General features: G+C 66.3%; 54 protein-coding genes and 1 riboswitch. Of the genes, 29 read left to right on the plus strand and 25 right to left on the minus strand.

The features are described from left to right. From Q8P46_00690 to Q8P46_00700, 3 genes are all read left to right on the plus strand, one after another. Positions 1-1,473: hypothetical protein (locus Q8P46_00690; protein ID MDP2618689.1), on the plus strand; the 1,473-nt coding region annotated here is incomplete at its 5' end. 15 nt (positions 1,474-1,488) lie between these two features. After that, entirely contained in the window at positions 1,489-2,478 is a 990-nt protein-coding gene (locus Q8P46_00695) for a thiamine pyrophosphate-dependent enzyme (GenBank protein MDP2618690.1), read from the plus strand. An 8-nt stretch (positions 2,479-2,486) separates the two neighbouring features. Beyond that, positions 2,487-4,742 (plus strand): ferredoxin, encoded by a 2,256-nt coding sequence (locus Q8P46_00700; protein ID MDP2618691.1) that lies wholly within the window; start codon positions 2,487-2,489, stop codon positions 4,740-4,742. A gap of 10 nt (positions 4,743-4,752) precedes the next feature. On the opposite strand, the gene Q8P46_00705 is transcribed toward Q8P46_00700, so the two are convergent. The 8 genes from Q8P46_00705 to Q8P46_00740 all read right to left on the minus strand — a co-directional run bounded on the left by Q8P46_00705 (position 4,753) and on the right by Q8P46_00740 (position 13,021). Further along, on the minus strand, positions 4,753-5,517 hold the full coding sequence (locus Q8P46_00705) for a sulfite exporter TauE/SafE family protein (protein ID MDP2618692.1): 765 nt from the start codon (positions 5,515-5,517) through the stop codon (positions 4,753-4,755). Between the two features lie 25 nt (positions 5,518-5,542). Next, positions 5,543-6,331, minus strand: coding sequence for an enoyl-CoA hydratase (locus Q8P46_00710; protein MDP2618693.1), 789 nt, complete (start codon positions 6,329-6,331; stop codon positions 5,543-5,545). Between the two features lie 54 nt (positions 6,332-6,385). Then, complete coding sequence (locus Q8P46_00715) at positions 6,386-7,579, minus strand: CaiB/BaiF CoA-transferase family protein (GenBank protein MDP2618694.1); 1,194 nt, start codon at positions 7,577-7,579, stop codon at positions 6,386-6,388. 31 nt (positions 7,580-7,610) lie between these two features. Then, entirely contained in the window at positions 7,611-9,008 is a 1,398-nt protein-coding gene (locus Q8P46_00720; protein ID MDP2618695.1) for an MmgE/PrpD family protein, read from the minus strand. Between the two features lie 93 nt (positions 9,009-9,101). Further along, positions 9,102-10,607 carry a tripartite tricarboxylate transporter permease gene (locus tag Q8P46_00725; protein ID MDP2618696.1) on the minus strand — a complete coding sequence of 502 codons (1,506 nt, stop codon included), beginning with the start codon at positions 10,605-10,607 and terminating at the stop codon, positions 9,102-9,104. Between the two features lie 12 nt (positions 10,608-10,619). Beyond that, positions 10,620-11,162 carry a tripartite tricarboxylate transporter TctB family protein gene (locus Q8P46_00730; protein MDP2618697.1) on the minus strand — a complete coding sequence of 181 codons (543 nt, stop codon included), beginning with the start codon at positions 11,160-11,162 and terminating at the stop codon, positions 10,620-10,622. Between the two features lie 14 nt (positions 11,163-11,176). After that, entirely contained in the window at positions 11,177-11,929 is a 753-nt protein-coding gene (locus Q8P46_00735; protein MDP2618698.1) for an FCD domain-containing protein, read from the minus strand. A 90-nt stretch (positions 11,930-12,019) separates the two neighbouring features. Further along, on the minus strand, positions 12,020-13,021 hold the full coding sequence (locus Q8P46_00740) for a tripartite tricarboxylate transporter substrate binding protein (protein MDP2618699.1): 1,002 nt from the start codon (positions 13,019-13,021) through the stop codon (positions 12,020-12,022). A gap of 685 nt (positions 13,022-13,706) precedes the next feature. Between Q8P46_00740 and Q8P46_00745 the strand changes: the two genes are divergently transcribed. From Q8P46_00745 to Q8P46_00775, 7 genes are all read left to right on the plus strand, one after another. After that, a complete protein-coding gene (locus Q8P46_00745) occupies positions 13,707-14,513 on the plus strand; it encodes an ABC transporter ATP-binding protein (GenBank protein ID MDP2618700.1) in 807 nt (268 codons plus the stop codon). A gap of 48 nt (positions 14,514-14,561) precedes the next feature. Further along, a complete protein-coding gene (locus tag Q8P46_00750; protein MDP2618701.1) occupies positions 14,562-15,524 on the plus strand; it encodes an ABC transporter substrate-binding protein in 963 nt (320 codons plus the stop codon). A gap of 48 nt (positions 15,525-15,572) precedes the next feature. Then, positions 15,573-16,298: an ABC transporter permease subunit gene (locus Q8P46_00755; protein ID MDP2618702.1), complete on the plus strand. Its 726-nt coding sequence runs from the start codon at positions 15,573-15,575 to the stop codon at positions 16,296-16,298. Beyond that, positions 16,295-17,113 (plus strand): ABC transporter permease subunit, encoded by an 819-nt coding sequence (locus tag Q8P46_00760; GenBank protein MDP2618703.1) that lies wholly within the window; start codon positions 16,295-16,297, stop codon positions 17,111-17,113. The genes Q8P46_00755 and Q8P46_00760 overlap by 4 nt, the downstream gene beginning before the upstream one ends. Before the next feature lie 111 nt (positions 17,114-17,224). Continuing rightward, on the plus strand, positions 17,225-17,611 hold the full coding sequence (locus Q8P46_00765; GenBank protein MDP2618704.1) for a hypothetical protein: 387 nt from the start codon (positions 17,225-17,227) through the stop codon (positions 17,609-17,611). A 264-nt stretch (positions 17,612-17,875) separates the two neighbouring features. Next, the gene (locus tag Q8P46_00770; protein ID MDP2618705.1) at positions 17,876-18,667 is read left to right on the plus strand and encodes an enoyl-CoA hydratase-related protein; all 792 of its coding nucleotides are present in this window, start codon (positions 17,876-17,878) and stop codon (positions 18,665-18,667) included. Positions 18,668-18,678: 11 nt separating this feature from the next. Next, positions 18,679-19,563: a cation diffusion facilitator family transporter gene (locus tag Q8P46_00775; GenBank protein ID MDP2618706.1), complete on the plus strand. Its 885-nt coding sequence runs from the start codon at positions 18,679-18,681 to the stop codon at positions 19,561-19,563. A gap of 4 nt (positions 19,564-19,567) precedes the next feature. Here the strand turns inward: Q8P46_00775 and Q8P46_00780 are convergent, their stop codons facing one another. Beyond that, entirely contained in the window at positions 19,568-19,786 is a 219-nt protein-coding gene (locus Q8P46_00780) for a GDCCVxC domain-containing (seleno)protein (protein MDP2618707.1), read from the minus strand. A 123-nt stretch (positions 19,787-19,909) separates the two neighbouring features. On the opposite strand from Q8P46_00780, the gene pcaF reads away from it, so the two are divergent. After that, on the plus strand, positions 19,910-21,112 hold the full coding sequence (gene pcaF / locus Q8P46_00785) for a 3-oxoadipyl-CoA thiolase (GenBank protein ID MDP2618708.1): 1,203 nt from the start codon (positions 19,910-19,912) through the stop codon (positions 21,110-21,112). Between the two features lie 18 nt (positions 21,113-21,130). On the opposite strand, the gene Q8P46_00790 is transcribed toward pcaF, so the two are convergent. Continuing rightward, positions 21,131-21,367, minus strand: coding sequence for an Lrp/AsnC ligand binding domain-containing protein (locus tag Q8P46_00790; GenBank protein MDP2618709.1), 237 nt, complete (start codon positions 21,365-21,367; stop codon positions 21,131-21,133). 72 nt (positions 21,368-21,439) lie between these two features. Continuing rightward, positions 21,440-22,327, minus strand: coding sequence for an alpha/beta hydrolase (locus Q8P46_00795; protein MDP2618710.1), 888 nt, complete (start codon positions 22,325-22,327; stop codon positions 21,440-21,442). Between the two features lie 121 nt (positions 22,328-22,448). Further along, positions 22,449-22,551: riboswitch (TPP riboswitch) on the plus strand. Between the two features lie 50 nt (positions 22,552-22,601). Between Q8P46_00795 and thiM the strand changes: the two genes are divergently transcribed. The 5 genes from thiM (at position 22,602) to Q8P46_00820 (ending at position 26,419) form a co-directional block, all read left to right on the plus strand. Then, positions 22,602-23,402 (plus strand): hydroxyethylthiazole kinase, encoded by an 801-nt coding sequence (gene thiM, locus Q8P46_00800; protein ID MDP2618711.1) that lies wholly within the window; start codon positions 22,602-22,604, stop codon positions 23,400-23,402. Then, positions 23,399-24,064, plus strand: coding sequence for a thiamine phosphate synthase (gene thiE, locus Q8P46_00805; protein MDP2618712.1), 666 nt, complete (start codon positions 23,399-23,401; stop codon positions 24,062-24,064). The genes thiM and thiE overlap by 4 nt, the downstream gene beginning before the upstream one ends. Beyond that, positions 24,061-24,933: a bifunctional hydroxymethylpyrimidine kinase/phosphomethylpyrimidine kinase gene (thiD, locus tag Q8P46_00810; protein MDP2618713.1), complete on the plus strand. Its 873-nt coding sequence runs from the start codon at positions 24,061-24,063 to the stop codon at positions 24,931-24,933. The genes thiE and thiD overlap by 4 nt, the downstream gene beginning before the upstream one ends. A 15-nt stretch (positions 24,934-24,948) precedes the next feature. Beyond that, positions 24,949-26,025 carry a TRAP transporter substrate-binding protein gene (locus tag Q8P46_00815; GenBank protein ID MDP2618714.1) on the plus strand — a complete coding sequence of 359 codons (1,077 nt, stop codon included), beginning with the start codon at positions 24,949-24,951 and terminating at the stop codon, positions 26,023-26,025. 163 nt (positions 26,026-26,188) lie between these two features. Next, positions 26,189-26,419, plus strand: coding sequence for a hypothetical protein (locus Q8P46_00820; protein ID MDP2618715.1), 231 nt, complete (start codon positions 26,189-26,191; stop codon positions 26,417-26,419). A 9-nt stretch (positions 26,420-26,428) separates the two neighbouring features. Here the strand turns inward: Q8P46_00820 and Q8P46_00825 are convergent, their stop codons facing one another. Genes Q8P46_00825 through Q8P46_00840 form a run of 4 tightly spaced genes read right to left on the minus strand, consistent with a single transcriptional unit; the run spans position 26,429 to position 29,652 of the window. Further along, positions 26,429-27,151 (minus strand): phosphoadenylyl-sulfate reductase, encoded by a 723-nt coding sequence (locus Q8P46_00825; protein ID MDP2618716.1) that lies wholly within the window; start codon positions 27,149-27,151, stop codon positions 26,429-26,431. Next, complete coding sequence (locus tag Q8P46_00830) at positions 27,148-27,663, minus strand: DUF934 domain-containing protein (GenBank protein ID MDP2618717.1); 516 nt, start codon at positions 27,661-27,663, stop codon at positions 27,148-27,150. The genes Q8P46_00825 and Q8P46_00830 overlap by 4 nt, the downstream gene beginning before the upstream one ends. Beyond that, on the minus strand, positions 27,650-29,308 hold the full coding sequence (locus tag Q8P46_00835) for a nitrite/sulfite reductase (GenBank protein MDP2618718.1): 1,659 nt from the start codon (positions 29,306-29,308) through the stop codon (positions 27,650-27,652). Before Q8P46_00835 ends, Q8P46_00830 begins: the two co-directional genes overlap by 14 nt. A 26-nt stretch (positions 29,309-29,334) precedes the next feature. Continuing rightward, the gene (locus tag Q8P46_00840) at positions 29,335-29,652 is read right to left on the minus strand and encodes a DUF2849 domain-containing protein (GenBank protein MDP2618719.1); all 318 of its coding nucleotides are present in this window, start codon (positions 29,650-29,652) and stop codon (positions 29,335-29,337) included. Between the two features lie 211 nt (positions 29,653-29,863). Here Q8P46_00840 and Q8P46_00845 point away from each other — a divergent pair, with 211 nt between their 5' ends. Further along, positions 29,864-30,466 carry an XRE family transcriptional regulator gene (locus Q8P46_00845; GenBank protein ID MDP2618720.1) on the plus strand — a complete coding sequence of 201 codons (603 nt, stop codon included), beginning with the start codon at positions 29,864-29,866 and terminating at the stop codon, positions 30,464-30,466. 6 nt (positions 30,467-30,472) lie between these two features. Beyond that, positions 30,473-31,654, plus strand: a complete 1,182-nt coding sequence (locus tag Q8P46_00850) for a pyridoxal phosphate-dependent aminotransferase (GenBank protein ID MDP2618721.1) — start codon at positions 30,473-30,475, stop codon at positions 31,652-31,654. 124 nt (positions 31,655-31,778) lie between these two features. Here the strand turns inward: Q8P46_00850 and Q8P46_00855 are convergent, their stop codons facing one another. The 3 genes from Q8P46_00855 to Q8P46_00865 all read right to left on the minus strand — a co-directional run bounded on the left by Q8P46_00855 (position 31,779) and on the right by Q8P46_00865 (position 33,736). Next, complete coding sequence (locus tag Q8P46_00855) at positions 31,779-32,810, minus strand: NAD(P)/FAD-dependent oxidoreductase (GenBank protein MDP2618722.1); 1,032 nt, start codon at positions 32,808-32,810, stop codon at positions 31,779-31,781. Between the two features lie 82 nt (positions 32,811-32,892). Continuing rightward, entirely contained in the window at positions 32,893-33,213 is a 321-nt protein-coding gene (locus Q8P46_00860; protein ID MDP2618723.1) for a 2Fe-2S iron-sulfur cluster-binding protein, read from the minus strand. A 121-nt stretch (positions 33,214-33,334) separates the two neighbouring features. Next, positions 33,335-33,736, minus strand: coding sequence for an Hpt domain-containing protein (locus tag Q8P46_00865; GenBank protein ID MDP2618724.1), 402 nt, complete (start codon positions 33,734-33,736; stop codon positions 33,335-33,337). 416 nt (positions 33,737-34,152) lie between these two features. Between Q8P46_00865 and Q8P46_00870 the strand changes: the two genes are divergently transcribed. Next, a complete protein-coding gene (locus Q8P46_00870) occupies positions 34,153-38,187 on the plus strand; it encodes a hypothetical protein (GenBank protein ID MDP2618725.1) in 4,035 nt (1,344 codons plus the stop codon). 12 nt (positions 38,188-38,199) lie between these two features. Here the strand turns inward: Q8P46_00870 and Q8P46_00875 are convergent, their stop codons facing one another. From Q8P46_00875 to Q8P46_00890, 4 genes are all read right to left on the minus strand, one after another. Further along, positions 38,200-38,811, minus strand: a complete 612-nt coding sequence (locus Q8P46_00875) for an ABC-type transport auxiliary lipoprotein family protein (GenBank protein ID MDP2618726.1) — start codon at positions 38,809-38,811, stop codon at positions 38,200-38,202. Between the two features lie 66 nt (positions 38,812-38,877). Continuing rightward, complete coding sequence (locus tag Q8P46_00880; GenBank protein MDP2618727.1) at positions 38,878-40,314, minus strand: MlaD family protein; 1,437 nt, start codon at positions 40,312-40,314, stop codon at positions 38,878-38,880. A gap of 3 nt (positions 40,315-40,317) precedes the next feature. Further along, positions 40,318-41,103 (minus strand): ABC transporter ATP-binding protein, encoded by a 786-nt coding sequence (locus Q8P46_00885; GenBank protein MDP2618728.1) that lies wholly within the window; start codon positions 41,101-41,103, stop codon positions 40,318-40,320. Positions 41,104-41,106: 3 nt separating this feature from the next. Next, on the minus strand, positions 41,107-42,246 hold the full coding sequence (locus Q8P46_00890; protein MDP2618729.1) for an ABC transporter permease: 1,140 nt from the start codon (positions 42,244-42,246) through the stop codon (positions 41,107-41,109). Positions 42,247-42,368: 122 nt separating this feature from the next. Between Q8P46_00890 and Q8P46_00895 the strand changes: the two genes are divergently transcribed. Both Q8P46_00895 and Q8P46_00900 read left to right on the plus strand, forming a co-directional pair. Continuing rightward, the gene (locus tag Q8P46_00895) at positions 42,369-43,352 is read left to right on the plus strand and encodes a dipeptide epimerase (GenBank protein ID MDP2618730.1); all 984 of its coding nucleotides are present in this window, start codon (positions 42,369-42,371) and stop codon (positions 43,350-43,352) included. A gap of 180 nt (positions 43,353-43,532) precedes the next feature. Next, the gene (locus Q8P46_00900; GenBank protein MDP2618731.1) at positions 43,533-44,450 is read left to right on the plus strand and encodes a hypothetical protein; all 918 of its coding nucleotides are present in this window, start codon (positions 43,533-43,535) and stop codon (positions 44,448-44,450) included. Here Q8P46_00900 and Q8P46_00905 read toward each other — a convergent pair. After that, the gene (locus tag Q8P46_00905; GenBank protein MDP2618732.1) at positions 44,443-45,432 is read right to left on the minus strand and encodes a threonine/serine dehydratase; all 990 of its coding nucleotides are present in this window, start codon (positions 45,430-45,432) and stop codon (positions 44,443-44,445) included. The genes Q8P46_00900 and Q8P46_00905 overlap by 8 nt on opposite strands. An 81-nt stretch (positions 45,433-45,513) precedes the next feature. Here Q8P46_00905 and Q8P46_00910 point away from each other — a divergent pair, with 81 nt between their 5' ends. The 3 genes from Q8P46_00910 (at position 45,514) to Q8P46_00920 (ending at position 49,131) form a co-directional block, all read left to right on the plus strand. Next, the gene (locus Q8P46_00910; GenBank protein MDP2618733.1) at positions 45,514-46,293 is read left to right on the plus strand and encodes an SDR family oxidoreductase; all 780 of its coding nucleotides are present in this window, start codon (positions 45,514-45,516) and stop codon (positions 46,291-46,293) included. A gap of 109 nt (positions 46,294-46,402) precedes the next feature. Continuing rightward, entirely contained in the window at positions 46,403-47,374 is a 972-nt protein-coding gene (locus Q8P46_00915) for a PDR/VanB family oxidoreductase (protein ID MDP2618734.1), read from the plus strand. A 455-nt stretch (positions 47,375-47,829) separates the two neighbouring features. Next, positions 47,830-49,131 (plus strand): peptidoglycan DD-metalloendopeptidase family protein, encoded by a 1,302-nt coding sequence (locus Q8P46_00920; protein ID MDP2618735.1) that lies wholly within the window; start codon positions 47,830-47,832, stop codon positions 49,129-49,131. A 183-nt stretch (positions 49,132-49,314) separates the two neighbouring features. Here the strand turns inward: Q8P46_00920 and Q8P46_00925 are convergent, their stop codons facing one another. Both Q8P46_00925 and Q8P46_00930 read right to left on the minus strand, forming a co-directional pair. Beyond that, positions 49,315-49,686 (minus strand): hypothetical protein, encoded by a 372-nt coding sequence (locus Q8P46_00925; GenBank protein ID MDP2618736.1) that lies wholly within the window; start codon positions 49,684-49,686, stop codon positions 49,315-49,317. Positions 49,687-49,859: 173 nt separating this feature from the next. Further along, positions 49,860-50,744 (minus strand): ATP-binding protein, encoded by an 885-nt coding sequence (locus Q8P46_00930; protein ID MDP2618737.1) that lies wholly within the window; start codon positions 50,742-50,744, stop codon positions 49,860-49,862. Between the two features lie 240 nt (positions 50,745-50,984). Here Q8P46_00930 and yajC point away from each other — a divergent pair, with 240 nt between their 5' ends. The 5 genes from yajC (at position 50,985) to Q8P46_00955 (ending at position 55,403) form a co-directional block, all read left to right on the plus strand. Further along, on the plus strand, positions 50,985-51,326 hold the full coding sequence (yajC, locus tag Q8P46_00935) for a preprotein translocase subunit YajC (protein MDP2618738.1): 342 nt from the start codon (positions 50,985-50,987) through the stop codon (positions 51,324-51,326). Between the two features lie 75 nt (positions 51,327-51,401). Further along, positions 51,402-53,006 (plus strand): protein translocase subunit SecD, encoded by a 1,605-nt coding sequence (gene secD / locus Q8P46_00940; protein ID MDP2618739.1) that lies wholly within the window; start codon positions 51,402-51,404, stop codon positions 53,004-53,006. A 17-nt stretch (positions 53,007-53,023) separates the two neighbouring features. After that, positions 53,024-53,953 (plus strand): protein translocase subunit SecF, encoded by a 930-nt coding sequence (secF, locus tag Q8P46_00945; GenBank protein ID MDP2618740.1) that lies wholly within the window; start codon positions 53,024-53,026, stop codon positions 53,951-53,953. A gap of 194 nt (positions 53,954-54,147) precedes the next feature. Continuing rightward, the gene (locus Q8P46_00950) at positions 54,148-54,525 is read left to right on the plus strand and encodes an MTH938/NDUFAF3 family protein (GenBank protein ID MDP2618741.1); all 378 of its coding nucleotides are present in this window, start codon (positions 54,148-54,150) and stop codon (positions 54,523-54,525) included. 29 nt (positions 54,526-54,554) lie between these two features. Next, the gene (locus Q8P46_00955; protein MDP2618742.1) at positions 54,555-55,403 is read left to right on the plus strand and encodes a phytoene/squalene synthase family protein; all 849 of its coding nucleotides are present in this window, start codon (positions 54,555-54,557) and stop codon (positions 55,401-55,403) included. The last annotated feature ends 341 nt before the right edge of the window (positions 55,404-55,744 follow it).

Here is a 55,744-nt window from a genome sequence, read left to right on the forward strand (position 1 = left end):
GCCAGCGTCTGCGCAGAGGTGACTGCCGCCGGCTATCGGCTGCACGAGGTGCCGATGGAGGCGGAGTGCCTCAAGCTCGTGCCCGACCCGCGGCGCGGCAAGAACATGTTCGCGCTCGGCATGCTGTGCTCGATCTACTGCCTCGACCTGGAGCTGGCGCGCGAGCAGGTGCGCTTCGCCTTCAGGAAGAAGGACGAGAAGATCGCCCTGCGCAACATCGAGCTGCTCGAGGCGGGCTGGCAGTGGGCCGAGGACAATCTCGACCTCAAATTCAAGATTCCGGCCGCCAAGCCGAGCGAGCCGCAGATCGTGGTCAACGGCAACACGGCGCTGGCGCTCGGCGTCGTCGCCTCCGGCATGGAAGTGTGCGCCATGTACCCGATCACGCCGGCGACCTCCGCCTCGCACTATTTGAGCGAGATCTTCGAGAAGGTCGGGTGCGTGGTTCATCAGGCCGAAGACGAGATCGCGGCCTGCGCCTTTGCCATCGGCGCCTCCTATGCCGGCAAGTGCGCGATCACCATCACCTCCGGCCCCGGCCTGTCGCTGAAGCAGGAGGGGATCGGGCTCGCGGTGATGGGCGAAATCCCGCTGGTCGTCGTCGACGTGCAGCGCGGCGGCCCCAGCACCGGCCAACCGACCAAGCCCGAGCAGAGCGACCTCTTTGCCGCCATGTATGGCGGCCATGGCGATGCGCCGAAGATCGTCATGGCGCCGTCAACCATCGAGGACTGCTTCTACTCGATCATCACCGCGCGCAAGATTGCCGAGACCTTCAACATGGTGGTGATGGTGCTGAGCGACGCGAGCTTGGCGACAGCGCAGCAGCCATTTCCGCGGCCGCGCTTCAACGAGAACTGGCTTGCCCCGCCGGTCGACCAGAGCGCGGTTGCGCCGGGCGCCAAGCCCTATGACTGGGACCCGAGGACGGGGCTGGCGACGCGGTTCATTCCCGGCCAGCCGGGCGGCATGCACTGCCTGACGGGCCTCGCGCACGACCGCGACAGCCACGTCGCCTACAATCCGGAAATCAATCAGGAGGGCATCAAGGCCCGCAGCATGAAGCTCGCCGCCTTCCAGAGGACCCTGAAGGCGCCCGAGCTGGTTGGGGCCGAGACGGGCGACTTGGTGCTCGTCGGCTGGGGCAGCACCAAGGGGGCCATCGAGGAGGCGGTTTCGCGGCTGCGCGAGGAGGGGCACGAGGTCTCCTCCATGCATCTGAAATTCCTCCAGCCCATGGCCTCGGGCATCGGCGACGCGCTGCGCCGATTCAAGAAGGTGATGACCATCGAGAACAATTGGTGCGACCAGCTCGACGGCGATCTCATCGACGCGGAAAACCGCCGCTATTCGGCACTTTCCATGCTGCTTCGGTCGCGCTTCCTTGTCGATGTGGACTGCTTTGGCGAGGTTCGCGGCCAGCCGATCAAGCCCGGGACCATCGCCGAGGTCGCCCGCGGCGCGTTATCATGACGTGAGGTATTGATCATGTCCGCTCCTCTGACCGAATGCCTGCTGCGCTCGATCGACGAGCATTTCAGCTTGCGGGATTATCAAAGCGATATTCCGCCGCGCTGGTGCTCCGGCTGCGGCGACAACGGCATTCTCGCCGCCGTTCAACGCCTGTGCCGGACCGAGCAGCTGGCGCCGGAAAAGACCGTGTTCGTGTCCGGCATCGGCTGTTCGAGCCGCTTTCCCCATTATATGAACGCGTACGGCTTCCACGGCTTGCACGGGCGCGCCCTGCCGGTGGCCGAAGGCATAAAGCTGCGCCGGCCGGACCTTAACATCTTCGTGTCCACCGGCGACGGGGATTGCTGCAGCATCGGTGCCGCGCACTGGATTCACGCCATCCGCTACAACATGAACATGACGGCGATCCTGCACGACAACCATGTCTACGGGCTGACCAAGAAGCAGGCCTCGCCGACCTCGCCGCGCGGCATGAAGAGCAACACGACGCCGTCGGGCACCGTGCTCGATCCGCTCAATCCTCTGACCACCAGCCTCAGCGTCGCCAACGTGTCGTTTATCGCCCAGGCGGTCGATTGGATCCCAGAGCTGCTCTACGACATCATCTACAAGGCCTACCACCATAAGGGCTTCTCGCTGGTGCGGGTGCTGCAGCGCTGTCCAGAGTTCTTGCCGCATCTGTTCGATCCCTGGGTGCGCGACCCATTGAGTACGCGGATCCTGACGCATGAGGACGGCGTCCAGCTCAGCTCCGCATTGTCCAAGACCTACCGCAACCAGGAGGTGCATGACCCGCTCGACATCCACCGCGCCAGGGAAATCTCCTCGCTGACCGAGGAAATTCCGGTGGGCATTCTCTATTGCAACGAGGCGGTGCCCTGCTACGAGGACCTGCGCGAGGGCGAGCGGCCGAACACGCCGGGATTGATCCGCACGGTGCTCGACGAGGAGATGGACAAGTTCACGATCTGGCCGGAAGAACACGCCGCGGCGGCAGCGACCTGAGTGGACCCATGAATACCATGCTCCCAGACCTTGCAAGCCCGCGACTGACGCAGTGGGACCCTGAACATGCCGACGATACGCCGGCCGATCCGAAGCTGCGCCCGGCGTTGTTCGCGCGGTATGGCCAGCTTGAGAGCCTGCGTTACGACTACCCGCTGGTGCTGGTCGAGGGCGACGGGAGCGGACCCTTCATGCGCTCGCTCTGTTCCGTCATCGACGGGATTTTGCAGGAGTTGGCGCCGCCCGGCGCCGCCGGCGAGCGGATGCGCCGCGACCTCTTGCAGCTCGAGGCGGAAATCCGCGCGCGCGTCATGGGCGGGGCCGAAGGCGCCCTGTCGGAGCTGTGGAGTCAGGCGGAGGACGATCTTGCCGCCCGCTGCGACGCTTCTGCGAAGGACGAGCTTTCCCGCAATCTCGATCTGGCCCGCGATCGCCTTAACGTCGACGGGGCGGTGATCGATTGCGACGCGGCGACCCCGGCCAAACTCCTCGTCCATGCCTGGCGGCAGGTCCAGGCGGCCAAGGCCAAGGCGTTCCGCAAGCGGGTCGAGGGGCTGATCCTCAGACTGTCGGACATCCTCAAGGCCGACTACATGAAGTCGGACAAGGCGCGTAAGCCCGAGGCGCTGAAGAGCGCGATCGGCGACAACTGGGCTGCCGATTTCGACTTCGAGGAGTTGTCCCGCGTTCTGACCAAGAAATCGCATGACGACGAGCTATCGGAGGACCGCCGGAAGCGCGTTCAGTCAACGCTCATGGTGCTGCAATCGCAGCGCTTCTACGCGCCGGGACGGGCATCCGCCGAGCTCGCCGCGCGCCAGACGCCTTATGGTTTCGTCTTCGACAATTGCGCCGATGCGCTCGATGCGTTCCGCGCCCGGCTGCCGGAGATGGTCGACTTCGTCAAGGCCATCACCATCGCGGAACTGGAGATCGTCAACCGCTACCGGCCCATGCAGCACGATTCCTTCTTTGCCCGCTTCGACGAGAATGAGCTGGGCGAGGAGGAGCTGGCGCTGCTTCCCTCCTATCTGGTTTGCCTGCGGGACGGCCATTCGGAAGCCGCGGAGACCGCGCACGCCTTCGAGACGCTAGCCTCCGGGCTGCCGGTCAAGGTGCTGATCCAGATCGACGACATCCTCGGCGGCGCCTCGCCGGAGCCGCCGCGCGCCTCTTTCGGTGGCGGCAGCGCACGGCTTGCGGCGATGGCGGTCGGCGTCCATGACGCCTTCGTGATGCAGGCGGCGGCCTCCGATCTCTACCGGCTGCGCGACGCCCTGAAAAACGGCCTGACCTATGACGGGCCGGCGCTGTTCAGCATCTATTCCGGCGCGACGGAGACCGTGTCCGGCGTGCCGCCCTATCTGTTGGCGGCGGCGGCAAAGGAATCGCGCGCCTTTCCGACATTCACCTACGATCCGGCGGCGGGACCGGACCGGGTATCGCGCTTCAGCCTCGGCGACAATCCGCAAAGCGGGGAAGACTGGCCGCGGCACGGCCTTTCATTCGAGGATGCGGACCAGCAGCATGGCGTCGAGGAGGTTGCCTTCACCCACGCCGACTTCGCCATCTGCGACAAGCGCTACGCCAAGCACCGGCTGCCGGTGGCGCCGTCGCAATGGCACGAATCCATGATCCCGGTCGACGCGCATGTGCGCCTTGCCGCCGAGGAGCGGGCGGAGAAGGTGCCCTATGTGTGGGTGATCGACGAAGGCAACATCCTGCGCCGCGCCGTGATCGACGACAAGATTGTCCGCGGCGCCCGCCGGGCGCTGGAAGTGTGGCGCAGCCTGCAGGAGCTCTCAGGCGTCAACGACCCCTCCATCAAGAGCGCGCTGGCCAAGCAGCGCGCAGCCTGGGAGAAGGAAAAGGAAGCAGCGCTTGCCTCCCTCGGCGCCGCCCAGGCGGCAGCGTCGGCGGCGCCGTCCGCGCGCGCCGCCGAGGTTCCGGCACCGAAGGCGCCGGCGGCTCCCGCCGCCGTGGCGGCCGAGCCGGAGCCGGAGGAGCGGGCCGACCCCGACGCCCCCTATATCGAGACGCCGCGCTGCACCAGCTGCAACGAGTGCACATACATCAACAACAAGATGTTCGCTTATAACGAGAACCAGCAGGCCTATGTCGCCGACCCCGACGCCGGCACTTACCGCCAGCTCGTCGAGGCGGCGGAGAGCTGCCAGGTCAGCATCATCCACCCCGGCAAGCCGCGCAATCCGGACGAACCTGACCTCGAAGAGCTGATCGCGCGCGCCGAGCCGTTCAACTGAGCGGTTCGCCCTAAAGCCAGCCGAAGCCCTCCGCCGCGCGCCACAGGAAATAGCAGCCACCGGCGAGGATGAAGCCTTCCATGAACAGCGTGTGGATGCGCAGCGGCGTGTGGGTGACGATCCAGCGCCCGGTAAAGGCGCCGGGGATGGTGCAAATGCCGATCAAGAGGCCCTTCAAGGCCATCTCGGCGTCCAATAGAGGCGACAGTCCGAAAATGATGGTCTTGGAGAGGTTGAGCCCGAGACCCAGCGCGGCGACGACGGCGACGAGCTCACCGCCGATGACACCCGCGCCGAGCAGAAACGGCGCCAGCATCAGGCCGGCGCCCATGACCGAGCCACCGACGAACCCGTAGGGCACGGCGACCGCGCGGAGGCCGTTCAGGCCAACCTTGAAATTGCGCGCCGCGAAGGAGCGCCGCAGCGGCACCACGACGATGAGAAATATCCCGAGTAGCAGCGCGACATAGTGCACCGGCAGCCTGATATAGAATATCGCCCCGAGAATGATGCCGGGCAGGGCGGCGGTAAAGATTGCCGCGACGACGCGCCAGTTGATCCATTTGCGGAACGCCCAGACGCGGGTCGTGTTGGAGACGATCATGGCCGCGGCGACGATCGGCACCGTTTCCTTGACGCCGAGGATCGGCGCCAGGGCGATGGTCAGGACGAGCGCGCCGGCAAAGCCGCCGACGCTGTGGAACACCGCGCTCGCAAAGGCGGTCAGCGCTATGAGGAGCAGCAGCAGCGGCTCAAGGCTTTCGAAGGCGGGCATGGTCTGACGTTTGGCGGGCGGCGGTCTACCGCCCCTTGAATTTCGGCTTGCGCTTCTCGGTGAAGGCGCGCCGGCCCTCGATATAGTCCTCGGAGGCAAAGCAGCGGTCGACTAGCCGCTGGCACGCGTCGAGATCGCGCTCAGCCCGGTCCTTGAAGATTTCGCCGATGATGAATTTCAGCGACGCCACGGTCAGCGGCGCGTTCTCCGCGATCGTGCGCGCATAATCGCGGACGAAATTTTCAAGCTCCTTTTCCGGCAGCACCTTCTGCACCAGCCCAATGGACAGCGCCTCCCGCGCGTCGAGCCGGCGGCCGGAAAAGACGATGTCCTTGGCGGCTCCCGGTCCCACCGCATCGACCAGCCGCTTCAGCCCCTCGTAAGGGTATCCGAGGCCGAGACGGGCGGCCGGCAGGCCGAACTTGGATTTTTCCGATGCGAAGCGCAGATCGCAGGAGACCGCGAGCGCCAGTCCGCCGCCGAGGCAGAAGCCGTCGATCATGGCAAGGGTCGGCTTGGGAAGTTCGTAGACCTTTCGATAGACCGCCTTGACGCGCGCATTGTAATGGGCGACGGCGTCCATGGTGGCGCGCTCGCTCTCGAACTTCGAGATATCGGCGCCGGACACGAAGGCCTTGCCGCCGGCACCGCTGACGACGATGACGCGCACGGAATCGTCGGCGATGAAATCGTCGAGCGCCCCCTCGACGGTGTCCCACATCTCCAGCGACACGGCGTTGTGGCGTTCGGGATTGTTGAAGATCAGCTGTCCGATCAGGTCTTCCTTGCGCGACAGGATCTTGTCGGTCGGCATAAGGGCACTCCAGCTCAGGTGACGGCGCTCAAGGGTCCGGGAGGACCGGCTCATTCAGACGATATTACGGCTTCTCAGCTGTTCGATTGCCGCGGCGCTGTAGCCGATCTGCCGCAGGATCTCGTCGGTGTGCTCGCCGCGCGCCGGCGGCCGGCGGACGATCCGGCTCGGCGTCCGCGAGAAGGTTATCGGCTGGGCGACGCAGCGGGTCTTGCCGAAGGGGATGGAGTCCATCGCCGCGGCGATGCCGAGATGCTCGACCTGCGGATCGGCGAAGACCTGGTCGACGGAATTGATCTTGCCGCAGGGGACGCCGGCCTCGAGAAACAGGGAAATCCAGTGGCGGCTCGGCTCTTTCCTTAGTTTTTCGCCGATCATGGCATTGAGCTTGTCGCGGTTCTTGCTGCGCTTGGCGTTGACCTCATAGTCGGGGTCGGTAATCCACTCCTTGGCGTCGATGGCTGCGCAAAAGCGCTGCCAGATGGTCTCGCCGGCGATGGCGACGTTGATATGGCCGTCGGCGGTCGGGTAGACGCCGGTCGGCGTGCTGGTCGGGTGGTTGTTGCCGGCCTGGCCGGGCACTTCGCCCTTCATCAGCCAGCGCGCGGCCTGGAAGTCGAGCATGAAGATCTGCGCCTCCAGGAGCGAGGTGTGCAGCCACTGGCCTTCGCCCGATTGCTCGCGTTCGATGAGCGCGGTCAGGATTCCCATGGCGCAGAACAGCCCGGCGCACAGATCGGCGACGGGAATGCCGACCCGCATCGGCCCGCGTCCCGGCTCGCCGGTGATCGACATCAGCCCGCCCATGCCCTGGGCGATCTGATCGAATCCCGGATGGGCGGCGTAGGGGCCGGTCTGGCCGAAGCCGGAGATGCTGGCCAGGATGATGCGCGGATTGACGGCCTTCAGGGAGCCGTAGTCAAGTCCCAGGCGATCCTTCACGTCGGGACGGAAATTCTCCACCACCACGTCGGCGGTCTCGACGAGCTTCAGGCAGATGGCGCGGCCCTCGGACTCCTTCAGGTTCAGCGTCACGCTGCGCTTGTTGCGCTGCAGGTTCTGGAAGTCGGGCGTGTCGCGGCCGGCGCCGAGCGCCCCTTCTTCCTCCAGCGCCGCCGGCGGCTCGATCTTGATGGCGTTGGCGCCCCAGTCGGCCAGTTGCCGCACCGCCGTCGGACCGGATCGCACCCGCGTCAAATCGAGGACCGTGAAGCGCGACAGGGCTTGCGATGCGGGGATGTTGGCCATGGAGCTGGTCTCTGTCTGCTTTGTCTTTCTGTCAGCCGCGAAAGGCGGCAAGGCCGGCGAGATCGTCCTGCTCGAAAACGGTCAGGGAGAAATCCGCAATCTCGCTCGCCCGCTCCCTCGGCCAGCCGCCGAAGGTGAGGTTCGCTTCCATCTTGGCAATCAGCTCATGGCGGGTCAGCGGCTCGCGCCAACCGCCGCGCAGATGCGGCTGGCTGGTCGACACGCTGCGTCCGCCGGCGAGGAAGGCGCGCAGATGGCCGGTATAGTTCTGCGGATATTCATTCGCCGGGTCGACCTCGTACCTCACCTTGCGCGCCAGGGCGAGCACCTCGGGGTCGGCTACGCGCTCTTGGCTGAACTGCTCAAGACCCGCCGCCCCGTCGATCAGCGCCACGGCGATGCAATAGGGAACGCTGAACTTGGCCGAATAGGGGGTCGAGGGCGCGTCCTTCTCGGACCGCGGCTCCCACAGCCTGTGAACCGTGCCCTCGCCGACCTTGCAGACCATGAAGTTGACGTCCTGTGCCCGCACGCCGCGTTCGCGCAGCGCAATGGCGCAGTCGATGAAGGGCTGGGCCATGGTGCCGCAGGCATAGGGCTTGAACGCCAGCGTCTCGCAGCGCCAGTCCTCGCCGAGACCGTCGGTTACCTGCGTGTAGTCGCGAGGCACGGAGGCGTCGGCGAAGGCGTGGAAAAAGCCGTGCGCGCCCTCGATGACGGTGCGCGGCCCGAGAAAGCCGGCTTGCGCGAGACGCGCCGCGTGCAGGCCTGCCTGCGCCGCCCAGCCGGGATGGATGCGCTTGGTCCAGGTGCCTTCGGCGAGATATTCGATGATGCCCGAGGCGAAACTTCCGGCGATGCCGAGCGCCGAGGCCATTTGACCGCGATTAAGGCCGAGCGCGGCGGAGACCCCTGCGGCGGCGCCGAGCGCGCCGATGACGGCGGTCGGATGAAAGCCCGCGCGGTGCATCGCCGTCGGCGCCACCAGCGCTAGGCGGCAGGTCAGCTCGGCGCCCGCCGCCATGCCGCGCAAGGCGTCCCGGCCGGAGCGGCCGAAGCCCTCGCAGGCCGCGAGCACCGCCGGCACGATCACGGCGCCGGCATGGACCGGGGTGCCCTCGAAAGTATCATCGTAATCCTCACCGTGGGCGGCGGTGCCGTTGGCGAGCGCGGCGCCGGCGGCATTGAGGGCGCGCGCTTGGCCGAACGCGGTGCAGGGACCGCCTTCCTCGCAACAGGCGAGAATGGCCGCGACATAGTCGCTGCTGCGGGCGGCGATGCATAGCCCGATCACGTCGACGATGAGCGCCTGCATCACCGTGCGCACGGCGGCGGGAACGTCGGCGGCGGCAAGAAGGCTCGCCCAGGCGCCGAAGGTTTCGGCCACCGCCTCCCGCGGGGCGCCGATGTCACCGGCCGATCCGTTCATCGCTCGCAGTCACGGCAGATCGCCGCCCCCATTTGCGCCCGGACTCTCGCGCCGCTCCGGTATGGATGGTCGCTCTGTCGCTGCCGGGCGCCCTTATGCATCCTCTTTCCGCGATTCCGGATGAGAAAAGACCAGCCTGATGAGCGGACCCATCAGCGGCCAGAGCAGGCTGACTGCGGTAAGCGCGAACAGCAGCACAACGATGGGGCTCTCGAACAGGCCGAGAAAATTATTGTCGTACATGATCATCGACTGGGAAAATTTCTCCTCGACGAGTTTGCCCAGGATCAACCCCATGACCAGCGGCGCCAGACCGAAGCCGTGGCGCAGCATGATGAAGCCGACGACGCCCGAGATGAACATCACCCAGATGTCGAAAATCGCGCCCGAGCCGGCATAAGCGCCGACCACGGAAAAGACGAACACGGCCGGCCAAAGAACCGTGCGGGGAATGAGGGTGATCAGGGAAAAGGTCTTGGCGCCGATCAGGCCGATGCCGAGGAACATGAAATTGGCGAGCAGCATGGCGCCGAAAATGGCGTAGATGAACTCCGGCGTCTCGCGCACGAGATAGGGGCCGGGGCGCAAGCCATGGATGATCAGGGCGGCGAGGATCAGCGCCGTGGTGCCGCTGCCGGGGATGCCGAGCGCCAGCGTCGGCACCATGGCCCCGCCGGTCGCCGCGTTGTTGGCGGCCTCCGGCCCGGCAATGCCCTCCGGCGTTCCCTTGCCGAAATCTTTCTTGTGCTTCGACCAGCGTCGCGCCTCGTTGTAGCCCATGAGCGCGGCAACGGTGGAGCCCTCTGCCGGCAGGATGCCGATGAAGGTGCCGAGGGCGCTGGAGCGCAGAATGGTCGGCCACACCAGCCGCAAGTCCTGGCGTGACGGCAGCTTGATGACACCGGCGCGAATGCGCTCATAGGCGATGTCGAGCGCCTGCGACTGGTTCAACAGCTCGCCCATGGCAAAAAGGCCGATCAGCACCGGGATGAAGCTGATCCCCTCGGTCAGTTCGTGAATGCCGAAGGTGAAGCGCTCGACCCCGGTCGTCAGATGAATGCCGATGGTGCTGATCATCACGCCGAAGCCGCCGGAGATGAGGTTGCGCAGCGACGACTTGCCGCTGATCGAGGCGAGCATCGACAGCGCGAAGACGGAAAGCGCGAAATATTCCGGCGGCCGGAACTTCAGGGCGACGGCGGCGAGCAGTGGGGCCGCGAAGATGAACACGATGAGGCTGAAGACGCCGCCGAAGACGCTCGAGAAGGTGGCAAGGCCGAGCGCGCGGCCGGCCTCGCCGCGCTTGGCCATGGGGTAACCGTCGAAAGCGGTGGCCACCGCGGGCGGTGCGCCCGGCGCGTTGATCAGGATGGCGGTGATCGAGCCGCCAAAGGTCCCGGCGCAATAGAGCGCCGCCATCATCGAGATCGCCGGCACCGGCTCGAGCGACAGCGTGAAAGGCAGGAGCAGCGCCACCGCCATGGGCGAGCTCAGGCCGGGCAGGGCACCCACCACGACGCCGATCAGCACGCCACTGAAGATCAGCACGATATTGTTGAGATCGAGAACGAGGCCGAGGCCTTGCAGGACCGGTTCCATGGCGCACCTCGGCTAGGGAGCGATGCCGAGCATGCCCGGCTCGAACTGGACGAGCAGGACACGGTCGAAGACATAGGCGACAGCGAGCGGGAACAGCAATGCGAACAGGATGATTCGTCGCCAGCGCCGCTCCCCCCACAGGACCGGTAGAGTGAGGCAGATCGCTATCATACAGATCAGGGTCCCCACATAAGGCATCGCCAGTATGATGAGAAACAGGAGGCCCGTGGTCAGATAGGGCATCCGCTTGACCCGCTCGCTGCGCTCCGAATCGATGTCCTCGCCACGGCGGCGGTGCAGCACATGCTCGAAGGGCAGGCCGAGCGCCATGATCATGATGATGATCAGGACCCCGCGCGGAAAGAATTCCGGCGGAATGTTCTGCGACAAGAGGGTGGAGACCTCGTCGAAGGTGGTCGTGACGTAATAGAAGAAGGCACAGATCGCGAGCACGACCAGGCTCACGACGAGGTCGGTGCGGTGGACCAACCCCTCCTGCCCAGGCCGCGCCCAGAATCTTGCACTGCCCCATCTGTTCGAAGTTGGTTCGGCCATTCCCCGTCTCCCGGTCATAGGGCAAGCGGCCGCCGGCCGCCGTTTTGTAACTGTCGTTTCGGTCTCGAAACGATATTCTTGGCCTCTTCCGCCGCATATTCGGCGGCGGCTGCGGCGATCAGGCGCTGCTTGGCGGAGAGCACATGCGCGCGCATCGCCAATCCGGCGCGAACCGGGTCGCGCCGTTCCAGCGCCGCCACCACCAGACGGTGCTCCTCGTTGGAGACGAGCATGCTGCCCTCGCTCAACAGACCCTTGCGCCGGAACAGGTGCAGATGCTTGACCAGGCTGCGATAGAGCAGGCTCAGCCTCTGATTGCCGGCCAGATCGAGCAGCTTGTCGTGATAGGTCAGGTTGAGCGGATAGTAGCTGTCGAGGTCGGCGCGGCGCGCCGCCGCGTCCATCTCGTCGACAAGGCGCGCCAGTTCCGCGAACTCCGCCGTGGTGATGTGCTGGGCGACTTCGCGGCCGACCAGATCGTCCAGTGCGGCGCGGATGTCGTAGACCTCGAGTGCTTCCCTGAGCGCGATCTCGCGCACGAACATGCCGCGGTTGGGAATGGCGGTCAGCAGCCCCTCCTGGGTCAGCGCCCGGCAGGCCTCGCGGACCGGCCCGCGGCTGACGCCGAACCGTTCGGCGAGCAGGTTCTCGGTCACCCGGTCGCCGGCATTGAGCTCGCCGTTCATGATCATCGCCTCGATCTCGCCCTGCATGCGCAGGGTCAGCGGGGTCGAGGGCGTATCCTTGAGGTTGCGCAAACGTCCCACCGATTTGTCCGTGAGGCTGGCCAGACCGCCAGCGCCGATGGGCGCCGGCGGTCCCTTTTTCGCGCTTCGAGTGAGCGGCGCTTCTGGCCGCTACTTGATCAGGTCGAGTTCCTTGAGAGCCTCGACGGCGCCCGCGTACTCTTCCTTGATCTGCTTGTCCCAGACCTCGTGGCCGGCGACGTTCTCCTCCGGATCGAGGCCCGAGCTCTTCAGATAGTTGGCGAACACCTCGTGCTTCATGGCCTTGACCATGGCATCGGAGAGGATCTTGACGCGCTCCGGCGGCGTGCCGCCAAGCACCCAGTAACCGCGCGTCGTCGAGGTCTTCACCTTATAGCTCTTCTCGAAGGTGGTCGGCACATCGGGATAGTCCTTGAGGCGCTTTTCGGCCATCACCACGAGCGCCCGGAAGGTGCCGTCGTCGATTTGCTGGCGGCCTTCGCTGACATTGGGCAGGGCGGCGACGATCGCGCCCGACATCAGCGCCTGAACCATCTCGCCGCCGCCGCCGAAGGGCACGACCTTGAACTTGAAGCCGGCCGCCTTGGCGAGCTGGAACAGGCCGATATGCTCGGTGCCGCCGATCTGCGCGACGCCCCAATTGAGCGCCGTGTCCTTCGACGCGGCAATCAAATCCTCAAGCGTCTTGTAAGGGCCGTCGGAGGACACGGCGATGAAGGTCGGGTCATCCATCGCCCGGGCGACGCCGACCACGTCGTCGATGGTCAGCGGCGACTTGCCGAGTGCGATCGTGTAAAGGTGGCTCTGCGTCAGGGCCAGCACGGTATAACCGTCGCGCGGCTTGCCCATCGCATATTGATGCGCCGACGCCCCGGAGCCGCCGCGCTTGGCGATCACGGTCATGTCGACGTCGAGCTCTCTGCGCGTGCGGATCGACATCATCCGCGCGGTGACGTCGGTGCCGCCGCCATAGCCTGAATGGATCACCACCTCGATGGACTTTGAGGGGAATTTCTCGTCCTGCGCGGAGGCCGGGTTCAAGCAGAGCATCAGCCCGAAGGCCGCCACTCCGGCGATGGCCAGGCGTTTGCGCATGGCGAATTTCTGAGTTGCGTTCAGTGCGACGTTCATAGACCTTCCCTCCCGAAAATCTCGGTTTTTCAGCGTCTCATCCCTATTGCAGACCAGGCATCGACCCGCTCACCCGCACGCAGCCTTAAGCGGCTACCGGACTCGGCCGGTCGGACGATGAAAAAAGGCTTTTGGACAAGCCCTAGCGACGCCCACCCGGCGATCTGCATGAACTCCAGCGCCCCCGGTTAGGCATTCAAATTGTTTACAATCCGGGCGCGGCATATTCACACCCCTTCCAGGGGGTGTCAATCAACCATCCCGCCCGGTGGCGGATTTGCGCGAAGTCATGGTGACGTCGCTGCGGAGGTCCGCGGCGGAGCGCATTGCGCTCAGCCCTTCAAAGCGGGAAATTGTCGACAAGTTATTGGGCCGAAGATGGTTGCGGAGAGCGCCGCGGCGGCGGCAGCCCCATTTCCTCCGACGGCGCGCCCCCAAGCCATTGACTTTTCACGGCACCGGCCAAACCATAGGGGGCTTGCCTGATCCGCATCGAAGGCCGCAATGAGGGTTGCCCATGCACGGGTTCGCGGCGCGCCGGAACGGGCGGGAGCCTCGTCGGGGAGGGACTTCAAGAGCGTGGCTGAATCTGGGGCCGCCACCGGAGCAAAGACGATTGCCGACACGAAGCGGGCGGCGGCGTGCGCCGCGCCCGCGGCGGCTGTGATGCGCGGCTGACGGGGGGATGGACAAGACGATGCAGGTGCCGGTCCTCAACATCGATGGCGTGTCGAAAACCTTCCGCGGCGGGGACCGCGGCGAGGTCGAGGCGCTTGCCCGTTTCGATCTGGCGATCGCCGAGGGCGAATTCGTCGCCATTATCGGGCCGAGCGGCTGCGGCAAGTCGACTCTGTTCAACATTGTCGGCGGGCTGCTTCAGAGCGACAGCGGCCAGGTCCGCGTCGACGGCCACCCGGTCAATGGCTCGCACCGCGACATCGGCATGGTGTTTCAGGAAGAGAGCACCTTTCCCTGGCGCACGGTGCTCGACAATGTCGCCTTTCCGCTCGAGGTCGCCGGCATGGCGGCGGCGGAGCGCTACGAGAAGGCGCGCGGCATGATCGAGCTGGTCGGGCTTTCCGGCTTCGAGCGGCGCTATCCCGGCGAGCTGTCCGGCGGCATGCGCCAGCGCACGGCGATCGGACGGACGCTCGCCGCCGAGCCGCGCATCCTGTTGCTCGATGAGCCCTTCGCCTCCATCGACGAGCAGACGCGGCTTCTGCTCGGCGAGCAGCTTCTCGCCATTTGCGCCAAGCTCAGGCAGACGACGCTGCTGATCACCCACAATATCGCCGAGGCCATCCAGCTTTCCGACCGGGTCGTCGTCATGTCGTTCAGGCCCGGCACCATCAAGGAGATCATCGACATCGACCTGCCGCGCCCGCGCTCATCGGAAATCCTCGCCAGCGAGGCTTTCGGGCGCTATGTCGGCATGGTCTGGACCCATCTTCGCCACGAGGCGACGCGCGGCATGCAGGCCGCAAAGCAATGACGACCATTAGACCATTAAGAGTCGAAACCGAAGGAGAGGAAATGCATCATGGCAGTAACACGTAGAAACTTGCTTTCGCTGACCGTCGCGGGCTCGCTTGCGGTCATTGTGCCGTTCAGCGTCCGGGCGCAGGACAAGATCACCGTCGCCATCGGCCAGAAGGGCCTGTGGGACACGATGGTGACCGTGCACGGGGTCGACCAGGGCTTCTTCAAGGAGGAAGGGCTCGAGGTCGAGATCATCTATACCCGCGGCGGGTCGGAGACGCTGCAGGCGGTGATCACCGGCAGCGCCCAGTTCGCCATGGTCAACGGCGTGCTCGGCGTGCTCGGCGCCTTTGCCAAGGGCGCCCCGCTGCGCATCGTCAGCGCCCAGATGACCGGCTCCCCGGACCTGTTCTGGTACGCCAAGGCCGACAGCCCGATCAACAGCCTGAAGGACGCCGACGGCAAGACCATGGGCTTCTCGCGGCCCGGCTCGTCGACCCACCTCGTGTCCCTGGAGCTCGCCAACGCCGCTGGCGTCAAGCCCGAGCTGACACCGACGGGCGGCATCTCCGACACCAAGACCCAGGTCCTGTCGGGCCAGATCGACATCGGCTGGTCGGTGCCGCCCTTCAACCTCGCCCTGGTGCGCAAGGGCGAGATCAAGATCGTCGCCCGCGGCGGCGACGTGCCGAGCCTCGCCGAACAGACAATCCGGGTGAACGTGGTCAACGCCGATTTCCTCGCCAGCAATCGCGAAACCGTCGAAAAATTCATGCGCGGCTACGCCAAGGCGCTGGATTGGATGTATTCGATGCAGGACGATGCCGTGAAGGCCTTCGCGGCGTTCAACAATGTCGACCTCGACGTGGCCAAGGATTCGGTGGCCTTCTATCCGAAGGAGTCGATGGCCATGGCGCCGATCGCCGGCCTCGAGGCCAGCATGAAGCAGGCGGTCGAGTATAAGCAGCTCGACGCGCCCTTGAGCGATGACCAGGTCAAGGAGCTGCTCCAGCTCCTGCCATAGGCCCGGGCGCGTCGCCGCGAGGGGACATCGATGACGAGGAGCCCCGCAATGGCCGGGCTTGCGGCCTTAGGCGTGCTGTGCCTGATCGCTGAGGCGCTGGTCTTAGGCGGCATGGTCTCGCCGCTGGTGCTGGCGCGGCCGAGCGATGTGGGGCTTGCCGTCGTCGAGCTGATCCGCGAGGAGAGCCTGATGCAGGCCTTCCTCGCGACCTTCGCGGTGACGCTCGCCGCCGGCGCGACGGCGACGGCGATCGGCATTCCGGCGGGCTTTCTTCTCTACCGCTTCCGCAATCTGGGGCGCGCCTATGAAAGCTGGTTTGCGGCCCTGTTCGCGGCACCCATGGTGCTGCTCTATCCGCTGTTCCTGGTGATTATCGGCCGCAATTTCATGACCATCTTCGTCATGGGGACGATCACTGGCGCGATCCCGATCATCCTCAACACCCGCGTCGGCCTCGCTTCGGTGCCGGGGCCGTTGGTCAATGTCGGGGTGAGCTTCAACTGCTCGGGCGGCCAGCAATTCTTCAAGGTCCTGTTTCCCGCCGCCGTCCCCGACATCTTTACCGGCATCCGGCTCGGACTCATCTATGCCCTCGTCAACATCATCGGCATCGAGTTCCTGATCAATTTCGGCGGCCTCGGCCGGGTGGTCTCGGACATGTATGACCGCTTCGAAATCCCCGGCATGTATGCCGCCATCGGCTTCATCGTCGTGGTCAGCGCCAGCGTCTTCGCGGTGCTGGCCCGCATCGAGAAGAGGATCCGTCCGGTATGACCGCCGTCGACACCGGTCACGCCGCCGCGGCGGCGCTGCGCGAGAGCGAAGGCGCCGAGCGCCGGGTGCTGGCGATCCGCGTCGCCACCATCCTTGTTCTCGTCATCGCCTGGGAGGTGATGTCGCGCTCGGGCCTGTTCTATGAAGGCGTGGTGCCATCCGCCGTACTGATCGTTCCGGCGGTATTCGACCTTCTGACCGATCCGGTCTTCTACCGCCATCTCGTCGTCAGCGGCGCGGAGATTCTCGCCGGCCTGGCCATCGCCGCGGCTCTCGCGATCCCGCTTGGCATCCTGTTCGGCGCCCGGCGCTTTCTCGGCCGCGTCGTTGCGCCCTATGTCATGGCCCTGGCGACGACCCCGAAAATCGTCTTCCTGCCCATCGTCATGCTGCTGGTCGGGATCGGCCCGGAATCGAAGACCGCGCTCGGCGCGCTGTCGGCCTTCTTCCCCATCGTGCTGTCGACCACCGCGGGCGTCGTCCATGTCAGCCCGGTGCATCTCAATGTCGGGCGCAGCTTCAACCTCACCACCTGGCAGATGGTGAGCAAAATCTATCTGCCGTCGCTGGTGCAGCCGATCCTCACCGGCCTCAGGCTCGGCCTCGGCGTCGCCATCATCGGCGTGCTACTCGGAGAGATCAAACTGTCCAATGCGGGGCTCGGCTTCCTCGCCAGCGACTTCTATAGCCAGTACCGCATCCCCCATCTCTACGCGGTCTTGATCCTGATCTTCGCCCTTGCCGTCGCCGCCAACGCGGTGATGGGCCTGACCGCCCGGCGGGTCGGCTCCCAGGCCCCCGACGCGCCGCATTGACCCGGCCACTCCGCCCCGGCGGGGGGCGGGCCGCGCGCGGTCGAGACCGGGAACCGCTCCAGGCGTTAGACTTTGCATTACGTCGCCGATTCGGTGAGAAGGATGACTTCCATGACGGCAATGCGGATTAGGGCCGTAGGGCTCGCATTTTCGGTGGTTCTGGCGCCGGCGGCGCTGGCCGACGCGCTGGACAAGGCGGTCTACATGAACACCTATTACTGCGCCGGGATCGCGGAAGTGTATGGCGAGCGGCTCGGCTCCTCGCGTCGCAGCGAGGCCGGCGAGGCGGCGCAGGCGGCGGTCGAGCTGAGAAGCCGGGCGCAGAGCTTCGGCCGCCGGCTCGGCTACAGCGACGCGGAAGGAAGGAGCGCCGAGGCCCAGGGGCGCCAGACCATGGCCAGGATGCTGCCGCAAAACGGCGCCTGGATGAGCGGCGGGCCGATCCCCCAGGACGCCTTTCGCCAGTACAAACATTGCGCGTCGTTGGCCGGGCTGTAGCAGGCTATTGAAAAAGCTGCGATTCAGGCCGCAGGAAGCCGCTCTCCCCGGTGGGGAGGAGGAACCCCTGCAACATCTTGCTTGGTGCCTTTTCAACAGCTTGTTTTCGCGACGGCGGCGCCTCCTTGCGGATGGTTTCGACCTCGACCCGGCGGGTCTAAGAGGATAATCAGGAACGGGGAGCAGAGAAACGAGGAGGGGCATGGTTCACCATTCGCACGCAGGGCGCGGCCACCGAATAGCCGATCATCGCGAAGGCGCATCGTGACGGCCGGTCTGGTCTTGCTGGACAGGGCTGGCGGCGTCGCAACGGTGATGCTGAACCGGCCCAAATTGCGCAACGCCCTTGACGCAGCGATGCACGCACGGTTGAGCGAGGTGCTCGATACGGTCGAAGCGGACGAGAGCATCCGGGCCGTCGTTCTCACCGGGGCGGGCAGCGGCTTTTGCGCCGGCCAGGACCTCAATGAGCGCCGCAGAAGTGAGGGCGAGCCGCCGCCCGACCTCGGTCACTCGCTCCAGGAGCGGTACAATCCCCTGATCCTGCGGCTGGTGCGCCTTGATGTGCCGACCATCGCCGCCGTCAACGGCGTGGCGGCGGGTGCCGGCTGCGGGTTGGCGCTTGCCTGCGACGTCGTGCTCGCCGCGAATTCGGCGAAATTCGCCTTTTCCTTCGCCAAGATCGGGCTCATCCCGGATTCCGGCGCCACCTATTTTCTGCCCCGGCTCGTCGGTCGCGCCAGGGCGACCGGCTTGGCGCTCACGGGCGAACCGGTTGGCGCTAAGGCGGCGGAGCGCATCGGCCTCATCTGGAAGGCCGTCGACGATGAGAAGCTGATGGACGAAGCACTGTCGCTCGCCCGCCGGTTCGCGGCCGGTCCGGCGCTGGCGCTGGCGCGCATCAAGCAGGCCTTGCTGGCAAGCGCCAAGAACAGCCTCGACGCGCAGCTCGACCTTGAAAGCCACATCCAGAGCGAGCTCGGTAAGAGCGATGACTATGCCGAAGCGATGCGGGCCTTCTTCGAAAAGCGGACGCCGGTCTTCAAGGGGCGTTAGTATCGGCGTCCATGAAGCAGGATCACCGTCATTTGGAGCTTGACCTTCCGGCGCGCAACGAGCGGCGGATATTCTGGGCGGCGTTGCTGACGGCGGGCTTCATGGTCGCGGAGGTGGTCGGCGGTCTCCTCACCGGCTCGCTGGCGCTGATCGCCGATGCCGCCCACATGCTGGCCGACGCGGTGGCGCTAGGGCTGGCCTGGGTCGCCTTTCGGCTGGCTCGTCAGCGCGGCCCCAGCGCAAGGCTCACCTATGGGCTGCGCCGGCTGCCGGTGCTTGTCGCCTTCGCAAACGGGCTTGCCCTGTTCTTCATCGTCGGCTGGATCCTCGTCGAGGCGATGGCGCGGCTTGCCGTCCCCGTCACCGTGCTCGCGGGCCCGATGCTGGCGGTCGCGGCCACCGGTCTCTTCGTCAATCTCGGCTCGTTGGCCCTCCTGCGCGGGACCGACCGCGGCAATCTCAACATCCGCGGCGCGCTGTTGCACGTGCTCGGCGACCTGCTCGGCTCGGTGGCGGCCATCGTCGCGGCCGGAATCATCCTTAAGACCGGCTGGTACCCGGCCGACCCGCTCTTGTCGGTCCTGGTCGCCGCCATCGTTGCCGTCGGCGCCTTCAGGCTTGCCCGGGATTCGGCGCATATCTTGCTCGAAGGCGTGCCCGAGGGCGTCGATGTCGCCGCCATCGGCGCCGATCTTGCCGGTCACGTGCCTGGCGTCGAGGAGGTGCATCACATCCATATCTGGTCGCTGAGCCAGGAAGGCGTGATGGCGACGCTGCACGCGCGCATCGCCGAAACGGCGGACGGCGATGAGGTGCTTGACGCCATCTGCGACCGGCTCGACGCCGAGTTCGGCATCGGCCACGCCACTATCCAGATCGAGCGCGAGGGCTGCTGATTCCTCAGCCGCAGGCGCCCTTGCCCCGCGCCTGGACCGGCGGGCAGGGCACCGTGCCGTAAGAGCAGAAGACGCAGCAATCGCCCGGCTTCGGCTTCAGAACCGCACCACAGCCCTTGCAGTCGTAGAAATACTGGCAGGCATTCTCCGGCATCGCCTCGACCTCCCGGTGGCCGCATTCCGGGCAGGTGACGGTGCTGGTCGAAACGCTCATGAAGGCCATTTAAGCGCGCCCGCGCGCTCATGACCAGCGCGCATGAAAGCTGCGGCAATGCGGGAGTTGACTTCATAAGGCCCCTCGACGCATCGTCGCGCCGGAAAAACAACCGACAGTGCAGGTTTTCAGATGCCCGAAGCTTTCATTTGCGATACGGCGCGCACCGCGATCGGGCGCTATGGCGGATCTCTTTCCCAGATCCGCGCCGACGATCTGGCGGCGGTGCCGATGCGCGCGCTGATCGAGCGCAACCCGTCGGTCGACTGGGAGGCGGTCGACGATGTGATCTATGGCTGCGCCAACCAGTCCGGCGAGGACAACCGCAATGTGGCGCGCATGGCGCTGTTGCTCGCCGGCTTGAGCGAAAAGATCTCCGGCGCCACCGTCAACCGGCTGTGCGGCTCGGGAATGGAGGCGGTGGGGGCTGCCGCCCGCGCCATCAGGCTCGGCGAGGCCGAGCTTGCGCTCGCCGGCGGCGTCGAGAGCATGTCGCGCGCGCCCTTCGTCATCGCCAAGGCCGACAAGCCGTTTCCGCGCAACCCGGAAATCTACGACACGACGCTCGGCTGGCGCTTCATCAACCCGGTTCTGAAGGCGCGATACGGCGTCGATTCGATGGCCGAGACGGCCGAGAACGTCGCCGAGGAATGGCAGATCTCGCGCGACGATCAGGACCGGTTCGCGCTTCGCTCCCAAGAAAAGGCGCTTGCCGCGCAGGCCAATGGCCGGCTCGCCAAGGAGATCGTTCCGGTGACGATCCCGCAGCGCAAGGCCGATCCCATCATCGTCGACAAGGACGAGCATCCGCGAAACACCTCGCTGGAAAAGCTCGCCGCCCTGCCGACGCCGTTCCGCGAGGGCGGCACGGTGACGGCGGGCAACGCCTCCGGCATCAATGATGGCGCCTGCGCGCTGATCGTCGCCGACGAGGCGGCGGCCAAATCGAACGGCCTGACGCCGAAGGCGCGGGTCCTCGGCATGGCGTCGGCCGGCCTTGCGCCGCGGATCATGGGCTACGGCCCGGTTCCGGCGGTCAACAAGCTGCTGCCGCGGCTCGGCTTGAAGCTGGACGAGATGGAGGTCATCGAGCTCAACGAGGCCTTCGCCGCCCAGAGCCTCGCCGTTCTGCGCGACCTCGCGCTCGCCGACGACGAGCCCCGCGTCAATCCCAATGGCGGGGCGATCGCGCTTGGCCACCCGCTCGGCATGTCGGGCGCCCGGCTGGTGGCGAGCGCCGCGCACGAGCTGCACGAGAAGGGCGCCCGCTATGCGCTGTGCACCATGTGCATCGGCGTCGGCCAGGGCATCGCCATGGTCCTGGAGAAGGTGTGAGGGACCGCGTTCGTTCGGTCAGAATGCCTTGAAGCAGATCAGGGTGCGGGTGTCGAGGATGCCGTCGAACTTGTGCACCTTCTCATTGACGAAATGGCCGATGTCGGTGCCTGCGTCGACATAGAATTTCACCAGAAGGTCGAAATCGCCGGCGGTCGAGTAAATTTCCGAGGCGATCTCCGCGTCGGCGATGGCGTTGGCGACCTCATAGGCCTTGCCGAGCTGACACTTGATCTGGACGAAAAAGGGAGTCATGCGCGGGGCTCCTCGTGTGCGGCGTTGGTTTTGCTCAGTGCAACAGAACAATCATCGTCCGGCAATAGCCTCTTAGGCTGATGCCGCCGACAGCCATTCGAGCGATCCGACGAGCGCGCTGTCGGGATCGGCAAGGCCACCGATGACGGTGAAATGGTTGGTATCGGCGACATTGACATATTGGGTGACGGCACCGCCGTCCCGCCAGCGGCGAACGATCTCCTTGCTCTGCCAGTGGAACGCCTCGCTCTCCCGGGCGCCGACCTGGGCGATCAGCCGCTTGCCTCTCGGCGCGGCGCGAAAGGCCGGGCTTGCCCGCTCGGCGGTGTCAAGGGTCAATCCCAGCTTGTCGTTGATCGAGGTGTAGACGAGGTCGCGCAGGTCGAAGAGGCCGGAGACGGCGACCCCCGCCGGCACCAGGTCGCCCGGCGCGCCGGCATCGAGCGCGGAGAAGTCGTAGGCGAGCATGCAGGCTGTCAGGTGGCCGCCGGCGGAATGGCCGCAGACGATCGGCCGCCGTTTCAGCGTGTTCCACAGGTAAAGGCAGGCGCAGGCGATCTGGCGCTCGATGCCCGGAATGTCGAAGTGAGGGCACAGATCGTAGGAGGCGATCGCCATCGCCATGCCGCGCCGGTTGGGGCCGCGCGCCAGGTGGCTGAAATATTTGCGGTCGAGCGCCTGCCAATAGCCGCCATGGACGTATAGGGAAAGCGGGCATGAATCGCGGTTCCGCCCGCGCGGCCAGAACAGGTCGAGGAGGGTGCGCGCGCTGCCGCCGCCCAATTCGTCGAGATAGGGCAGGTCGAGCTCCGCCTCGGCCTCCTCCCTGTAGGCGGCGGCGCCGAGCTCCCAGCCGACCATGATATCGGCGAACTCCGGCACCGCGGCGCGCGCGTTGTAGGCCGCCTCGCAGAGCCGCCGCAGCTCCGCCTCCTCGCTCAGTCCCTGCGCCACATACATCGCCTCGTGACCTTTCGATGGACCGGCAGATGCCGGATCAGTGTAGCACCTCGGCGGCCGGGCGCGGCGTGCGCTTCTGTGTCGCCATTGCAAAAGCCGGCGCCATCCATTAGGTCTAGGGCAATTCTCATTGGGGTGCCCGTTTCCGGGCTGAGAGGCGTTCTGCCAACCCATCGAACCTGATCCGGGTCATGCCGGCGGAGGAAATTGAGATGCCTCACACGAAAAACAGAGCCGGGCAGGCGCCCCGCGGCAAGCGGGCGGGAGCGGCCCGATGAGCGTCGTTGCCGCCTCCGCGGCCAGCCGCGCCCATGCCCGCGCCGCCGCCGAAAGCCTGGCGGCGATCCGCGACCGGGCTCCGCGCATTCATTGCATCACCAATGCGGCGGCGAGCGTGCTCACCGCCAACGGCCTGCTTGCCGTCGGCGCGGTGCCGAGCCTGACCATCGCGCCGGAAGAGGTGGGCGACTTCGTCTCGGGCGCCGATGCCCTGCTGATCAATCTCGGCACCCTCGACGAGACCCGCCGCGCCGCCATCGCCATCGCCATTGAGGCGGCAACTAAGGCGGGCATCCCCTGGGTCCTCGATCCGGTCTTCGCCGACCGCTCGCCCCAGCGGCTCGATCTTGCGGCGAGGCTCTGCGCCCTGCGTCCCGCGGTGATCCACGCCAACGAGACCGAAATCATGGCGCTTGCCGAAAAGGCCGGGAGAGAGGAGACCGGCGCGGCGGGCGCCGCCGCGAAGATCGCCCGCGACAGCCGGGCCTGCGTGGTGCTGACGGGTCCGGAAGACCGTGTCTGCGATGCAACCCGCGCGGCGGTCCTGTCGAGCGGCCATCCCTTGATGGGCAAGGTCACCGCCATGGGTTGTGCGCTCGGGGCGGTGACGGCTGCCTTTTGCGCGGTCGAGCGCGATCCGTTCCTCGCCGCCCTAGAGGCGGTGCTGTGCTTCGGCGTCGCCGGCGCGATGGCTGGCGACAAGGCGCGCGGGCCCGGCTCGTTTCAGGCCGAGCTTCTCGATGCGCTCTACGCGCTCGATGCCGCGGCGATCGAAAAGCGGGGGAGGGTCAAGTGAAGCGGCTCGACCTTCGCCTCTATGCGCTCGTCGATCCCGCCCAGTCCGGCGGCCACGAGCCCGTCGCCCTGGCGCGGGCCGCCGCCGCGGGCGGCGCGGGGCTCGTCCAGCTTCGCGACAAGACCGGCACGACGCGGGCCATGGTCGCGCGCGCCAAGGCCGTCGTCGCCGCGCTCGAGGGAAGCGGCGTGCCCGTTCTCATCAACGACCGGGTCGACGTGGCGCTCGCCGCGGGCGCGGCCGGCGTTCATCTCGGCCAGGAAGACATGCCGCCCGACATCGCCCGGCGCCTGCTCGGCAAGAGGGCGATCATCGGCATCACCGTGCGCAGCGAGGAAGAGGCGGAAAACGCCGCCGTCGATGTTGCCGATTATGTCGGCGTCGGCGGCGTCTTTTCGACCGTCAGCAAGGATAATCTGACCGCCCCCATCGGCCTTGCCGGGCTCGGCCGCCTCGCCGGCCTGCTGCGCGCCAGGCGGGCCGACATCCTTCTTGTCGCCATCGCCGGCATCGACGCTGGCAATGCCGCCGACATCATCGCCGCCGGAGCCGACGGCGTTGCCGTCATCTCGGCGCTCGCCAAGGCGCGGGACCCGGAGGCGGCGGCGCGGGAGCTGCGCGCCATCGTCGATGCGGCACTCAAGGAAAGGAACGCCTCATGACCCCCATCGCCGTCACCATCGCCGGCTCGGACTCCTCCGGCGGCGCCGGCATCCAGGCGGATCTCAAGACCTTTTCCGCGCTCGGCGTCTATGGCGCGAGCGTGATCGCCGCGCTCACCGCCCAGAACACGCTCGGCGTCCAGGGGGTGCACGACGTGCCGGTCGATTTCATCGCCCAGCAGATGGATTCGGTGTTCTCGGACCTTGCCGTCAATGCGGTCAAGATCGGCATGCTCAGCCGCGCCGAAGCGGTCGAGACGGTTGTAGAAGGGCTCGACCGGTACAGCCAGGAGCAGGTGGTGCTCGATCCCGTCATGGTCGCCAAGGGCGGCGAGTCGCTGCTCGAGGAGGACGCGGTGGACGCATTGCGCACGCTGCTGCTCCCCCGCGCCCTGATCATCACGCCGAATCTGGCGGAGGCGGCGCGGCTGTTGGAGGTGGACGTGGCCGAGGACGAGGACAAGATGGCCGATCAGGCCGCGGCCCTCCTCGACCTTGGCCCGCGGGCGGTGCTGCTCAAGGGCGGCCACGGCACGGGCGCGGAGAGCGCCGACATCTTCTTCGACGGCGGGGATCCGGTGCGGCTTGCCGCCGCGCGCACGCAAACGGCCAATACCCACGGCACCGGCTGCACCCTTTCCTCGGCGATCGCCGCCGGGCTCGCGCACGGCTTCGACCTGTTACGCGCCGTCGCCCACGCCAAGGCCTATGTCAGCGAGGCGATCGCCCACGCCGACGCGCTGGTGATCGGCTCGGGCCGCGGGCCGGTACATCATTTCCACGCCATCTGGGGAAAGGTGCCGATGTTCGGCGTTTTGCCGGGCGAAGCCGGAGACGACCCGTCCGGCGCGCTGCATCGGCTCGATTAGAGAGAGGACAGTTCGATGACACATACACTGTCGAGGCGCGGTTTCATGGGCGCCGGCGCCGCCGCGGCGGCCGCTCTCGCGGCGCCAGGCCTGGCGCAGGGGGCAACGCAATGGCGCATGGTCACCTCGTGGCCGAAGAATTTGCCGGGGCCGGGGGTGACGGCGGAAAGGCTTGCCAAACGCATTTCCGCCATGTCGGACGGCAGGCTTGCGGTCCGGGTCTATGCCGCGGGCGAGCTGGTCGGCGGCCTGCAGGTTTTCGATGCGGTCGCCGAGGGCACCGCCGACATGGGCCACACCGCCTCCTTCTTCTGGCAGGGCAAGATCAAGCCGGCGGTGTTCTTCACCGCCGTTCCATTCGGCCTGACGGTGCCGGAGCACATGGCCTGGATCTATCACGGCGGCGGCCAGGCGCTGTGGGACGAGCTTTACGGCAGCTTCGACATCAAGCCGTTCATGGCCGGCAATACCGGCATGTCGATGGGCGGCTGGTACCGCAGGGAGGTCAACACGCTCGACGATCTGAGGGGCCTCAAGCTGCGCATGCCCGGCCTCGGCGGCGAGGTCATGCGCCGGCTCGGCGCAACGCCGGTGTCGGTGCCGCCGTCGGACATCATGAGCGCGCTGCAGTCGGGCCTCATCGACGGCACCGAGTTCCTCGGCCCCTGGAGCGATCTGGCGCTCGGTTTCTACAAGGTCGCGCCCTATTATTACTGGCCGGGATTCCACGAGCCGAACGGCACCGGCGAGGCGCTGATCTCGGCCAAGGCGTGGAACGGATTGCCGGACGATCTGAAGGCGGTGGTGGACAATGCCTGCGCGGCGGAAAACGCCTTCGCCGTGGCCGAGACGGCGTGGGAAAACGCGATCGCGCTCGACGCGCTTATCAGCGAACACGGCGTTTCGGTGCGTCCCTTCCCCGACGAGGTCCTGAAGGCGGCGCGGGCGGCTTCCGAGGAGGTGCTGGCCGGCTTCGCGGAACAGGACGAACTGGCGAACCGCATCTTCCGCTCCTTCGTGGAAGCGCGCAAGCAGGCCATCGGCTGGTCGCGGGTCTCCACCCAGGCCTTCCTGGCCGCCCGCAACGGCTAGAGCGGTTCCCTATAACCAGGAACCGCTCTAAACCAGGGCATTCGCCACTCACGCGGGTTGCATCCGGCCGGCGGATTCGCGAAGAAGGTGCGTTAACCTTACATATGCTTTTGGCTGCTAGGTTCCCGCACATACCTGGCCACTTGTTCCTGTGGAGTTGTTAATGTCCAATCAGAAGCCGGCGCCGCTTGACTGCGATACTGCGCCAGAGTTCGTCGCCCTGCGTATGGCCGAGATCATCCTCATCTATATCGAGGACGGGTCGTGGAACCACATCACGCGCGAGAAATATCTCGATACCTACGCCGAATGTCTGGAGACAGTGCGCGGCAACCGCACCGTGACCGCGGTTCAGGTCAAGGCGATGCCCAGTCCGATCTCAATGAGCCGTTGAGCCCGCAAATCAGCCGAACTGCACCTCGTTTGGGGCCTGCACCGGGCGGCCGTTGACCGTCCAGTGGATGCCGCATTCGGTCTTTTCCTGGCCGCGCCAGCGTCCGGCGCGCAGGTCTTCGCCGTCGGCGACCGGGGTCGTACACGGCGCGCAGCCGATGGACGGATAGCCGGCGGCGACCAGCGGGTGACGCGGTAGTTCGTGGGCCTCGAAATAAGCGGCGATGTCCTGCGGCCCCCAGCTCGCCAGCGGGTTGATCTTGAGCCGCCAGTCGGCCGTCTCGAGCGCTAAGAGCTGCGCCCGGTCGCCGCCATGGAAGCGCTTGCGCCCGGTGATCCACGCCTGATAGCCGCGCAGGCCCCGCTCCATCGGCTTGATCTTGCGGAATTCGCAGCAGGCGTCGGCATCGCGCGCAAAAAGATCGCCGTCCGGGTCGAGGCGCGCCTCGTCCTCCTTGGCGGGCGATACCATCTTCACATGGGTCAGGCCGAGCCGGGCGACGAGATGGTCGCGATAGGCCAGCGTTTCGGGAAACAGCCGCCCGGTATCGACGAACAGGATCGCGGTGGCGGGGTCGATCTCGGAAATCATGTGCGCGAGCACCGCCGATTCGGCGCCGAAGGAGGAGACGAGCGCGATGCGCCCCGGAAACACCTTCCTGATCATCGGCTGGAGCAGGGCTGAGCCCGACAGATGGCCATAGGTCCTTTCGAGCAATCCATACGAAATCATGACCGACGCAACCTCCGCTGTTCGAATATCTCGGCCGGCGCATAGCCGTGCGGCGGCAAGAAGCCGGATTGGTAGCTCAGCGACATGGCAGTCGCCGCCCGCTGCCAGGTCTCCAGCGAAGGGCGGTCGCTCCTCGGCTGGAAGGCGTCGAAGCCGACCTGGCGCATGAAGGCGATCTGGTCGGGCAGCACGTCGCCCGCCGCGCGCAGCTCGCCCCTGAAGCCGAGGCGCGCGCGGATGATGCGGGCGATCGAATAGGCGCGCCCGTCGGTGAAGGCTGCAAAGGAAAGCACGATCGTCTTCAAGGCGCTAAGATAGGGCTTGAGCGCCTCCGGCTCCTCGGTCACCGGGAAGGTGACGCCGAGCCCGCCCCGGCGCCCCTGCAGCGCCTCGAACTCCGCCTTGAGCCTGTCCCACGAGACGATGACGCCGCCTTTTTCCGGCGCCGGTGCCTCGTCGTCGAGGGTGATGAAGCCGTCGTCGACGAATTCTCCGTTCTTAAGCAGCGGCATAGAGCGCCTCCTTGAACGGCTCGGCGCCGGCGCGCCGGTAGAATTGCAGGAAGGTCTCGCCGTCGCTGCGGCGGGCCAGATAGGTGTCGACGATCTGCTCGATGGCGTCGATCACCTCGTCGGAGGAAAAGCCGCGCCCGACGATCTCGCCGATCGAGGCCTGCTCGTCGCCCGAGCCGCCCAGCGTAACCTGATAGAATTCCTGGCCTTTCTTCTCCAGGCCGAGAATGCCGATATGGCCGACATGGTGGTGGCCGCAGGCATTGATGCAGCCTGAAATCTTGATCTTCAGCGGGCCGATATCGTGCTGGCGCTTGAGTTCCGCGAAGCGCTCCGATAGGCGCTGGGCGATGGGGATCGAGCGGGCGGTGGCGAGCGAGCAATAGTCGAGGCCGGGGCAGGAGATGATGTCGGTGACGAGGCCGATATTCGGCGTCGCCAGGCCCGCCGCCGTCAACTCGCCGAATACCGCCTTCAGATCGCCTTTTCTCACATGCGGCAGCACCAGATTCTGCTCGTGGGTGACGCGGATCTCGGAAAAGGAGTACCGTTCGGCGATGTCGGCGACCGCGTCCATCTGGTCGGCGGTGGCGTCGCCCGGAATGCCGCCGATGGGCTTCAGCGAAACATTGACGATCGCATAGCCGTCGACCTTGTGGGCGGCGAGGTTGTTCTTGGCCCAGTCGGCAAAGGCCGGGTCCGTGGCCCGGGCCAACAGATACTCGGCCTCACCGTCGCTTGCCTCGACGGCATAGGCGGGCGGGGCGAAATAGACCGCGATGCGGGAAAGCTCGTCTGCGTCGAGTGTCACCGGGGGCGTCTCAAGCGCCGCATATTCCTCCTCGACGAGACGCGTAAACTCTTCCTTGCCGAGCTCGTGGACGAGTATCTTGATGCGCGCCTTGAACTTGTTGTCGCGACGCCCGAAGCGGTTATAGACGCGCATGATGGCTTCCACATAGGCCAGAAGCTCGTTCCGCGGCAGCCATTCGCGTACCGTCGCGCCGACGAAGGGCGTGCGCCCGAGCCCGCCGCCGACGATGACCTCGAAGCTCGGCTCGCCGGCCTCGTTGCGGTGCATCCTCAGGCCGATATCGTGCACCTTGACGGCGGCGCGGTCGTTCGGCGCCCCGGTCACCGCGATCTTGAACTTGCGCGGCAGGAAGGAGAATTCCGGGTGCAGCGACGACCATTGGCGCAACAGCTCGCAGATCGGCCGCGGGTCCTCGATCTCGTCCGGCGCGACGCCGGCCCACTGGTCGGAGGTGACGTTGCGGATGCAGTTGCCGGAGGTCTGGATGGCGTGCATCTCAACGCTGGCAAGATGTTCAAGAATGTCCGGCACTTGGGGGAGTTCGGGCCAGTTGTATTGGATGTTCTGGCGGGTGGTGAAATGGCCGTAGCCGCGGTCGTAGGTGCGGGCGATCTCGGCCAGCTTGCGCATCTGCCGCGATGACAGGGTGCCGTAGGGGATGGCGACCCGCAGCATATAGGCGTGAAGCTGCAGATAGAGCCCGTTCATCAGCCTTAAGGGCCGGAACTGGTCCTCGGTCAGCTCGCCCGACAGGCGCCGTGCGACTTGGTCGCGGAACTGGGCGACCCGCTCGGCGACGAAGCGGGCGTCGAACTCGTCGTAACGGTACATGGATGCCGCCGCCGTCATCTCGGCCCTCACTCCGCCGCCTGCCGGCTTTCGCCGCCGCCCTGATAGCCGAGGTCGGGGCGCACGCTCGGCCCCTTGGTGCGCAGCCATTCGCGGTATTTCACCGGCCGCAACCCGTCTTCGCCGCGCTCGACCTCGATCAGATAGGAACCGACGACTTCGGTGGCCTCCTCGCTGGCGCGGGCCAGCGCCTCCAGCTCCTCGGCCGCCGCGTCGGTTTCGGCCACGCGCGCCGCGCCGATATAGGGCGACCAGCGCCCGTCGGCGGCCAGAAACACCACGTTGCCGCCGCGCAGGAGGTTCGCGGTAATGACTTTCAGATCCATTTCGCGTCTCTCGCTCTAGATCGGACCCGCGATATCCGCATGCCCCGTGCCCGCCGTTCGATTTATCGACCAACCGCTCGGGACTGGCGGCGTGGGCGCGATCCCCTGTTTGCCAACCACTTGCGTCGGCGTATGAACTTCCTGTAGAGTGGCAACAGGAGCGTCGTTCTGTACGCCGGTCACACGTTCTTTATAAAGAACAAACCGCATCATGTCAAAGAAAGAGCTGCCCGAGGCCGGTGCCACCATCGTCTCCGGAAACCTCGGCAAAACGGTTCAGCGCCTGCGCAAGGCCTACAATCTGTCCTTGAGCGAGCTGTCCGAGCAGTCGGGCGTGGCCAAGTCGATCATCTCGGCGATCGAAAAGAACGAGACCAATCCGACTCTTTCCACCATCTGGCGGCTGAGCCAGGCGCTCGACACCACCATCGACCGGGTGCTCGCGGAGGAGGACGAGGAGCCGTTCGTCGAGAAGCTGGAAAAGTCGGGGGTGCCGGTCCTGACCTCGGAAGACGGCAAGTGCACGCTTGCCATCATCGGCTGGCTGAAGACCGTCTCCTGGGTGCAATGGTACGATTTCAGGGCCGATCCCGGCGGGGTGCTCGAATCGGAGGGCCATCAGCGCGGCTCGGTGGAGAACCTGGCGGTCCTGGCGGGCGAGCTGGAGATCGAGGTCGACGGACAGGTGCGCCGCGCCGGCGAAGGCGAAGTGCTGCGCTACCATTGCGACCGCGAGCATATCATCCGCAACATCGGCAAGACGCCCGCCCACGCGACCATGGTCACCATCCTGCAAGCGACGGTGATGGACTAGCATCCAATGCCGCTCCACACCGTGCGCCTCGATCGTCTCGGCGAGGAGAACGCGTTCGCCGTCCTTGCCCGCGCGGCGGCGATTCAGGCGACCGGCCGCGACGTCGTCAATCTCGGCATCGGCCAGCCGGATTTCCGCACTCCCGATCATATCGTCGAGGCGGCGGTCAAGGCGCTGCGCGACGGCCATCACGGCTATACGCCGGCGCTCGGCATTCAGCCCTTGCGCGAGGCGGTGGCCGCCGACATCGACCGCAGGCTGGGTCTGACCGTTTCTCCCGAACTGATCATGGTGGTGCCCGGCGGCAAGGTCACCATGTTCTTCGCCATCCTGATGTTCGGCGAACCGGGGGCGGAGATCGTCTATCCCGATCCCGGCTTTCCGGTCTACCGCTCGATGATCGAATATACCGGCGCCACGCCGGTGCCGATGCCGATCCGAGAGGAGAACGGCTTTGCCTTCTCCGCCGACGAGCTGTTGTCGCTGATCACGGCCAGGACCCGCCTCATCATCGTCAACAGCCCGGCCAATCCGACCGGCGGGGTTACGCAGAAGGCGGAAGTCGACAGGCTCGTCGCCGGCCTCGAGCATCATCCGGACGTGGCGATCATGTCCGACGAGATCTACGGCCAGATGATCTATGACGGGCTCGAGCATGCGAGCTTCCTCGCCTATCCCGAGATCCGCGACCGGCTGATCCTGCTCGACGGCTGGAGCAAGACCTATGCGATGACCGGCTGGCGTCTCGGTTACGGCGTGTGGCCCGAGAGCCTCATCGACGGCGCCCGCAAGCTTGCCGTCAACAGCCATTCCTGCGTCAACGCGGCGGCGCAATATGCCGGCATCGCCGCGCTCGAAGGCCCTCAAACCTGCGTGCGCGAAATGGTCGCGGCCTTCGATGAGCGCCGCAAGGTGGTGACCCATGGCCTCAACACGCTGCCGGGGGTCTCTTGCGTGACGCCGAAGGGGGCCTTCTATGCCTTTCCGAATGTCCGCAAGACCGGCATCGCCGCCAAGGTGCTGGCCACCGACCTGTTAGAGGAAGCGGGCGTCGCCACCATCGGCGGGCCCGATTTCGGCGTCTATGGCGAGGGCTATATCCGCCTGTCCTACGCCAACAGCGTCGCCAATATCGAAGAGGCGATCCGCCGCATCGGCGATTTCCTGAAACGCCGCCAGGTGCGCTGACCCGGATCTCGCGGACCGCCCTCTTGTCTACCTCCCGTTAACCATGCGGAGATTCATTTCCGCAAGGTCATCCCCACTCTCCGGAGCGCCCTTAGACTCGGACGCTGCTCAGCCATGAACCGCTCTAGATCACGCCCAGGCGCTCCTGCAGGCTCGACGAGGAGGAGGTGTGCTGGTGGATCAGGCGCTCTTCCGGATGGACCACGGAAAAGGCGGCATGAGCCATCAGCGCCGCCTCGTGGAAGCCCGACAGGATCAGCTTGAGCTTGCCCGGATAGTCGACGATATCGCCGATGGCGAAGATCCCCGGCTCGCTGGTTTCGAAGCGCGCCGTGTCGACGGGAATGCGTTCCTCGTTGAGCTTCAGGCCCCACTCGGCGATCGGCCCGAGCTTCATCGTCAGCCCGAAGAAGGCGAGCACGGCATCGCAGGGATAGGTGACCGTCTCGCCGCTTTCCTTGAGCTGTACGTCGACGCTTTCGAGCCGGCCGTTGTCGCCCTTCAGCGCCGTCACCTGGCCGATGCGGAATTCGATCTTTCCGGCCTCGTCGAGTGCGTTCATCTTGGCGACCGAATCGGGCGCTGCGCGGAACCCCGGCCTGCGGTGCAACAGCTTGACGCTCTTGGCCAGCGGCTCGAGGGCGAGCGTCCAGTCGAGCGCCGAATCGCCGCCGCCGACGATGACGACGTCGCGGTCGCGAAAGGCGTCGATCTTTCTGACCGAATAGTGGACCGACGTGCCCTCGTAATCCTCGACCCCCGGGATCGGCGCGCGCTTCGGCTGGAAGCAGCCGCCGCCGGCGGCAACGACCGCGACCGGCGCGATCAGCGTCAGGCCCTCGTCGGTCGTCATCTCGAAGCGCCCGTCGTCGCGCCGCTTCAGCGTCTGGACCATCTGGTTGAAATGAAAGACCGGCTTGAAGGGCTTGCACTGCGCGACCAGCCGTTCGGTCAGTTCCTCGCCGGTGACCTGGTCGATCGCCGGAATGTCGTAGATCGGCTTGTCCGGGTAGAGCTCGGCGCACTGTCCGCCGGGCCGGTCGAGAATGTCGACGATGTGAGAGCTGAGGCCGAGCAGGCCGAGCTCGAAGATCGCGAACAGGCCACATGGCCCGGCGCCGACGATGACTGCATCCGTTTCGTGTGTTTCCGCCATCCCGATGCTCCTCAAAATTTGCTTGTACATTAGAGCGTTCGCCGCCCCGATTGAAGCCTTAGATGGCGGCGGGCCGGCTGCCTCAGGCCTGATGTTCCGGGACATGGACGATAAGCCCGTCCATCTCCTCGGTGATGGCGATCTGGCAGCTCAAGCGGCTCGTCGCGCGCACGTCGAAGGCGAAATCGAGCATGTCCTCCTCCATTTCGGACGGCGTCCCCGTCGCCTCGGTCCAGTCCGCGTCGATATAGACATGGCAGGTCGCGCAGGCGCAGGCGCCGCCGCATTCCGCCACGATTCCGGGGATGTCGTTTTTGATCGCCGTCTCCATGACCGTCGCCCCCGCCTTGGCTTCGACCTCGCGGTGGGTGCCATCGGGCAGGACAAAGGTGATTCTCGCCATCAAGCTCCTCTTGGCGGCAACGCACGGAGGCGCGCGCGCCGCCCGGTTGCAGACGGCGCCGTTCCTAACGGTGATCGGTGTGGAAGTCCAGCCGCCAGGGCGGCGGCGAAATGGCCGGCCTTCAGTGCTCGGCGAGCAGGACGTCGATGAAGCCTATCGCCGTCTCGACGGTCGCCTTCAGTTCCTTCGCCGCGTCCCCGGTGCCCTTGCCGCCCGGAGGATTGGGGAGTTCTTCGGCGCGTTGCGCCGCGGCGGCCACCGCCCAGGCGCCGATGCCCTTGGCCGAGCCCTTGATGGTATGCGCGGCCTGGCGCCAGTGGACCGCGTCACGGGCCCGCTCGAGCCGATCGAGATAGATCCGCGTCTGCACGCGGAAAAGCTGCAGAATCTCGCGTTCCAGTTTCTCGTCGCCCAGGGTGAAGCGCGCCAGATGCACCAGATCGACCGGTCGCCCCGCCCCCGGCTGCGGCGAGAGGCCCTGAACGAGCGACTGCCGTCTTTGCAATGCAACCGCGGCACCCATACTCTCCTCCATCGCTCTACTCGTCTCGAATGTCCCGCCTGGCTATACCAGTGGACAAGACGTTACCAGCGGCGCCATAACACAGGGTTAAGGCCGCCCGGCTCCGCCGCCGCCGCCGGACCGGTTCCGGGCATTGCCGCGCCTTGCGTTTCTGGGTTAACTGTTTCCATTAAGCGATTCCGTAAATTTTATGTTTTCTCGCCTGTTTCTTCCCGATACGATGCCCACGGTAACGGCACCGAACGTCGGCCAATGCGAGTGAGGCCCCGGCATTCGGCCGCAGGATGCACGGCAATAGATGGGCTTGGCCTCTGTGATGAAACAGATGCGGCAGGGAAGTTCCCCCCTCAAGAGGGGGCGGTCAGCGTATGTCCAAACCAGTACAAGTACCTGAAAGCGGCGGGACGAGTATGGCTATGGCGCAACATTCGACCAAGGCGGCAAACAAGGGCGCGGCGAGCGCGGACAAGTCTGACGCCGCATCGCGGAAGCCCAAGACTGGCAAAGCCGAGACGCAGACCGACAAGTCGGCGGCGCAGGCCGTAGCGACCGACGACGGCGACGATCTGGACCGGGCGGCGCTGTCGCTGGAACGGGCCATCGAGGCGGCCGTGCGGCAGCCCGGCGACGACCTGGACACCGGCGATGACGCGGAGGCCCGCAAGCATTTCAAGCCCGGCAAGACCTCGGCGACGGCCGCCAGCGCGGCCGGCGCGCCGGCGCCGCCGCCGGAACGGGAAAACCAGCCGCCGCGGCCGAAGCCGCCGGCCAATGACGACCGCGTCGCAGTCGGCAGACTGCTTTACGGCCTGCAGCGCCGGCCGTCGAAATCGCCCTTCTGGGGGGCGCTCGGCATATCCGCGGCCTGGCTTTTAGGCGGCATCGGTTACGGGTCGGCGATGTTCGGCTCCGAGTTCGCGGCCTTGTCCGGTTTCGAGAGCTTCCTGCGCACGCCGCCGCTCGTCGCGCTGACCATCCTCATCGTCGTTCCGATCCTGTTCTTCTTCACCCTGGCGCTGCTCATCTGGCGAGCCCAGGAATTGCGGCTGATGGCCGCCTCGATGAGCGAGGTCGCGGTCGGCCTTGCCGAGCCCGAGAATGTGGCAACCGAGGCGGTCAACTCGGTCGGGCAGGCGATCCGCCGCGAGGTCGCGGCCATGGGCGACGGCGTCGAGCGGGCGGTGGCGCGCGCCGGCGAGTTGGAGGTGCTGGTGCAAAGCCAGGTGGCGGCGCTCGAGCGCTCCTACGGAGACAATGAAATCCGCATCCGCGGCCTGATCGATGAACTGGTCGCCGAGCGCGAGGCCATTGCCGCGAATGCGGCGCGCCTGCGCGAGGAGATCGCCCATACGCACGAGGGGCTGAACGAGGATCTCGCCGGTGCCACGGACCAGATTTCAGCCGCCCTCAGTGATGTCGGCGACAAGATTTCCGACACCATCCAGAGCCACACCTCCCATTTCACTTCGGCGTTGACTGCGACCGGCGAATCGCTCAGCGAGATGCTGATGAGCCGCGGCGCCGACTTCGTCGAATCGCTGTCGGCGAAAAGCGTCGAAATGGGCGAAACCGTGGGGTCCGTAACGACGCAGATCGAAACCGTCCTGGACGAGGGCAAGACGGCAATGGCGGAGATACTGAGCAGCCAGGGGACAAGTTTGGAAGAACTTCTGTCGGTGCGCGCGGCCAGTATCTCCGAGGCCATTGCCACGGGCACTTCCAGCCTGGACAAAGCTCTTGCCAACCACATGGGCAACTTCAGCACGACGCTGTCGACCCGCCTTCACGACGTCAATACGGCGTTGGATACGCGCATTCAGGAAATCGGCGACACCTTGTCGTCGCAGTCGGCGCGGATTGAAGAGATTTTCACCAAGCGCGGCACCGAGCTCAGCGAGAATGTCGCCAGCCGCGCCGGCGCGGTGCTCAGGGAGCTGGTCAATCAGAGCGTGGAGATCGATGCGACGCTGCAGCAGCGCCTCGGCTCCATCGAGGAGACGCTCAACGTCCGCGGCCGCGAGATCGCCGAGCGGTTCACCGACAAGACTGGCGATCTCAGCGAATTGTTGGACAAGCATATCAACCGTCTCGAAGCGTCGCTGTCCAGCCGCGCCGAGTCGGTGCTCGAATCGATTACCGCCAGGGCCTCCGACCTCAACGATCTGTTGAGCCAGCATGTGGGCCGTCTCGATGCGTCGCTGTCCAGCCGCGCCGAATCGGTGCTCGAATCGATCACCACAAAGACCACCGAGCTCACCAATCTCTTGGGCGATCATTTGAGCCGTCTCGACACGACGCTGTCCGGCGGCGCCGGGTCGGTGGTCGAATCGATCACCGCCAAGGCTTCCGAGCTCGAAGACACCTTCGCCGCGCGGTCGCGGGAGATCACCGAAGGCCTGAGCCGCCGCCAGGCGGATATGTCGGCGCAGTTGGACGAAGTGGAAACGAAACTGTCGGATCGGATGCGCGAGTTTGATTCGTCCCTGTCGACCCGCAGCAGCGAGATCAGCACGCATCTGGAAACGCAGATCCGGGCCATGGACGAACTCGTCAACCAGCGCGCGGTCGGTCTGGTCAGCCAATTGGGGGAACGCGGCAGCGAGGTGGTGCAGACCCTGGAGCAACGCAGCCGGCTGATCGCCCAGGCCGTCGAGAGCGCCGGCACGACAATCGAGCGGGCCATCGCGGCCAAGAGCGGCGAGGCCGCCAAGACCCTCGCCGCGGCGGGCGCCGCCATCGTCGAGAAGGTGTCCTCGCAGGGCCAGCAGATCAGCGAGATGCTGACCGAGTCCGGCGACGCGATCGCCAAGCTGTTGAGCAGCAGCGGCCATCAACTGGTCGAATCGGTCACCGTGACCAATCAACAGATGGCCGGCGATTTCGAGCAAATCCTGCGGCGCATCACCGGCGCCAACGACACCCTGCGCGAGATCCTCTCGGTGACCGGAGATAGTCTTGTAAAGGTCGAACGGGGGCTTTCCGCCCGCGTCGAGGACTTCCGCACGGCGATCGATTCGGCCTCCGTCGAGACCGCGACCACCAGCGAGCGCATCGACGGGCAGATCAACACCCTGCAGAACATTTCCGGCGTCATTCTCACCGACGTAGCGTCGCTCGCCTCGCGTTTCGAGGAGCAGGCCCGGGCGCTGCGCGAGGCCACCGACGCGGTGGGCCACTCCAGCGAGACGCTGGACTCCACGATGCATTCCCGCCACCAGGCGCTGCTCTCGGTGACCCGGTCGCTGAGCGAAAAGGCGGAAGAAGTCAACGAGATGATGCGCAGCTTCACTGGAATGGTGGAGGAATCGCTGATCACCGCCGAGCGCACCGCGCGCGAGATCGGCTTCCTCCTGGGCGAGAACGCATCGCATTCCTCGGAGCAGATCCGCGTCGAATTCGAGCGCTTGAAGGAGACGACGGACGAGGAATCGCGTCGCGCGCTGGAATCCATGCGCGGCGGTTATGCCGAGCTCAGGGGCGAGATCCAAGCCATGCTGGCGGAGGCCCGTGACCGCTTCTCGGAGATGACCGAGCAGGTGCAGGCGGCCTCCAGCCAGATCGGTCGCGACCTGGAGGCGACGCGCGCCGAGCTGCGCCGCGGCGTGCTTGAGTTGCCGGCCGAGGCGGCGGAGACCACCGTCGCCATGCGCCGCATGATTGCCGAACAGCTGCGCGCCGTCGACGAACTGTCCGACATCGTGTCGCGGCACGGCAAGGGGCTCGACGTGTCGGCTCCCGAGCAGCGGGCGTCCGCCGCCGAGGAGCCGCCAGCCCGCCAGGCGCCTGCCCGTTCCGATCGAGCCGGTTCGGCGCCCGCTTCCCGCGCCTCGGACACCGGCAACGGCGCCACTCTTCCGCGCAAGCCGGCCCCTGCGGCGCAACGCGGCGGCGAAAAACTGAGTGACAAGCTGAGCGACAAGCTGGGCGGCAAATGGAACCTTCCCGATCTGCTCGCCCGCGTCAGCGAAGCCGAAGAGACGGGCGATGAACGCGGTCGCGCGTCATCGCCGCCTGCGCCGCCAGCGCCGGCCGCTCCCGCGCGCGCCGCTGCCCCGGCGGCCGAGCGGGGGAGGGCGGCGAATGGCGAATCGGGCCGCTCGCCCCTGCATGTGGTTGAGTCGCTGAACTCGCTCAGCGTCGATCTCGCCCGGGCCATCGATCACGACGCGCCCGGCGAATTGTGGGAGCGCTATCGGCGCGGCGAGCGCGGCGTCTTCACCCGCCGGCTCTATACGCTGCGCGGGCAGCGCAATTTCGACGAGATCCGGAGCAAGTATCAAGCCGATCCCGAGTTCCGCGACACCGTCGACCGCTATGTCAGGGAGTTCGAGCAGCTGATCGAGAGCGTGTCGCGCAACGATCGCGACAACATTCTGACCCAGACCTACCTGACGTCGGACACCGGCAAGGTCTATATCATGCTCGCCCATGCCAGCGGCCGCTTCGACTGATCGGGAACCGCTCTAGATTTTCGCCAGGGTCCAGCGCACGACGCTGACCAGCACCTGGGAGAACGCGTCATTGAGCGCGGCAACGCCGGCCGCCGCGTCGCCGTCGCCGCCGGCGACGGGGGCCGTGGCGGTGAAATCGCGGCCGGTGAGGGTGCGCCCCTCCTTGTCCGAGACCAGCTGGACATAGAGGCTGACGCGGGCCTTATGATCGCCCGCGGCATTGCTGACGCTGAAATCGCGCACCTCGCTCAACAGCTGATAGTCGACCGTGAGCCCGTCCGTCATTCGCGTGACGGTGCGCACGCCTGCCGCATTGAACGCCTCGATGAGCCGCGCTTCGACCAGCCGCGGCAGGCGGTCGGTCCATTGGGCATCGGCGTAATAGGCGGCAAGCCCCGTCTGCGGCCGGATAACGATCCGCTCGCTGTCGAACAGCTGGATGGCGTTGGGAATGCGCACGCCGAGACGCGCCGTGATCTCGGCGGCGTGGCGGACGTCCGCGCGGGCGCTCAGATCGTAGGTGGTCGGCGGCGGCGGCGGCGGTCCGAGCAGACCGAGCGCCGCGCAGCCGCCGAGCTGCACGGACAGTAAGACAATCCCGAAGTCACGCCGCAACCGCAACATTCTCGCGACACCCCCCAAGAGTTTTGTTTGCGACACTCTGTTTGCGACAACCCCGGCAGATTTCCCTCAGCGGGGAGTGTATTCCGGAACCTGCGAACGCCCGGAGAGGAAGCGCTGCGGGTTGCGCTCCATGCGTTCGACAAAGGACTGGATGGTGCGAAACGTCGTCCGCCCTTCGGCGAGAAAGCTTTCCAGCTCCCGCACGCCGCGGCCGGTGGCCCGCTCGATGCCTTCGGTCGCCGTGCCCAGCTGCTCGCTGAGGTCGGCGGCAAGCTGGCGGAAGGTCGCCGCCGCCTCGCGCGCATCGGTCAGGAAGCCGGCGGCGTCCGTCTCCACCATGCCGCTGACCCGGGCGACAAGCTTGTCGATGTCGTCTCCCACCTTGTTGAGCTTCTGCGCCAAGGCATTGGCGTCGGTGATCAGATTGCCCACCTGTTCGGAATTCTCCGACAGAACGGTGGTGAACGTCTCGGCGTTCTTGATCGTCTTGCCGAAAGACTCCGAATTTTCCGCCAGGAAGCTGTCGATCCGCGAGAAGGCGGATCTGGCGTCCTTGACTAGGCCGCTGCCCTCCTCGCCGAGCAGCGTATCGGCCCGGGTGACAACGGCTTCCAGCTTGACCGAGACGGAGTTCAGCCGGGTCGCCAGCTCGCTGGCGTCCTTCATGAATTTGTCGAACTCTTCGGTATTGCTCGCCAGCGTGCTGGAGAAGGTGTCGATATTCTTGATCGTCTCCTTGAGCGGCGCCTCGTTTTCGGCCAGGAACGCATCGATCCGCTGGAAGGTGGAGCCGATGTTCTTCATCATCTCGCCGCCGCCCTCGCCGATGAGGGAGTTGATGCCCTTGACCAGCTCGTCGAGGCCCTCGGACATGCCGTCGAGCCGGCTGGCGAAGGCGCTAACGTCGCGCATGAAGCTGTCGAAGCGCTCGGAATTGGCGGCCAGCGTTTCGGTAAATTTCTCGACATTGGCGAGCGAGTTGTCAATCGCTTCTTCATTGGTGCCCAGCACCCGGTCGAGCCGCGCAAACAGGCTTGAGCCCTTCTCGGCGATGTCGCTGACGGTATCGAGCAGCTTCTTCAATTGGCTCGGTTCGGCAATGATGACGGGGATCTCGCCCTCGGGACCGACGCCGATCGTCTCCGCCCCCGGCGAGCCGCCGAGAAGCTGTACCACGGCGACGCCAGTGAGCCCCTGGAGTTCGAGCCGGGCGACGGTATCGGGCTTCACCGGCGTTCCCGTCTGCACATGGACCAGGGTGCGGACCCGCTTCGGATCGTCCGGGTCCACCGCAAGCCTGGCGACCTCGCCGACCTTAATGCCGTTGAACAGCACATCGCCGCCCGCGGTCAGCCCCGTCACCGCCTCTTCGAAGACGATGATGATCGGCTCTTCGCCGGCGGCCTCCTCGAACCGCGCCAGCCAGTAGATAAAGCCGAATCCCAGCGCCCCCACGATGACCGTGAAGATCCCGACCAGTATGTGGTTGGCCTTGGTTTCCATGGCCTAAGCCTCGACCGCGCCACGCGAGCGCGGCCCCTTGAAATAGGCGGCGACCCAGGGATGCTCGAAGGCCAACATCGTCTTCAGATCGCCGCTGACCAGGACGTGACCGTCGCCGAGTACCGCGATTCGGTCGCAAATGGCATATAGAGAGTCGAGGTCGTGTGTCACCATAAAGACGGTCAGACCGAGAGTCTGTTGCAATTTCCCCACAAGGTCGTCGAAATCGGCGGCGCCGATAGGGTCGAGCCCGGAGGTCGGCTCGTCGAGAAAGACGATTTCCGGGTCGAGCGCCAGGGCACGGGCAAGCCCGGCGCGCTTGCGCATGCCGCCGGAAAGCTCGGCCGGATATTTGGCGCCGGCGTCGAGCGGCAGTCCGACCATGGACAGTTTCAGCGCCGCCAGTTCGTCCATCATCTTCTGCGGCAGTTTGAGATGCTCGCGCATCGGCACCTGAATGTTCTGTGCCACGGTCAGCGAGGAGAAAAGGGCGCCATCCTGGAACAACACGCCCCAGCGCCGCTCGACCGCGGTCCGCTCCTGACTGCTGAGCTTGCCCGGATCCTGGCCGAACACCTCCACCGTGCCGGCCCAGCGCGGCAACAGGCCGACGATCGATCTGAGCAGCACCGACTTGCCCGATCCCGAGGCGCCGACGACGCCCAGCACCTCGCCGCGATAGACATCGAGCACGAGGTCCTTGAGCACCACCTGCGTGCCGAAGCCGACCGTCAACCCGCGCACGCGGATCACCACCTCCTTGGGTCCCGTTCCGTTGGTCTTGCCCATCGCCTACCAACTCACCGCCGACAGGAACATCGCGAACAGGGCGTCGAGAACGATGACCATGAAGATCGACTTGACCACCGACGCGGTGGTCTGCCGGCCGAGCGATTCGGCGCTGCCGGTGACCTTCAGCCCCTCGACGCAGGAGATCAGACCGATGACCAGCGCCATGAACGGCGCCTTGAACAACCCGACCAGGAAGGTGTTCATGCCGATGCCTTCGCGCAGCCGCTCGAGGAACGCGGTCGGGCTCATCCCGATATAATATTTGGCGACCATGCCAGCGCCGACCAGCCCCAGCATGTCGGCCATGAAGGTGACCATCGGCAAGGTCAAGATCAAAGCGACGAGCCGCGGCACGATCAGGGTCTCGATCGGGTCGAGACCGATGATCCGCATGGCGTCGATTTCCTCGCGCATCTTCATGCTGCCGAGCTCGGCGGTGAAGGCGGAGCCGGAGCGGCCCGCGAACATGATCGCCGTCATCAGCACGCCAAGTTCACGCAGAACCAGGATGCCGACCAGATCGACCGCGAACAGCTCGGCGCCGAAGCGGCGCAACTGGAACGCCCCCTGCTGGGCGATGATACCGCCGATCAGGAACGACATCAGACCGATGATGCCGACAGCGCGGAGCCCGGTATGCTCCATGTGATGGACGACCGAGGTAAAGCGCAGCCGCGCCGGCCTGGCGACCGCCCGGCCCAGGGCCGAGACGGCGGCGCCGAGGAAGGCGAGCACCCGCACCACGTCCTCTCCGGCACCGGTCACCGCGTGGCCGGTGTCGTCGAGCAGACGGACGAGCGAGCTCACCCGTTCGGGCGGCGGGAGCTCTTGCGGCGGATGCTCGGCGACTTCCTCCAGCAGCACCCTGTGCTTGTCCGAGATGTTGCTGTAGACGGTCTTGAGTCCGCCCGCGCGCCAACTACCGACGCTGCGCACCAGCAGCCAGGCGCCGGCGGTGTCGAGCTCCTTCAGCGCCGCCAGATCGATGTCGATTCGCTGCGCGTCCGAGGGCACCTCGATGCCGGAAATTCTGCGCTCCAGGCCGGCAAGCGTGTTCACGGTCCAGCGCCCGCGCGGCTCGAGATGCACGCGGGATTCCTCGACATGGCAATCAAGCGCGGAGTCGTTCAACTCGCTCATTGCTCGGTCCCGAACCTATCCGCCCTTGATCCGGTGTGCACGAACCGGGCCGGTAAAGCAAGCCGGATTGGCGTTGCGATTTCATGCCGTTCGCGCACGTCTCCGGTAATGAGATTGGGCCCATGACCCCGACCTTGCGCGTCCATGCCGAACAATGGCCGGTGGTCGGCGGCTATGCCACCTCCCGCGGCCCCCGCACCGCGACGCATGTGGTTGTTGCCGAGATTCGCGAGGGTGACATTGTTGGCCGCGGCGAATGCCTGCCCTATGCCCGCTATGGCGAAAGCGTTGCCGGGGTTCTGGCGGCCATCGAGGCGCTGGCCGGGGAGATTGCGGCGGGTGCCGGACGCGCCGAGCTGCAACGATTGCTGCCGGCGGGCGCCGCGCGCAACGCGCTCGACTGCGCTTTCTGGGACCTGGACGCCAAACGCGCCGGTAAGCGCGTCTGGGAACTCGCCGGCCTGTCGGAGCCGGGACCGCTGACCACCGCCTACACGATCGGCCTGGCCGCGCCGGAGGCGATGGCCGAAGCGGCGCGGCGGGCGGCGCATCGCCCGCTGATCAAGGTCAAGCTCGGCGGCGACGGCGACGAGGCGCGCCTTGCCGCGATACGCGCCGCCGCGCCCGAAGCCCGGCTCATCGTCGATGCCAACGAGGCCTGGCGCAAGGACCGGCTCGCGCCGCTGATGGGGGCCTGCGCGCGCGCCGGCGTCGAGATGATCGAACAGCCGCTTGCCGCCGCCGACGACGGTGCGCTTGCCGAGATTCAAAGGGTCGTTCCGGTCTATGCCGATGAAAGCGTGCATACCCGCGCAGACCTTGCCCGGGTTGCCGGCCGTTATGACGGCATCAACATCAAGCTCGACAAGACGGGCGGCCTCACCGAGGCGCTGGCGCTCGCCGCGGCCGCGGAGGCAGCCAGCCTGCCGTTCATGGTCGGCTGCATGGTGGGAACGTCGCTTGCCATGGCGCCGGCCACGCTGGTCGCCCAGCGCGCCAGGATCGTCGATCTCGACGGGCCACTGCTGCTCGCCCGCGACCGCCCCCCCGGCCTGCGCTACGAGGACAGCCTCGTCCATCCCCCAGAGGCATCGTTGTGGGGCTAGAAGGTCGGTCGGGAATGGCAATTTCCCGGATCGGCGCCATGTTCGCGGCAGCCCCGCGGCACCTGTCGTTTGGCGCAAATCCATCAGTTTTTCAGCCACCGTCATAGAATCTTAACGAAGCCCCAACGAATCAGCGACAATCTGCCGGATGAATGCGGCGGGTCGCGGTTGGCGGCCGCCATGACGGGATTGAGGCAGGTGACGCAGAACAGGTCCGAAGCCGCGGCCGCGTTGGACGAGGCGGAATACGAGGCGATCGAGACAGCGGTCAGGGAAACCACGCGCGGGCGCGCCTTCCTCGCCGAATTCGCCCGGCGCAACCGCAGCCTCGACACCGGCGCGCTGCTCGAGTCCGTCCGCAGGCTGCAGCTCGCCCAGCAGGACCGCCACCCGCCGGCCGAGCTGAGCCACCTCAGCCGCGACATCATGGAGATCGCCACGGCGGTTGCCCGTGCGCGTCGCGACATTGCCGCGATTCCGGCGGCCAAGGAGACGGGATCCGACATTGGCGGCGGCGAATTCGATTCCATTATCGGCTGGGCGGAAAAGGCGACGTCCGACATTCTCGCCGCCACCGAGGACATCCAGGAGATCTCCTGGAAGCTGCGCGAAAAGGGCCTGGCCCCCAAGTCGTGCGACGCGCTCGACGCCCGCGCCACCGACATCTATACGGCCTGCGCGTTCCAGGACCTGGCGAGCCGGCGCATCGGCGCGGCGATCGCCGCGTTCAATGCCATCGAGAAGCGGCTCGGCCGCCTCGCCGAGGTCTGGGGCCTCGACAAGGGCGCGGGCCGTATGCGCCGGGCACCGGCGGAAGCGGCGGCGCAGGAGTCGCGACCGGCCGCGGAGGAAAGCCTCGAACTGTTCGCGCGCCTTGCCACCGACCTCAGGGCGGCGATGCGCCTGGCGGGTGCCGGATCTCCCGACGCCCCTGCCGCCGCCCCGGGGCGCGGCGAGGCGCCGCAGGTGGGCGCCGAGGCGGAAGCCGCACGATCCGCGGACCCGTCGCCGGCGGAGGATCCCGGCGACGAAGAGCTGAACGAAAATCCCGACCTCGACCGCCTTTCCCAGGCCCATAAGACGGCGCTGTTCAGCTAGGCCGTTCACCAGCGATGATGGCCGCGAACAGGCCGGGATCGACATTGCCGCTGGTGAGGACCACCGCAATGTCGCCGCCCTGGACCTCGACCTTGCCGGCGAGCAGCGCGGCCAGGCCCGCCGCGCCGCTCGGCTCCAGCACCAGCTTCAGCTCGTTAAAGCCAAATCCGACCGCAGCCCGCACCTCCTCATCGGTGACCGCCAGACCGCCCGCGAGCAGGCGCCGATTGATCTTGAACGTCATCTCGCCCGGGGTCCGGACCAAGAGCGCGTCGCAGATCGAGCCGCCGGCCGCGGCGTTTCGTTCGCGCCGGCCGCTCTTCAGCGAGCGGGCAAGATCGTCGAAGCCGGCCGGCTCCACCGCGTAGATGCGGGCCTCCGGGACGCGCGCGGCCATGGCCAGCGCAATGCCGGCGATCAATCCGCCGCCGCTCGCCGGAACCAGCACCTGTGAAAGCGCGACGCCTTGCCGTTCGGCCTCCTCGGCGAGTTCCAGCCCCACGGTCCCCTGGCCGGCGATGATGCGCGGATGGTCGTAGGGCGGCACGATGGCCGCGTCCCGCTCCTCCGCGATGCGTCTTGCGATGGCTTCGCGGTCCTCGGTGAGCCGGTCGTAAAGGACAATCCCGGCGCCATATCGAGCGGTGCGCTCGCGCTTGATCGCCGGGGCGTCGGCGGGCATGACGATGGTCGCCTCGAGCCCGCAGAGAGCGGCCGCCGCGGCAACGGCCTGGGCATGGTTGCCGGAGGAATAGGCGACGACCGGCCTTCCGGGCTCGGCGGCGGCAATCTCGCTCACCAGGTTGTAGGCGCCGCGAAACTTGAACGAGCCCGTGCGTTGCAGGTTCTCCAGCTTGAGCAGCACCCGGCGTCCGGCGCGGGCGTTGAGTTCGACAAATTCGACAAGCGGCGTGTGCGACGCCTGTCTGGCGATCCGCGCCTGCGCCTTCAGGACATCGTCAAAGTCAGGCAAGGCCTGCATGGCCCACCACCCCCAAGCTTGGCTTGCGGCCACCGCCGCCATAAGTTGGCCCCCACACGAGCTGACGGGGAGCGATCGAGCATGGATCTTGGCATCGGCGGCCGCAAGGCCATCGTCTGTGCTTCCAGCAAGGGGCTCGGCCGCGGCTGCGCCATGGCGCTGGCGGAAGCCGGCGTCGCGGTTGTCGTCAATGGCCGCGACGAGGCGACACTCGCCGAGACCGCGGCGGAGATTGCCGACCGCTTCAAGGTGCCGGTGACGCCGGTCACGGCCGACATCGGCACGCGCGCCGGCCAGGAGGCGCTCATCGCCGCCTGCCCGGAGCCCGACATCCTGGTCAACAACAATGCCGGCCCGCCGCGCCGCGACTTTCGCGAGCTTGACCGCGAGGCCATGATCGACGGGGTGATCATGAACATGATCACGCCGATCGAGCTCATCCAGCGCACGCTCGACGGCATGGCCGAGCGCGGCTTCGGGCGCATCGTCAACATCACCTCCATCTCGGTCAAGATGCCGCTTGCCGGCCTCGACTTGTCTTCCGGCGCGCGCGCCGGGCTGACGGCGTTTCTCGCCGGCATCTGCCGCACCGTCGCCGACCGCAACGTCACCATCAACAATCTCCTGCCCGGCATGTTCGACACCGAGCGGCTGCGCGCGGGCTTTCCGGCCCAAGCGCGGCTGCAGGGCAGGAGCGCCGAAGAGGTCGCCCGCGAGCGCGCCCGGGAGGTGCCGGCCGGCCGCTTCGGCGACCCGGGGGAGTTCGGCCGCGCCTGCGCCTTCCTGTGCAGCGCGCATGCCGGCTACATCACCGGCCAGAACATCCTCATCGACGGCGGCCTGTTCAAGAGCGCCTTCTAGCGCGCTGGCCACCCGGCTTGCCAATCGCGCGCCGGTGCGACAAATATGGCACCGCCCGCGCGGAGGAAACCGCGCGCTCGGAGAAAACAGAAAGGTTGCAAGCGCCGCAATGCCCGATCTCGACCTCAAAGTTGCAGCGATCGACAAGCTCGCGCCGCAGATCAAGAGGTTCGCGTTCGTCGCCACGGACGGCGGCAGCCTGCCCCCTTTCGAGGCCGGCGCCCATATCAACATTTTCACCGGCAACGGGCTGACGCGCTCCTATTCGCTGGCCGGAGATCCGGCGGACTCGAGCCGCTACGTCACCGCGGTCCTGCGCGAACCGAAGGGCGGCGGCTCGACCTGGATGCACGACGAGGTCAAGGTCGGCGACATGCTGAAAGCCTCAGGACCCATCAACAATTTCCCGCTCGACCCCAGCGCCGGCCGGCATCATCTCATCGCCGGCGGCATCGGCATTACCCCGATGCTCGCCATGGGCCATGCGCTCAGCCGCGGCGAGGTGCCGTTCAAGCTCGACTATTGCACCAAGTCGGTCGAAGAGACGGCCTTCCTCGACGAGGTCAAGGAGATCTTCGGCGATGCCGTCAGCTTCCATCACGATGGCGGCGACCCGAAGAAGGGCATCGACCTTAAGGCGACGCTGGCCGAGCGCCCGGACAATACGCATCTTTATCTCTGCGGTCCGGCGGGCCTGCTCAGGGCCGCCCGCGAGGCCGCCCGCCACTGGCCCGACAAGGTGGTGCATTACGAGCTGTTCTCCAGCGCGCTCAGCGACCACGAACGCGCCGAGGTAAGGGCGCGCGCCAACGAGCCCTTCGAGATCGAGCTTGCCCAAAGCGGCCTGACGCTCACCGTTCCCGCCGACAAGACCATCCTGGAGGTTCTCAACGATAACGGGATCGCGGTCATCAAGGTCTGCGAGGAGGGCTATTGCGGCACCTGCCAGGTTTCCCTCCTCGGCGGCAAGGCCGACCACCGCGACGAGGTCCTCGATGACGACGAGAAGGCGGCCAACACCCTGATCCAGGTCTGCATCTCGCGCGCCCTGCCGGGCGAAAAGCTGATCCTCGATCTTTAAGATCCGCGCCGACGGAGCGTGTCGTCGTCCCTGAGCAGTCGGGGACCCATTGGCGGCTCACCTTGCCAATGCCTGAGCAAATGATCGATCGGATCATCCGTGGCCCCGGTCAATGGATGCCCGCCCTCGCCGGAAAGGCGGGGGCAAGGGTGGTGCCCTCACTCCTTCTCTTGCCATTGCCGGGCTCGACCCGGCAACGGATCTTCATATGTTCGTGTCGCGCCCTGCGGGCGCTCCCCGCCTTTTGTTGTCATCCTGGCCCCGACGGGCCGGCCTCACCGTCGAGGGAAGGGAGGCATGGCGGCGCGCGGGTCAGTGCGGTTCCGCCGCCGGTGCACGGACCTCCGGGCCGGAGAGATCGAGATTTAGCCGAGTTCTTAAAGCCTTGTTTACCCAACCGTGGCTAGCTTGAGCCCTTGGGGGGCGTGCCGTTTCGGTGAGCGTGAGTCAGGTTCATGTGTGAGTTCTTTCCAACATCGATCGCGCGGGCGGCGCGGATTACCGCGATTGTCGGCGCGCTTTCCTTGAGCGCGGCGTGCAGCTCGGAAGTGACCCGTCTCAGCCAACCTTTTTTCTCGCATCCCGAGGTGACCGGTTCGGTGGCCCCGATCCCGGAGCAAAATATCTCCCCGAGGGCCGCGGCGACCAGGCCGATGCCGCCGATGCCGCCACGGCAGATCGCGGGCAGGGCGCCTGCGGCGACCACGCCGGCGCCGGTCGAAAGGCGCGACATTCCGCTTGCCGCCGGAAACGGCTTTTCCGTCGTCAGGGCCGGCAGCGGCGACACCATCTACAGCCTGTCGCGGCGCCACGGCGTCTCGGCGCGCGCGATCATGGCGGCCAACGACATGCAGCGGCCGGAGGATCTGCATCCGGGCCAGAACATCCTGATCCCGCCGATTAACTGGCGCCCTGGGGACCCGGTTACGTTCGGCGCCGCCGATCGGCCGGCCGCCGAGGCCATGCGCGTCCACGTCGTTCGCCCCGGCGAGACGCTTTACGGGATCGCCCGCGACAATGCCCTCGGCGCCAGCGACATCGCGCGACACAACCGGCTGGCCTCCGCCGACCGGCTCACTGTCGGGCAGCGCCTTGAAATCCCATCCGCGGCGCCAGTCAGGACGGCGACCGCGTCGAATTTCGCCAACGACGCGGGCGAACCCGCGCCGCGCGCCCGTCCATACCCGGAAACGCGCTACGAAACGCGCCAATCAGCGTCGCTCGAACCGCTGCCGGCGTCGGGCCGGGGGAACCGGATTGTTCCGCTGCCGACGCCGCGCCCGAATCTGAGGCCAACGCGGACGGCGGAGCTGACGCGGCCAGAGCCGAAAAACGTCGGTACCGGGACGCTGCCGGAGCCGCAGGCGATGAGCGTCGGCAAGTTCCGCTGGCCGGTGCGCGGCCGGGTGATCTCGCCATTCGGATCGCGGCCCAACGGCGCCAAGAACGACGGCATCAACGTCGCCGTGCCCGAGGGTACCTCGGTCAAGGCGAGCGAGAGCGGCGTCGTCGCCTATGTCGGCAACGAGCTCAAGGGCTTTGGCAATCTGATCCTGATCCGCCACGCCGACGACTGGGTTTCGGCCTACGCCCATAACAGCCAGACGCTGGTCACCCGCGGCGAGCAGGTGCGCCGCGGCCAGGTCATCGCCAAGGCCGGGCAGTCCGGCAACGTCACCCAGCCGCAGCTGCATTTCGAGCTGCGCAAGGGCTCGAAGCCGGTCGATCCGCTGCAATATCTCGACGAGACCGGCTGATAAGACTGTAGGGCAGAGGAGAAGGGGCGCACGCCCCTCCTTTGGGAGAGCCTGAGCTCGCTGCTGGCCTGCCACTCGACCGAGGTTGGTAGGCTCCGGGGCGAAAGGCCCAGCCACGACAACCTCGAAGATGATCGCCGGCCTGATCGACCCACGCTGGTCGCAATCGCTGCCGCCAACCGGTTACTGACAATATGTATTTGGGAAGTTTCCCGAACAGCTGCCCGAACAACAGGGAGTGCCGTTGAGGACGCAGACCTGTCCGGTTGCGATGCATTGCTGTCCCTGACCGCTAGACGGGGGCGGAACCGGCTGCAGCTGCTTTTGCGGCGCGGCATCGGCACTGCCCGGCGATGCGCAACGATTTTCGCCCGGCACCGGCACCGTGCCCGGATAGCAGCAGCTATAGGGCACTTCGCCTGGCGTGAAGCCCGGTCCGAAGGACTCTTCGCAGGAAAAGGTTTCCGATGCCGATTCCTGCGCCTGCGCCAATGCCCCGAGAATGACACACAGAACGATGCCGGCCAGCAACCTTACCATCGTCTCCTCCGACATCTCGATTGCCCTGAGTCGATATCCGACATCCACCCGATGAGCAACGAGTTTGGTCGAGCTTGCCACCATTGACGGGCATTGGCAAAATTGAGCCCTGCCGGTTCGGGCTGTCGTGCCGCTTATCGCTCACGGGCAAGCGGGCTTTCGCCCGCGCCTTCCGCGGCGATCGTGGCTCAGGCGTCGATGACGGTGCGGAGGCGGCCGGCAAGATCCTGGATATATTGCCAGGCGACGCGGCCGGAGCGGGCGCCGCGCGTGGCCGCCCATTCGAGCGCCTCCGCGCGCAGGGTCGGCTTATCCAGGTCGAGGCTATAGTGAGCGGCATAGGCCTCGACCATGGCCAGATATTCGTCCTGGCTGCAGCGGTGAAAGCCGATCCACAGGCCGAAGCGGTCGGACAGCGACACCTTCTCCTCGACGGCTTCCGACGGGTTGATGGCGGTTGAACGCTCGTTCTCCATCATGTCGCGCGGCATCATGTGGCGGCGGTTCGAGGTGGCGTAGAAGATGACGTTGCGCGGCCGGCCCTCGATGCCGCCTTCGAGCAGCGCCTTCAAGGACTTGTAGGAGGTGTCCTCCTTGTCGAAGGACAGGTCGTCGCAGAAGACGAGGAAGCGGAACGGCTGCGGCCGCAGCAGGCCCAACAGCACCGGCAGGGACTCGATGTCCTCGCGGTGGATTTCGAGGAGTTTCAACGGCTTGGCGCCTTCTTCTTTCGCAAGCTCGTGATTGACCTCGGCATGGACCGCCTTGACCAGCGAGCTCTTGCCCATGCCGCGGGCGCCCCACAGAAGCGCGTTGTTGGCCGGCAGGCCGCGGGCGAACCGCTCGGTATTGTCCATCAGGATGTCGCGCATCCGGTCGATGCCGCGCAACAGCTTCAAGGGCAGCCGGTTGACCGCCGCCACCGGCTGCAAGTGGGCGCGGTCGGCGACCCACGCAAAGGCGTCGGCGGCCTCGAAATCGACCTCGGCCAGGGCCGCCGGGGCGAGCCGCTCGAGCGCATCGGCGAGACGCTGAAGGAGCGGCGCCAGCTCTGATTTCTCCTTATCCGTCATCGGGATGCTCGTTCGACAGCAAGGCGGGAACGGGGTCTATCGCGCCGGCGCACACTAGCACGCGCGCCCGCGCCCGCAACAGCACCCGCAATGGCGCCCGCGGGCCGCGCAACGGCGGTTCGCTACGGTTTGCAAATCCGGTTGCCATCGCTATAGTCGCGCCGCCCGATCCGGGACGCCCGCGCGCCGACGGCAGGCCGCAGGCGCGGCGTCGCATTGCGCCATCTTGGGGAGAATTGGATGCTCATTACACCGGCTTTTGCTCAGGGCCTGGGCGGAGACTCCGGCGGCTTCATCGTTCAGCTTCTGCCCTTCGTCCTGATCTTCGTGGTCATGTGGTTCCTGATCTTTCGTCCGCAGCAGAAGCGGGTTAAGGAGCATCGCGAAATGGTCTCCTCGCTGCGCCGCGGCGACACGGTGGTGACCAGCGGCGGCCTGGTCGGCAAGATCAACAAGGTCATCGACGACCGCGAGATCCAGGTCGAGATCGCCGAGGGGGTGCGGGTGCGCGTGGTGCGCTCGATGATCGCCGAGGTGCGCGCGCGCGGCGAGCCGATCGCGGACGGCCCGAAAAAGGAATGAGTGGGTTTGGAGCGGTTCCCTATAACCGGGAACCGCTCTAGACCTCGAACAGGCCGAACAGGCGGAAACTGAGACATGCTGCATTTTGCCCGCTGGAAGGCGGTCCTGATCCTGCTCGTCGGCGCGGCCGGGATCCTGTTCTCGCTGCCCAATTTCGTGCCGGTGCGGGAGCTCGGCTGGATCCCGAGCTGGCTGCCGCACAAGCAGCTCGTGCTCGGCCTCGACCTGCAGGGCGGCGTGCATCTGCTGTGGGAGGTCGACACCGCGTCGGTGATCGACTCGCGGCTGAAGAATCTGCGCGACGACGTGCGCAGCACGCTGCGGACGGCGAGGATTCAGAACCGCAATTTCCTGAAGCGCGAAGACCAGAGCATCGACGTCCGCCTGAGCCCAGAGGACCGCGACGCCGCGCGCCGCGCGCTGCGCGACCTGGCGGCGCCCGTGGCCGGCTCGTTCCTGACCGGAAACCAGGTCTCCGAGGTGGCCATCGAGGACGCGCCGGAGGGGCTGACCCTGCGCCTGACCGAGGAGGGCGTCCAGCGCCGCATCGCCCTGGTGGTCGAGCAGTCGATCGAGGTGATTCGGCGGCGCATCGACCAGCTCGGCACCACCGAGCCGACGATCCAGCGGCAGGGCGCCGACCGCATCCTGGTCCAGGTGCCGGGCGAGCAGAACCCGGAGCGGGTCAAGGACCTTGTCGGCAAGACGGCGAAGCTCGTGTTCCGCCTCGTCGATCTGTCGATCACGCCGCAGCAGGCGATGGAGACGCGGGTGCCGCCGGGCTCCGAGATCGTCTATTCGCAGGACCAGCCGCCGCAACCCTATCTCCTGGAGACGCGCGAGATCGTCGCCGGCGAAAACCTGGTCGACGCCCAGCCCGGCTTCGACCAGCGCACCAACGAGCCGATCGTCACCTTCCGCTTCGACACCCAGGGGGCCAAGCGCTTCGGCGTCACCACCCAGCAGAATGTCGGCCGGCCCTTCGCCATCGTGCTCGACGGCCAGGTGATCAGCGCGCCGGTGATCCGCGAGCCGATCCTCGGCGGGACCGGTCAGATTTCCGGCAACTTCACGGTCGAGGAGGCGAACGATCTTTCGATTCTGCTGCGCGCCGGCGCGCTACCGGCGAAACTGACCATCGTCGAGGAGCGCACCGTGGGGCCGGGACTCGGCGCCGATTCCATCGAAGCCGGCAAGATCGCCGCGATCATCGGCACCGTGGCCGTCATCGTCTTCATGGTCGTCGCCTACGGGCTGTTCGGAATCTTCGCCAATGTGGCGCTGTTCGCCAACCTGTCCCTGATCGTCGGCGCTCTGTCGATGCTGCAGGCGACGCTGACGCTGCCCGGCATCGCCGGCATCGTGCTCACCGTCGGCATGGCGGTCGATTCCAACGTGCTGATCTTCGAGCGCATCCGCGAGGAGCTGCGCTCCGGCAAATCGGCGATCGCCTCGATCGACGCCGGCTTCACCCGGGCGCTGGGGACCATCCTCGACGCCAATATCACGACCTTCATCGCCGCCGTGATCCTGTTCCAGCTCGGCTCCGGCCCGATCCGCGGCTTCGCGGTGACGCTGGCCATCGGCATCGTCACCACGGTGTTCACCGCCTTTACCCTGACCCGGCTGATCGTTGCCACCTGGCTCAAGCAGACGCGCCCGTCCACGGTGCCGATCTGAAGGGGAGAAGAGGCTTCATGTTCAAACCGATCCGATTCTTGCCCGACGAGACGCAAATCGCCTTCATTCGGTTGCGCACCATCAGCTATGCGGTGTCCGCCGCGGCGTCCGTCCTGTCGCTGGCGCTGTTCTTGGTCCTCGGCCTCAACTACGGCATCGATTTCCGCGGCGGCACGCTGATCGAGATCCAGACCAAGACGGAGCAGGCGGACCTTGGCGGTCTGCGCTCGACACTCGGCGGGCTCGGGCTCGGCGACATCGAGATTCAGGAGTTCGGGGCGCCGAACGAGGTGTTGATCCGGGTCGAGCAGCAGCAGGGCGGCGAGGCGGCCCAGCAGACCGTCATCGATAAGGTGAAGCAGGCGCTCGGCGACAGCGTCGAATACCGGCGCGTCGAAGTGGTCGGGCCGAAAGTCTCCGGCGAGCTGGTGCAGACGGGGACCATCGCCGTCGTCGTCGCGCTCATCGCCGTCCTGATCTATATCTGGTTCCGCTTCGAATGGCAGTTCGCCATCGGCGCCGTCGTGGCGACGATCCACGACGTGGTGCTGACGCTCGGCGTCTTCTCGGTGCTGCAGTTGGAGTTCAACCTGTCGATCATCGCCGCGATCCTGACCATCGTCGGCTATTCGTTGAACGACACGGTCGTGGTCTATGACCGGCACCGGGAGAATCTGCGCCGCTACAAGCGCATGGCGCTGCAGGAACTGCTCGACAAGTCGATCAACCAGACCCTGTCGCGCACGCTGCTGACCTCGGTGACGACGCTGATCGCCCTGTTCTCGCTCTACATCTTCGGCGGCGAGGTGATCCGCGGCTTCACCTTCGCGATGATCTGGGGCGTGGTGGTCGGCACCTATTCGTCGATTTTCATCGCCTCGCCGATCCTGATGGTGCTCGGCGTCAAGCGTGACTGGAGCGGGGTGACCGCGGGCGCCAGCGTCTAGAGCGGTTCATGGTTATAGGAAACCATTTGACCGGGATGATTTTGGATTGACGCACAACTCGCTCTGGGCCTCGCTGCGCTCGGCTAACGACTTGATTTTGCTTTCTCCCCCGCCAAGCGGGAGAAGGCTATTATAGCCCTTTATCCATGCATGCGGTTCGCCCAGTTTTCACTGTGCTTTAGTCACGCAACGCCATGCCCCAAGACACGCCCCATTTTCCCGGCCTGCCGCCGATCGACGCCTATGGCAATGGCGGCTTCCGCTTCGCCGACATGTCGCACCGCGGCTCGATCCTGATCGTTCCGTCCGGCGTCTATGCCTGGGAGGTGGCGGATTTCCGGACACTCAAGGAGGGCGATCTTGAGCGCGTCCTGGAGGAAGCGGAGCAGATCGACCTGTTGCTGATCGGAACCGGCACCGAGATCGGCGCGCTTCCGGAAGCCGCGCGGGCGGCGCTGCGGGTCAAGGGCATTGCGGTCGAAACCATGGACACCGGCGCCGCGGCGCGCACCTACAACGTGCTGCTGGCGGAGCGCCGCATGATCGCCGCGGCGCTGATCGCCGTGGACTGAGGCCGACCGCGCCCCCATATCGTACCTCCATGAGCGGGACATACGACCATTGCGCCGATCTGGCGCGGGCGGCGGACCGCGACCGCTATCTGGCGGCGCTGCTGGCGCCGCGCGGGCCGCGCGAGGAGCTAATGGCGCTCTACGCGTTCGATGCGGAGCTTTGCGGCGTCCGCGCCAAGATCAGCGAGCCCTTGGCCGGCGAGATCCGCCTGCAATGGTGGCGCGACGCCATCGCCGTGCTTTACCGGGGCGAAGGCGGCGAGAGCGCCGGCCATCCGGTGCTGCAGGCGCTCAAGCCGGCGATCGCGGCCGGAAAGCTGCCGCTTGACGCCTTCCAGAACCTGATCAATGCGCGCATCTTCGATCTCTACGACGACCCGATCGCCTCGATGACGGAGCTCGAGGGCTATCTCGGCGATACGTTCGGCGCCGTCATCCAACTTTCCTGCCTGATCCTTTCCCGCGGCGCGGACGTGGGCTCAGGGACGGCGGCGGGCCATGCAGGCGTTGCGACCGGGATCGGCTGGCTCTTGCGCGCGCTTCCCCGCCACGCGGCCGAGGAAAAGCTCTATGTGCCCCGAGACCTGATCGCCCGCAACGGCTTATCGTCGAGGGAAGTCGTCGGCGGCCAAATGAGCGGCGGGCTGGCGGCGGCGCTCGGCGAATTGCGGGACATCGCCAGCAAGCATCTCGAGGCGGCGCGCACGGAAGCGGGCAGGCTGCCAGCGGCGCTGCGCCCGGCCTTTGCCCCTTGCGCGCTGGTCGCGCCGTATCTTGCGGCGAGCGAACGCTGCCTCGATCCGCTGCAGGAGGAAATCGCGGTCAATCCCCTGCGCCGGCAATGGCGCATCTGGCGCGCCGCGCGGCGCGGGCTGTGACCCTCTCACGAAGAGGTCGCGTGCACGCCGCCTTGGACACCTCTCCCAATGGGACTGCTCGCCGAGCGATCGTCAAGATCGCGAAGCGGGTGAGGGGTTTCGCCCTATCGATTTCACGCCGACTCGCGCCCCCTCACCCGGTTCTCCCTGGCGCTCGATCCGACCTCTCCCCACTGGGGAGAGCTATCGGATTCACACATCTTTTGACCTCAATGATTCCAATAACTTATCTGCCCTACCTTAGGAGAAACGGTCAGTATCCGGTGCCTTCGCATTTGTTGGAAAGACTCGCTTTTTCGAAATGGCTTGGGCGGCTCACTTGAGATGTGTGCATACGATAG

Source organism: Hyphomicrobiales bacterium (assembly GCA_030688605.1).
Taxonomy (GTDB): domain Bacteria; phylum Pseudomonadota; class Alphaproteobacteria; order Rhizobiales; family NORP267; genus JAUYJB01.

Excerpts from the sequence above, each read along its gene's own strand:
- Q8P46_00695 (MDP2618690.1), top strand. The coding sequence starts at position 1,489 with ATGTCCGCTCCTCTGACCGAATGCCTGCTGCGCTCGATCGACGAGCAT.
- Q8P46_00700 (MDP2618691.1), top strand. The coding sequence starts at position 2,487 with ATGAATACCATGCTCCCAGACCTTGCAAGCCCGCGACTGACGCAGTGG.
- Q8P46_00705 (MDP2618692.1), bottom strand. The coding sequence starts at position 5,517 with ATGCCCGCCTTCGAAAGCCTTGAGCCGCTGCTGCTGCTCCTCATAGCG.
- Q8P46_00710 (MDP2618693.1), bottom strand. The coding sequence starts at position 6,331 with ATGCCGACCGACAAGATCCTGTCGCGCAAGGAAGACCTGATCGGACAG.
- Q8P46_00715 (MDP2618694.1), bottom strand. The coding sequence starts at position 7,579 with ATGGCCAACATCCCCGCATCGCAAGCCCTGTCGCGCTTCACGGTCCTC.
- Q8P46_00720 (MDP2618695.1), bottom strand. The coding sequence starts at position 9,008 with ATGAACGGATCGGCCGGTGACATCGGCGCCCCGCGGGAGGCGGTGGCC.
- Q8P46_00725 (MDP2618696.1), bottom strand. The coding sequence starts at position 10,607 with ATGGAACCGGTCCTGCAAGGCCTCGGCCTCGTTCTCGATCTCAACAAT.
- Q8P46_00730 (MDP2618697.1), bottom strand. The coding sequence starts at position 11,162 with ATGGCCGAACCAACTTCGAACAGATGGGGCAGTGCAAGATTCTGGGCG.
- Q8P46_00740 (MDP2618699.1), bottom strand. The coding sequence starts at position 13,021 with ATGAACGTCGCACTGAACGCAACTCAGAAATTCGCCATGCGCAAACGC.
- Q8P46_00745 (MDP2618700.1), top strand. The coding sequence starts at position 13,707 with ATGGACAAGACGATGCAGGTGCCGGTCCTCAACATCGATGGCGTGTCG.
- Q8P46_00750 (MDP2618701.1), top strand. The coding sequence starts at position 14,562 with ATGGCAGTAACACGTAGAAACTTGCTTTCGCTGACCGTCGCGGGCTCG.
- Q8P46_00755 (MDP2618702.1), top strand. The coding sequence starts at position 15,573 with ATGGCCGGGCTTGCGGCCTTAGGCGTGCTGTGCCTGATCGCTGAGGCG.
- Q8P46_00760 (MDP2618703.1), top strand. The coding sequence starts at position 16,295 with ATGACCGCCGTCGACACCGGTCACGCCGCCGCGGCGGCGCTGCGCGAG.
- Q8P46_00765 (MDP2618704.1), top strand. The coding sequence starts at position 17,225 with ATGACGGCAATGCGGATTAGGGCCGTAGGGCTCGCATTTTCGGTGGTT.
- Q8P46_00775 (MDP2618706.1), top strand. The coding sequence starts at position 18,679 with ATGAAGCAGGATCACCGTCATTTGGAGCTTGACCTTCCGGCGCGCAAC.
- Q8P46_00780 (MDP2618707.1), bottom strand. The coding sequence starts at position 19,786 with ATGGCCTTCATGAGCGTTTCGACCAGCACCGTCACCTGCCCGGAATGC.
- pcaF (MDP2618708.1), top strand. The coding sequence starts at position 19,910 with ATGCCCGAAGCTTTCATTTGCGATACGGCGCGCACCGCGATCGGGCGC.
- Q8P46_00790 (MDP2618709.1), bottom strand. The coding sequence starts at position 21,367 with ATGACTCCCTTTTTCGTCCAGATCAAGTGTCAGCTCGGCAAGGCCTAT.
- Q8P46_00795 (MDP2618710.1), bottom strand. The coding sequence starts at position 22,327 with ATGTATGTGGCGCAGGGACTGAGCGAGGAGGCGGAGCTGCGGCGGCTC.
- thiM (MDP2618711.1), top strand. The coding sequence starts at position 22,602 with ATGAGCGTCGTTGCCGCCTCCGCGGCCAGCCGCGCCCATGCCCGCGCC.
- thiD (MDP2618713.1), top strand. The coding sequence starts at position 24,061 with ATGACCCCCATCGCCGTCACCATCGCCGGCTCGGACTCCTCCGGCGGC.
- Q8P46_00815 (MDP2618714.1), top strand. The coding sequence starts at position 24,949 with ATGACACATACACTGTCGAGGCGCGGTTTCATGGGCGCCGGCGCCGCC.
- Q8P46_00820 (MDP2618715.1), top strand. The coding sequence starts at position 26,189 with ATGTCCAATCAGAAGCCGGCGCCGCTTGACTGCGATACTGCGCCAGAG.
- Q8P46_00825 (MDP2618716.1), bottom strand. The coding sequence starts at position 27,151 with ATGATTTCGTATGGATTGCTCGAAAGGACCTATGGCCATCTGTCGGGC.
- Q8P46_00830 (MDP2618717.1), bottom strand. The coding sequence starts at position 27,663 with ATGCCGCTGCTTAAGAACGGAGAATTCGTCGACGACGGCTTCATCACC.
- Q8P46_00835 (MDP2618718.1), bottom strand. The coding sequence starts at position 29,308 with ATGTACCGTTACGACGAGTTCGACGCCCGCTTCGTCGCCGAGCGGGTC.
- Q8P46_00840 (MDP2618719.1), bottom strand. The coding sequence starts at position 29,652 with ATGGATCTGAAAGTCATTACCGCGAACCTCCTGCGCGGCGGCAACGTG.
- Q8P46_00845 (MDP2618720.1), top strand. The coding sequence starts at position 29,864 with ATGTCAAAGAAAGAGCTGCCCGAGGCCGGTGCCACCATCGTCTCCGGA.
- Q8P46_00850 (MDP2618721.1), top strand. The coding sequence starts at position 30,473 with ATGCCGCTCCACACCGTGCGCCTCGATCGTCTCGGCGAGGAGAACGCG.
- Q8P46_00855 (MDP2618722.1), bottom strand. The coding sequence starts at position 32,810 with ATGGCGGAAACACACGAAACGGATGCAGTCATCGTCGGCGCCGGGCCA.
- Q8P46_00860 (MDP2618723.1), bottom strand. The coding sequence starts at position 33,213 with ATGGCGAGAATCACCTTTGTCCTGCCCGATGGCACCCACCGCGAGGTC.
- Q8P46_00865 (MDP2618724.1), bottom strand. The coding sequence starts at position 33,736 with ATGGGTGCCGCGGTTGCATTGCAAAGACGGCAGTCGCTCGTTCAGGGC.
- Q8P46_00870 (MDP2618725.1), top strand. The coding sequence starts at position 34,153 with ATGGCGCAACATTCGACCAAGGCGGCAAACAAGGGCGCGGCGAGCGCG.
- Q8P46_00875 (MDP2618726.1), bottom strand. The coding sequence starts at position 38,811 with ATGTTGCGGTTGCGGCGTGACTTCGGGATTGTCTTACTGTCCGTGCAG.
- Q8P46_00880 (MDP2618727.1), bottom strand. The coding sequence starts at position 40,314 with ATGGAAACCAAGGCCAACCACATACTGGTCGGGATCTTCACGGTCATC.
- Q8P46_00885 (MDP2618728.1), bottom strand. The coding sequence starts at position 41,103 with ATGGGCAAGACCAACGGAACGGGACCCAAGGAGGTGGTGATCCGCGTG.
- Q8P46_00890 (MDP2618729.1), bottom strand. The coding sequence starts at position 42,246 with ATGAGCGAGTTGAACGACTCCGCGCTTGATTGCCATGTCGAGGAATCC.
- Q8P46_00895 (MDP2618730.1), top strand. The coding sequence starts at position 42,369 with ATGACCCCGACCTTGCGCGTCCATGCCGAACAATGGCCGGTGGTCGGC.
- Q8P46_00900 (MDP2618731.1), top strand. The coding sequence starts at position 43,533 with ATGACGGGATTGAGGCAGGTGACGCAGAACAGGTCCGAAGCCGCGGCC.
- Q8P46_00905 (MDP2618732.1), bottom strand. The coding sequence starts at position 45,432 with ATGCAGGCCTTGCCTGACTTTGACGATGTCCTGAAGGCGCAGGCGCGG.
- Q8P46_00910 (MDP2618733.1), top strand. The coding sequence starts at position 45,514 with ATGGATCTTGGCATCGGCGGCCGCAAGGCCATCGTCTGTGCTTCCAGC.
- Q8P46_00915 (MDP2618734.1), top strand. The coding sequence starts at position 46,403 with ATGCCCGATCTCGACCTCAAAGTTGCAGCGATCGACAAGCTCGCGCCG.
- Q8P46_00920 (MDP2618735.1), top strand. The coding sequence starts at position 47,830 with ATGTGTGAGTTCTTTCCAACATCGATCGCGCGGGCGGCGCGGATTACC.
- Q8P46_00925 (MDP2618736.1), bottom strand. The coding sequence starts at position 49,686 with ATGTCGGAGGAGACGATGGTAAGGTTGCTGGCCGGCATCGTTCTGTGT.
- Q8P46_00930 (MDP2618737.1), bottom strand. The coding sequence starts at position 50,744 with ATGACGGATAAGGAGAAATCAGAGCTGGCGCCGCTCCTTCAGCGTCTC.
- yajC (MDP2618738.1), top strand. The coding sequence starts at position 50,985 with ATGCTCATTACACCGGCTTTTGCTCAGGGCCTGGGCGGAGACTCCGGC.
- secD (MDP2618739.1), top strand. The coding sequence starts at position 51,402 with ATGCTGCATTTTGCCCGCTGGAAGGCGGTCCTGATCCTGCTCGTCGGC.
- secF (MDP2618740.1), top strand. The coding sequence starts at position 53,024 with ATGTTCAAACCGATCCGATTCTTGCCCGACGAGACGCAAATCGCCTTC.
- Q8P46_00950 (MDP2618741.1), top strand. The coding sequence starts at position 54,148 with ATGCCCCAAGACACGCCCCATTTTCCCGGCCTGCCGCCGATCGACGCC.
- Q8P46_00955 (MDP2618742.1), top strand. The coding sequence starts at position 54,555 with ATGAGCGGGACATACGACCATTGCGCCGATCTGGCGCGGGCGGCGGAC.